Origin of the sequence: Acidisoma sp. (genome assembly GCF_965199065.1) — a bacterium.
GTDB lineage: Bacteria > Pseudomonadota > Alphaproteobacteria > Acetobacterales > Acetobacteraceae > Acidisoma.
Map to the genome: position 1 here is coordinate 339,230 of NZ_CBDAQN010000001.1, position 57,671 is coordinate 396,900.

Genomic DNA, 57,671 nt, shown 5'->3' on the forward strand with positions numbered 1-57,671 from the left:
GATCGTTCTCCCCACGGCTGCGGCCTGAACCTCTGCCAATGCCAGCTTGCGCCTCCCGCCTGCATTTCTCTTGCCTGCGCCGCTTTTGCCTGCGCCTGCTGTACGGCAGCCGCGTCACTCTGCTGCCCGGAACGACGTCTTGAGGAGACCTGTGGACCTCACCCGCGAACTGCCGCTGGACCAGCTTCTTCTGGGTGACTGCATCCACCACATGCGGATGCTGCCGCCGGCTTCGATCCACTGCGTCTTCGCCGATCCACCCTATAATCTGCAGTTGCAGGGGCAACTCAGGCGGCCCGACGAGAGCATCGTCGATGGCGTCGACGACGACTGGGACCGCTTCACGGATTTTGCCGAATACGACCACTTCACGCGCGAATGGCTGACCGAGTGCCGCCGGCTGCTGCGCAAGGACGGCACGCTGTGGGTGATCGGCACCTACCATAACATCTTTCGCATCGGGGCCATCCTCCAGGACCTTGGTTTTTGGGTGCTCAACGACATCGTCTGGCGCAAGTCGAACCCGATGCCGAACTTTCGCGGCCGGCGGTTCACGAATGCCCACGAGACCCTCATCTGGGCGGCCCGTGGGCAGGATTCGCGCTACCGGTTCAACTACCAGTCGATGAAGACCTCCAATGACGACGTGCAGATGCGGAGCGACTGGTTCATGCCGGTCTGCGGCGGACCCGAGCGCTTGCGAAATCAACACGGTCTGAAGCTGCACCCAACGCAGAAGCCCGAGGCGATGCTGCACCGGGTGCTGCTCGCCTCGACGGCGCCCGAGGATGTCGTGCTCGATCCGTTCTCGGGCACGGGCACGACCGCGGTGGTCGCCAAACGCCTGCGCCGCCATTTCATCGGCATCGAGCGCCACCCGGCCTATGTCGAGGCTGCCTGGGCGCGGCTCGCGAAGACCCGGCCGCTGGAGACGGATGCGATGGCGGTCACGCCGTCCCGCCGGGAGGCGCCGCGCATCGCCTTCGGCAGCCTGGTCGAGAGCGGCGCGCTCGTTGCCGGCACGCTCCTGTTCGACCGTCAGCGCCGCGTCTCGGCCGTCGTCGGGCCGGATGGCAGCGTGAGCGCCGGCGACCTGCGCGGCTCGATCCACAAGGTCGGCGCCGAGTTGCAGAATGCGCCGTCCTGCAACGGCTGGACCTTCTGGCATTTCGAGCGTGAAGGGAAGCTGGTGCCCATCGACGTGCTGCGGCGTCCGTGACGGGCAGCGGGGCGTGAGAGAGCAGCCATCGCCCAATCATGACGAACGGCCGGCGGATGAGCCGGTGGACGTCCTCGTGCTGCACTACACCGGCATGCGGTCCGCTGCCGCCGCCATCGAGCGCCTGTGCGACCCGGCCTCCCGTGTGTCCGCGCACTACGTCGTGGAAGAGGACGGCACGGTCTGGCGACTGGTGCCCGAGGAGCGGCGGGCGTGGCATGCGGGCGTCTCGTTCTGGCGTGGGCACGAGGGGCTGAACGGCCGCTCGGTGGGCATCGAGATCGTCAACCCCGGCCATGAGTGGGGGTACCGGCCGTTTCCGCCGGTGCAGATGGCGGCCGTGCGGGACCTTTGTCTTGGCGTCCTGGCGCGGCATCCAATCCCGGCCCGCAACGTCGTCGCCCATTCCGACATCGCGCCGGACCGCAAGCAGGATCCGGGCGAGCTGTTCGACTGGCCGGGATTGGCCGCTGCCGGGATCGGCCTCTGGCCGGAATGGCGCTCAGCCACGCCGGAGCCGTTCTCCGACCGGGCGCTGTTGCGGGAGGACCTCGCGGCCATCGGCTACCCGGTGCCGGATGAGCGTGCAGGGGCGGAGGCGTGGGCGACGCTGCTCCGAGCCTTCCAGCGCCGCTGGCGGCCTGTGGCGGTAACGGGCCTGGCGGATGCCGAGACGACGCTCCGCGCCTCGGTGCTGGCCAGCGCTGTCCGCGGGATGGGTTGACCACGGCAGCGCGCTGACGCAATCAGCGCGCGCCAGACGGTTGGACGGCCGCTGCCATGTCCGCAAGGGCATGGGGGAGGAAAGTCCGGGCTCCACGGGAATACGGTGCCGGCTAACGGCCGGCGGGGGCGACCCCAGGGACAGTGCCACAGAAAACAAACCGCCTGTGCGCGCCGATGCAGATCGGCGCCCTCAGGCAAGGGTGAAACGGTGCGGTAAGAGCGCACCGCCGCTCCGGCAACGGCGCGGGCAGGGTAAACCCCACCGGGAGCAAGACCGAATAGGGGTGACCGGCGGCACGCACACGAAAGTGTGAAGTGTGACGCGAGGGCGTTCCCGCCCCGTCATCCGGGTTGGTCGCGAGAGGCGCGCGGCGACGCGCGTCCCAGAGGAATGGCCGTCCAAGGCCGCGCGAGCGGTCCGGACAGAACCCGGCTTACAGACCGTCTGGCGTTTTCATCTGGCTAACCCATTGGAGTTATTTGGGGATAACTTTCGGTAGCAACAACGGTTCCATTTGGTGAGAGAACAAAAACGGAACTTTTCGAAATCAAAACGCACGGGGTTTGACTGTCCTGAAATGACAGATGCGGCCTAGAACCTCTTGTTTTCAGGCGCGAATTGCCGATTCCAGCTGAACAGCGGGGGCAAATTCCTTTGACGCCCAGTTGAGCCCATGTTAACCCATGCCATCCCATGACGAGTGGGATGAAGCGGTGTCGCATCCGGTCGAGAGGTCGTTGGAGGCGCTGCGGCGAGCAACGGTGAAAGGAGGGCCCGATGACGAACTTTCTCGGGAGCCACCTGAACAAGCTGGATGCTAAAGGCCGCGTTTCCGTTCCGGCGCCGTTCAGAACTGCGCTGAAGTCCCTGGATTCGAATCCCGAAGGGAGCGTCTCGATGATTCTGCGCCCTTCACACAACCACGCTTGCGTCGAGGCTTGGCCGAAGCCGTTTTTCGATAAGCTGGCTTTGTCTCTGGACCGCTACGAATTGTTCAGCCGGGAATACGACGACCTTGCCGCCACCATCTACGGCGACGCCTATCCGATCGATTCGGATAAGGAAGGGCGCATAATCCTCAACGAGATGCTGCTGTCCCACGCAGGGCTCACCGACAACTGCATCTTCATGGGCACAGGCCCTATCTTCCAGATTTGGGAGCCCGCGGCCGCCAAGCGCCGCTCGTCCGAGGCGCGGCAGAATGCGAATGCCCGCGGCCTTACACTGCCCGGCGGGGGCGTGCCGCGATGACCGGTCCCGCGCAAGGGAGTTCCGCGCAGGCGGGTGCCGGGCACGTTCCGGTCATGCTGGCCGAGGTGCTGAGAACGCTCGATCCGAAGTCGGGCGAGATCTATCTCGACGGCACTTTCGGCGGCGGCGGCTATACGCACGCGATCTTGGAGCGGACCGACTGCACGATCTGGGCGATCGACCGCGACCCGCAGGCGATCGCGCGTGGCGCGGTTCTGGCCGCGGCGTTTCCCGGGCGTCTGCATCTGCTCGAGGGACGGTTCGGCGATCTGCTGACATTGCTTGAAGAGCACGGCGTCGCCGGACTCGACGGGGTGGTGCTCGATCTCGGCGTTTCTTCGTTTCAGATCGATGACGCCGCACGCGGCTTCAGCTTTCGCATGGACGGTCCTCTGGATATGCGGATGGGCGGCGCTGGACCCTCCGCCGCCGATCTCGTGGCGCGCCTGTCGGCCGACGAACTCGCCGATATGCTCTTCAGGTTTGGCGAGGAACGGCAGTCGCGGCGGATCGCGCGCGCGATCGTTGCCGCCCGCTCGGTGCAGCCCATCACGACCACGGGCCAACTCGCCGGCATCATTCGCGGCGTGCTGCCGCCGGACCGTTCCGGCATGGACCCCGCAACGCGAAGCTTTCAGGCGCTCCGTATTGGAGTGAATGAAGAATTGGTTGAAATTGAGCGTGCTTTGAATCAAGCGACACGCATACTGCGTCCTGGGGGGCGACTCGTCGTCGTCTCTTTCCACTCGCTTGAGGATCGAATCGTAAAACACTTTATGAACGATGCGTCGGGACATGCGCCCGGCCCGTCCCGTTATGACCCGCGCGGTTTACTGCCAACGGCGGAGGCGCGCTTTGAGCTGGTGACACGCAAGGCCTTGCGGCCGGGCTCGGCGGAAGTCGCTGGCAACCCCCGTGCCCGCAGCGCACGCCTGAGGGCGTTGCGCCGGCTCGCCGTCGAGGAGGTTGCGGCGTGATCCGTCCGTTCACCTGCGTCTGTCTGATCCTGGCCGCCGGCTCGGGGCTATACCTCTATCAGGTCAAGCAACGGGCCTTCGCGCTCGACGCATCCTTGCGCAGCACCTTCCATGACATCGACGCCGCGCGCGACCGCACCCGCATGCTGCGGGCCGACTGGGCGCTGGTGAACGATCCGGAGCGGCTGCAGGCCCTGGCGAGCCAGTATCTCAAACTGCAGCCGATGCAGCCGTCGCAGCTGTTGACGATGGATCAACTGGCCGCCGCACTGCCGCCGCCAGTGCCAGCGTCTACGACGACGGCTCCCGCGGCGTCCAAGCCCGCGCCCTTGGCCGTGCCCGCCCTCTCCATCCCAGACCCGACGCACGGCGTGCCGATGGCGGCGGCGATCCCGCCGGTCCTGCCTCACGCCCATCCGGCCACGCCGGAGGTGGCTTTGCTTCAGCCGGTCGCGCCTCAGCCGGCCGCGCCTCAGCCGGCCGCGCCTAGGCCGGCCGCGCCGGCAGCCGTGGCGCCGCCGGTTTCGGCCGCCTCGCTTCCAGCCCCGATGGCGCCGCCCAAGCCGCTCCACCACGGCGCCCGGCACCTTGTTCCGCAGGCTCAGCCTTGGCTCGCCAATGGGAACGGCTTCCCTCCGCCGCCGCACCGGCATGCCGATCACCACGCTAGTCCCGAAGTGGCGGCACGGCAGTTCTATGCCGCCAATCTGCCGTCGCGTGAGGATGTGGCCGCGCGAATCACGCCGCAGGCCGCGACGGTCATGTATCGCCCTGCCGCCTCCGGGTCATCGCTCGGCATGGCGTCTTCGGCCGCTCTCGCGCCTCCGCGCCCGCTCTACCCGAACTCGCAGTAGGCGCGCCGGATCATGAGCGACGCGCCCCCGCCGGACATGACGCCGAACAACCCGTGGGGCCCGCGGCCCCGTCGGCCGGATCCGCACGGCGAGACGGTCCGCGTGACCTCACCCGATCTCCGCCGCCGCGCCGCGATCGAAAAAAGCCGCGCCCGGCTGGTTGCGGTCGCCGGCGTCTTCCTGCTGCTGTTCATGGCCATCGCCGGCAGGCTCGCCTTCGCCACCTTGATCGACCCCCTGAAGCCGGCGCCTCGCGTCGTCGAGCACTTCGTCCCCGAGCCGCCGGAAGCCGCTGTCGCTCCGCCGTCCGGCCGCGCCTCTATCGTCGACGCCAATGGGCAGATTCTGGCGGTTTCGCTGCCCGTCGCCGATCTCTATGCCGACCCGCGTCAGATGATGGACACCGAGGCCGTCGCTGCCGCGCTTAAGAAGGTGCTGCCGCAGATCGACCAAGCGGACCTCGCCCGCCGGCTCGCCTCGGCCAAGGCCTTCGTCTATGTGGCGCGCCAGATCACGCCGGCCCAGGAAATCGCCGTCAACAACCTCGGCATCCCGGGCCTCTCGTTCCAGACCGCCTATGAGCGCCGCTATCCGCTGGGCGACACGGCGGCGCAGGTGCTCGGCGGCGTCGACATCGACAGCGACGGCATCGCGGGCGTCGAGAAATACTTCAACACCCGCTTGAACAGCGACCCCACGCCGCTGCGCCTCTCCCTCGATGTGCGCGTGCAGACGATCCTGCGCGACGAGGTCGCCAATGCGGTGAAGACCTTCACCGCGGTCGGCGGTTGCGGCATCGTCGAGGACGCGACGAACGGCCGCATCCTCGGCATGGTGAGCATTCCGGACTACGATGCGAACGACCTCGCGACGGCCAGCGACGCCGCGAAGTTCAACCGTTGCGCGACGGGCACCTACGAGCCGGGCAGCGTGTTCAAGCTGCAGACGGCCAGCATGGCGCTCGACGATGACGTGATCCACCTGTGGGACAGCTTCAACACGACGCACCCGATCCCGATCGGCCGGTTCCACATCACCGATTTCGAGCCCAAGCACTACTGGATGCAGCTGCCCGACATCATGAAGTTCTCGTCCAACATCGGCGCGTCGCGTATTTCGATTCTTATCGGAAAGGACCGTCAGCGGAACTGGCTGCAGAAGCTCGGGCTGATGACGCGCGAGCCGATCCAGCTGCCGGAGGCGGCACTGCCGCAGGTGCAGCCCGCAAGCACCTGGGGGCGCGCGACGCTGATGACGGTCTCCTTCGGCAACGGCATCGCCGAGACGCCGCTGCACATCGCGAACACGGCGGTCGCGATCGTCGACGGTGGCACGCTCTACAAGCCGACGCTGCTGGCGGCGAACCCGGGCGATGCACCGCCCGCCGGCGTGCGCGTCATGCAGGAGAGCACCTCCGACACCATGCGGAAGATCATGCGGCTGATCGTGCTCGACGGCACCGGCAACATGGGCGAGGTGCCGGGCTATTTCGTTGGCGCAAAAACCGGCACCGCTCAGAAGGTTGCGGCGCATGGCGGCTACAAGAAGCACACCAACTACAGCTCCTTCGTCGCGGCCTTCCCGATCTATGCGCCGCGCTACGTCGTCTATGTCGCGATCGATAGCGGTCATGCGACCGCCGCGACCCACGGCTTCACCACCGGCGGCTGGATGGCCGCGCCCTCCGTCGCCCATGTGATCGCCCGCATCGGGCCGATGCTCAACGTCATGCCGCGCTTCGACAACGTCGATGCAATCAACCGGGAACTGGCGATCCCGATGCCGTATCCGGCGCCGCCGGGCGTCGTGCCGCTTGGGCCCAACAACCCCGGCGAGCCCGACGACATCGCCGATGCCGGCCGGCCGGATCGTCATGATGTCCGCCGCGCCGCGCCGAGAGCCGTCACGGCGGCCGGGTGGAGCGCGCCAGCGTCGGTTGCCGCCAGCTTGCGGCACGACGCGATGTACCGGGTCCCAGCGCCGGCCACGGCCGATGCGGCTCGTTGATCTGATGCAGGCAACCTCCAACCCGGGTGGGCTAGGCCGGCCTGCCCCGACGATTGGCGACATCGACGTCTGCGGCATCACCGCCAACAGCCGGGAGGTGAAGCCCGGCTACCTCTTCGCGGCCCTTCCAGGCAGCGCCCACGACGGCCGGCAATACATCGCCGACGCCGTGGCGCGCGGCGCCGCCGCCGTGCTGGCGCCGCAAGGCACGGACTGGCCCGCCGGCGTGCCGCCGCGCCCCCTGATCCTCGATGTGGAGCCACGCCGCCGCCTCGCACAGATGGCGGCGTCGATGGCTGGGCCGCAGCCGCGCCGGATCGCCGCCGTCACCGGCACCAACGGCAAGACCAGCACCGCCGAGTTCCTGCGGCAGCTCTGGGCCATGAGCGGCCATGAGGCTGCTTCGCTCGGCACGTTGGGGCTCATCGCGCCCGGCATGCCGCAAGGCGCCGGGCTGACCACCCCCGACCCCGTCAGCCTCGCCGGCACGATGGCGACGTTGGCGAAAGCTGGCATCCAGCATGTGGCGATCGAGGCTTCGTCGCACGGGCTCGACCAGTTCCGGCTGGACGGGCTGCGGCTGTGCGCAGGCGCCTTCACCAACCTCACGCGCGACCACCTCGACTACCACGGCGGCATGGAGCCATATCGCGAGGCGAAGCTGCGCCTGTTCGCGGACCTCCTGCCGCGCGGCGCGCCCGCCGTCGCCGGCATGGCGCTGGAACCCGAGACGCGGCAGGCGATGACGGCCATCGCGGCCAAGGCAGGCCTGAACTTCGGCACCGTAGGCGAGGGCGGCTCCCTCATAGCGCTGCATCGCGCGACGCCCCGGCCCGGCGGGCAGGTGCTCGCTTTGACGGCTGCCGGGCGCCGCTTCGATATCGACCTTCCTCTGCCCGGCCGCTTTCAGGCCGACAACGCCCTGCTGGCCGCGGCCATTGCGTTGATGCTCGGCGACACCGCGGTGTTCGACCGGCTGCCGCGCCTCCTCGGCGTGCGCGGCCGCATGGAACTGGCGGCGACACTCCCGAATGGAGCGGCAGCCTACGTCGACTACGCCCATACTCCCGACGCCATCGCGCGGGTGCTGGCTGCGCTGCGCCCACACGCCGAAGGCCGCCTCGTCATCGTCTTCGGCGCCGGCGGCGACCGCGACCGCGGCAAGCGGCCGCTGATGGGCGCGGCGGCGCAGGCCGGGGCAGACGCCGTCATCGTCACCGACGACAACCCCCGCACCGAAGACCCCGCCACCATCCGCATCGAGGTCCTGACCGGCTGCAACGGCGCCCTTGAAGTTGCCGGGCGCGAAGACGCCATCGCCATCGGGCTCGGACTGCTGGGACCGGGCGACGTGCTCGTGGTGGCCGGCAAAGGTCACGAGCAGGGCCAGACCATCGGGACGGAGACCTTGCCCTTCGACGACGCGGCGGCGATCCGCCGGCTCGCGGGTATTCCGGCGTGAGCGCGCTGTGGACAGCGGACGACCTCGCCGTGGCGGCGGGCGGCGTCATGACCCGGCCGTTTGCCATCAACGGCGTCTCGATCGACACGCGGACAGTTGCCCCTGGCGATCTGTTCGTGGCCTTGCACGGCGAAAACCGGGACGGGCACCAGTTCGTGGCGGCGGCTCTCGGTGCCGGTGCTGCCGGGGCGCTGGTCGATCGCGACCCGCCGGACGCCACCGACAGCGCGCCGCTGCTGTGGGTGAATGACACCCTCGCCGGCCTCACCGCGATCGGGGCCGCGGCGCGGGCACGCTTCACCGGGCGCCTGGTGGCGGTTACCGGCAGCGTCGGCAAGACGACGACGAAGGCGATGCTGCGGCGCATCCTCGTCGCATCTGGCCAGACCCATGCGGCGCTTGCTTCCTACAACAACCACTGGGGTGTGCCGCTGACGCTTGCCCGGCTGCCACCCGGTGCCGCCTACTGCGTCGCCGAGATCGGCATGAACCATCCGGGCGAGATCGCGCCGCTCGCGCGGCTGGCGCGGCCGCATGTGGCGGTCATCACGAATATCGCGCCGGTGCACATCGGCCATATGGGCAGCCTGGACGCCATTGCGGCCGAGAAGGCGGCGATCCTCTCAGGTCTTGTAGCGGGGGGCGTTGCGGTGCTGCCCGCCGACAGCGCTCATCTCACGATCCTGACGCAGGCCGCCGAGGCCGCCCGCATCATCCGCTTCGGCCGCGCCCTGACCGCAGAGGCCCGGCTGCTCGACGCCGTGAACGACGCCGACGGCGTGAACGTGTCGATGACCTTCGAGGGCGTGCCGCTGCGCTTCCGGCTGGCCGCCCCTGGCGGGCACATGGCGATGAACGCGGTCGCTGCCATCGCGGCCGCCGTGGCGCTCGGCGTGGAGCCGCACCATGCCTCCGCCGCGCTCGACGGCTTCGAGGCTGTCACCGGCCGTGGAGCGCGCCGGCGTCTCGCACTTCCCGAAGGCGAGGCCCTGTTGCTCGACGAAAGCTACAACGCGTCCGGGCCTTCGGTTCGCGCGGCGCTCGCCGTGCTGGGCCTGCAGCCCGCTACCAGGCGCATTGCCGTGCTCGGCGACATGCTGGAACTGGGCGCCGACAGCGCCGTGGAGCATGCCGGCCTGGCTCCCGATGTCATCGCCCATGCCGATCTGCTGTTTGCCTGCGGCCCGGAAATGCGCCGCCTGTTCGATGCTGTGCCCGCCGGGATGCAGGCGGGCCATGCCGCGACCTCGGCGGAACTCGCGCCCCAGGTTGCGTCTGCGTTGCGGCCCGGCGACGCGGTTCTGGTCAAAGGCAGCCTCGGCAGCCGCATGGCCGCCATCATCTCCGCCCTGCCCGCCGGCGCAGAGACGGGCGGGGCCGCCTGATGCTTTACAACATTCTGCTTCCGTTCTCGGACCAGCTGCACATCCTCAATCTCGTCCGCTACCTGACCTTCCGGTCGGGCGCGGCTTGCCTGACCTCGCTCGTCATCAGCTTCCTGCTGGGGCCGCGCGTCATCCGCATGCTACGGAGCCTGCAAAAGCAGGGGCAGCCAATCAGGCTTGATGGCCCTGAGCGGCATCTGGTGGAGAAGAAGGGAACGCCGACGATGGGCGGCGTCCTCATCCTGAGCGCGCTGACCATTTCGACGCTGTTATGGACCGATCTCGCCAACCCCTATGTCTGGGCGGCGCTCATCGTGACGCTCGGCTATGGCGCGCTAGGCTTCGCCGATGACTTCTTGAAAGTAACGAAGCGGAATACACGCGGCCTGTCCGGCCGGCTGAAGCTCATCGGCCAGGCGAGCATCGGCCTGCTCGCCTCGATCTGGATCATGGTCCATATCGGCGGACCCCTCGGCAGCGGCATCTCCGTGCCGGACTTCAAGAATGTCTTGATCCCGCTCGGCATTTTCTTTCCGCTGTTCGGGATGCTGGTGATGATGGGCGCGTCCAACGCGGTCAACCTCACGGACGGGCTGGACGGCCTCGCCATGGTGCCGACGATCATCGTCGCCGGCGTCTTCGCCTTCATCGCCTACCTCGTCGGCAACCGCATCTTCGCGAACTATCTCGAACTGCCCTTCGTTCAGGGCTCGGGCGAGTTGGCCGTGTTCTGCTCGGCGCTGATCGGTGCGGGATTGGGCTTCCTCTGGTACAATGCGCCGCCAGCCGCGGTCTTCATGGGCGATACCGGCAGCCTCGCCCTCGGCGGCGCCGTCGCGACCGTCGCCGTGGCCACCAAGCATGAGATCGTGCTGGCAATCGTCGGCGGTCTGTTCGTGGTCGAGACGCTGTCCGTGATCATCCAGGTCTTCTGGTTCAAGCGGACGGGGCGGCGCGTGTTCCTGATGGCGCCGCTGCACCATCACTTCGAGAAGAAGGGCTGGGCAGAGCCGACGATCGTCATTCGTTTCTGGATTGTCTCGATGATCCTGGCCCTCGTCGGTCTAGCAACCTTGAAGATCCGTTGATGACATTTCCAAGTCATGTTTTTGACAATTCGCGTTTCGCCATCCTCGGTCTCGGCCGCAACGGCCTGCCGGTGGCGCGCAGCCTGCACGCGATGGGCGCCGAGGTCGTGCTGTGGGATGACAACGCGCCGGCCCGCGATGCGGCCGCCGCCGAGGGCTTCACGGTCGCAAATCTCATGGCTGGTGATTTCGCCTTCGATGCGCTTGTTCTGTCGCCGGGGATACCGCATCACCTGCCGGCGCCGCACGCGGTCGCCGCCCGCGCGATTGCGGCCGGCGTGCCGATCCTGAGCGATGCCGAGTTGCTGTTCCAGGCGGTGCGCGCCGCCGGAAGCCGCGCCCGATTCGCGGGCGTCACAGGAACAAACGGGAAATCCACGACTACGGCGTTGCTCGCTCACATACTCGGCGAGGCGGGCGTCCCGGTGGCCGCCGGCGGCAACCTCGGCACGCCCGCGCTCGCGCTGCCGCTGCTGCCGGACAACGGTGTCTACGTTCTCGAAATGTCGTCTTACATGTTGGAGCGAATCGCAACTCTCCGCTTCTCTACAGCGGCAATGTTGAATCTGTCGCCAGATCATCTCGACCGTCATGGCAACATGACCGGCTATGCCGATGTAAAGCGTGCGATTTTCGCGCGCCAGACAGAGGCGGACGTGGCCGTGGTCGGAGTGGACGATGCGCTGTCCGCCGCGATGGCCGATGATTTGTCCACCGGTCCGATGCGGCTGGTGCGGATCAGCGGCCGTGGTGCAGAGACCGGCGCCGCCGCGTTGCCGGGTGAGCACAACGCCCAGAATGTCGCCGCCGCCACCGCAATGGCGCGGGCGCTCGGTGTCGATGACGCGACGATGACGGCGGCGGTGAAAAGCTTTCCCGGGCTGCCGCACCGGCAGGCGCTTGTCGGCACATATCAGGGCGTGGCGTTCGTGAACGACAGCAAGGCGACCAACGCGGACGCCGCGGCCCGCGCACTCGGCTGCTACGACCGCATCGTGTGGATCGCCGGCGGCATGGCCAAGGCCGGCGGGATCGCATCGCTGCGGGAGTTCTTTCCCCGCGTCGTCCATGCCGAGCTGATCGGCCGGGACGCGGAGAGCTTCGCCGAGACGCTCGCCGGGCATGGCGTGCCGCATCGCATCGCGGGCAGTCTGGACGCCGCGGTGCCGGCCGCGCTCGAGCGAGCGCGCGCTCTTGGCGCCCCCGTGGTGCTGCTCTCTCCCGCCTGCGCCAGCTGGGACCAATTCTCGGGCTTCGAGGCGCGGGGCGACCGCTTCGCGAGCCTCGTCGCGGCGCTTGGAGAGCCGGGCGCGATGAGCGGGAGGGCCGCCTGATGCTGGCCCTGTCCCGCACGGATACATCGACGCTCGGCCGCTGGTGGTGGACCGTCGACCGCTGGACGCTCGTCTGCATCGCCATGCTGATCGGCTTCGGCTACGTCCTGGTGCTGGCGTCGAGCCCGGCGGTCGCGCACCGCATCGGCGACCCGCGTGACCTGCTGATCCTCAAGCAGGTGACGTTCCTGGCGCTCGCGGGCCTGATCGTCGTCGGTGTTTCGATGATGACGCCGAAGGGCATCCGCTGGCTGGCGCTCACCGGCACGCTGGTGGCGCTGCTGCTGACCGCGTTCACGCTCGTCCACGGTGTCGAGATCAAGGGTGCGCGGCGCTGGATCAACATCCCGTTCCTCTCGCTGCAGCCGAGCGAGTTCCTGAAGCCTTTCTTCGCGGTGGTGACGGCGGGCCTGCTGGTGGAAAGCCGTAACGCCGAGAAGTTCCCCGGCCGGCTTCTCGCGATCATGCTCTATGGCCTCATCGCGCTGCTGCTGAAGACGCAACCCGACATCGGCATGCTCGCGGTCATCAGCATCGTTTTCCTGGCGCAGCTTTTCCTCGATGGGCTCAATCTCGCCCTTGTCGGCATTTCGGCGGGCGGACTGGTGGTGAGCTTCATCGCCGCCTTCTTCCTCATGCCGCACGTGCATGTGCGCGTGGAGCGTTTCCTCCACCCGACGGAGCAAACCGCCTATCAGGCGCTGACCGCGCTGCAGGCTTTCGGCAACGGCGGGCTACTCGGGCGAGGCCCAGGCGAGGGCATGGTCAAGGACATCCTGCCCGACGCCCACGCCGATTTCGTCTTTGCCGTCGCGGGGGAGGAATTCGGCCTCGTCGTCTGCTTGTTCATCCTCGGCATCTTCGCCGCCATCGTGCTGCGCGGGCTGGTGCGGCTGGTGGCCGAGAACGACCAGTTCGTGCTGCTGGCCTCGGCGGGCCTGCTCATCAGCTTCGGACTGCAGGCTTTCGTTAACATGGCCTCCTCGCTGGAACTCATCCCGACCAAAGGCATGACGTTGCCCTTTATCTCCTATGGCGGCTCGTCGGCGCTGTCGGTCGCGGTGGAGATGGGCATGCTGCTCGCCCTCACGCGCCGCCGCTTTACGAGCGACCGGTCATGAGAGGCCCGCGCGTGATCCCCATCGTCATCGCGGCCGGTGGCACCGGCGGGCATTTCTTCCCGGCCGAGGCGCTGGCAATGACGCTCGCCGGCCGCGGCTACCGCCCGGTGCTGATGACGGACGGCCGCTCGGCGGGCCGTGGCAGTCAGGCCTTCGCCGAGGATGACCGGCATGTGCTGCCGGGTGCCGGGATCGCCGGGCGCGGCGTGGTGCGCGGCATCCGCGCCGGTGGTGCGCTGGCGGCCGGAACACTCGCGGCGCGTCGCATCCTCGTCGGGCTGAATGCGGGCGCGATCGTGGGCTTCGGCGGCTACCCGTCCGTGCCGCCCGTGGTGGCAGCGCGTCTCGCGCGGCTGGGCATCCCGGTCATCCTGCACGAACAGAACGCGGTGCTCGGCCGTGCCAACCGCGCGCTGTCGCGGATCGCGACGCTCCTCGCGCTCAGCGCCGACCCGACGACGCGCGTCCCTCGCGGTGTGAAGACGGCGCTCGTCGGCAACCCGGTGCGGGCCGCGATCGCCGCCCTCGCCGACATTCCCTATCTGCCGCCGGAAACGGACGGCCCGATCAACCTGCTGGTGACCGGCGGCTCGCTTGGCGCCCGGGTGCTCAGCGAGGTCGTGCCCCAGGCCCTCATCGCTCTGCCCGAGATGTTGCGGATGCGCCTGCGCGTCGTGCAGCAGGCCCGGCAGGAGGATGGCGCCCGCGTCCGCGCCGCCTATGAGGCTGCCGGGATCGTGGCCGAGGTCGCGCCCTTCTTCCCCGACATCGCCCGCCACCTCGGAGCGGCGCATCTCGTCATCGCCCGGGCGGGCGCCTCGACCACGGCGGAACTCGCGGTCGCCGGGCGGCCGGCGATCCTGGTGCCGCTGCCGAACGCGATCGACGACCACCAGACCGCGAACGCGGCGCTGCTCGCACGCCTCGGCGCGGCTTGGGTGATGCCGCAGCCGCAGTTCACCGCAGATGCGCTGACCGCGCGGCTCGCCGGCCTGCTGACCGACCCCGCGGCGCTTGCGATCGCGGCCGAAGCGGCGCGCGGGCAGAGCCGGGTTTCGGCGGTCGACACGCTCGCCGATCTCGTCGAGCGCATGCGGGTTGGGGAGACGCAGTCATGAGGGCGCTCCCTCTCAACATCGGCACCATCCACTTCGTCGGCATCGGCGGCATCGGCATGTCCGGCATCGCCGAGGTCCTGCACAATCTCGGCTACTCCGTGCAGGGCAGCGACATCGCGGACTCCGCCAACGTGAAACGTTTGCGCGGCGAGGGCATCGCGGTGGCCATCGGGCATGAGGCGGCCAATCTGGGCCAGGCCCAGGTCGTCGTCGTTTCCTCCGCGGTCAAGAACGACAACCCGGAGGTCCAGGCGGCGCGGGCGAAGCTGATCCCCGTCGTGCGCCGGGCCGAGATGCTGGCCGAACTCATGCGCCTGCGCTGGTCGGTGGCCGTCGGCGGCACGCATGGCAAGACGACGACCACGAGCCTCGTGGCCGCCGTGCTGGAAGGCGCGAACCTCGACCCGACCGTCATCAACGGCGGCATCATCAACGCCTATGGCACCAATACGAGGCTCGGCGCCGGCGACTGGATGGTGGTCGAGGCGGATGAGAGCGACGGCAGCTTCCTGCGCCTGCCGGCGGTGATCGCCATCGTCACCAACATGGACCCCGAGCATCTCGACCACTGGGGCAGCCAGGAGGCGATGGAGGCGGGCTATCGCCAGTTCGTCGGCAACATCCCGTTTTATGGTTTCGCCGTGCTCTGCGTGGACCACCCGGCGGTGCAGCAGATGATCCCGCGCCTCGCGGATCACCGCATCATCACCTATGGCTTCAGCCCGCAGGCCGACATCCGCGCCGAGCGCGTCGTCACCGACAAGGCTGGCGCGAATTTCGAGGTCACGGTCACAGATCGCCTGCGCAACCGCCAGCGCCGCATGGGGCCGTTCCGCCTGCCCATGCTCGGCCAGCACAATGTGCAGAACGCGCTGGCCGCCATCGCGGTCGGCACCGAGATGGAACTCGGCGAGACGGCGATGCGGACGAGCCTCGCGGCTTTCCGTGGCGTGAAGCGCCGCTTCACCAAGACCGGCGAGACCGGCGGCATCACCATCATCGACGACTACGGCCACCATCCGGTCGAGATCGCGGCGGTGCTGAAGGCAGCGCGCCAGGCCGGGGCGCGCAACGTCATCGCCGTCGTCCAGCCGCACCGCTATTCGCGGCTGCAGTCGCTGTTCGAGGACTTCTCGGCCTGCATGAACGACGCCGGCACGGTGATCGTGGCCGATGTCTATGCGGCGGGCGAGGCACCCATCCCCGGCATCGACCGGGATGCGCTGGTCGACGGCCTGCGCGCCCGCGGCCACCGCAGCGTCGTGCCGCTGCCGGGGCCGGACCACCTCGCCGAAATGGTGCATGCCATGGCGCATCCCGGCGACATCGTCGTCTGCCTCGGCGCCGGGAACATCACCGCCTGGGCGAACGCGCTGCCGGCGCAGCTGGCCGCGCTGCAGCATCCCGAAGGCCGCTACCCGGCGGGAGCGGTCGCATGAGGTTCGCGATGAACACGCTTCCGCCGGATGCCGCCGTCCTGCCGTCCCTCAAGGGCCGGATCGAGACCAATGCCGCGCTGGGTCCGCTGACCTGGTTCCGTGTCGGCGGGCCTGCCGAGTATCTGGTGAAGCCCGCGAGCGCGGCCGACCTCGCCCAGTTCCTCCGTGCACTGCCGGGCGACGTGCAGGTCACAGTGATCGGCGCGGCGTCCAACCTCATCGTCCGCGACGGGGGCATCGCGGGCGTCGTCATCCGGCTCGCCCGCGGCTTCTCGGCCGTGACAGTCGAGGCCGACGGCATCGTCTGCGGCGCGGCGGCGCTGGACGCGACGGTCGCCGAGCATGCCGCCGCCGCTGGCCTCGGCGGGCTGGAGTTCCTGTGCGGCATTCCAGGCAGCATCGGTGGCGCGGTCGCCATGAATGCCGGCGCCTATGGCAGCGACGTGGCCGCCTGCCTCGACTGGGCAGAAATCGTGACCCGCACTGGCGAACAGGTTCGACTGCCCGCGGCCGATCTGCATCTCTCCTACCGTCATTCCAATTTGCCGGCGGGCGCGGTGGTCACGCGGGTCAGGCTGCGCGCGACCCCGGGCGACGCCCGGCTGATCGCCTCCCGCATGGCCGAAATCCGGGAGGCTCGCGGCGCTACCCAGCCGGTGCGGGCGCGGACCGGCGGTTCGACCTTCGCCAACCCTCCGGGCATGAAGGCCTGGGAACTCATCGACGGCGCCGGCTGCCGTGGCCTTAAGCGCGGTGGCGCGCAGGTCAGCGAACTGCACTGCAACTTCCTGCTCAATACCGGCGAGGCGACCGCCGCCGACCTCGAAGGGCTCGGCGAGGAGGTTCGCCGCCGCGTGGCGGCCGCGACCGGCGTGACGCTGGACTGGGAGATCAAGCGCGTCGGCCAGCCGACCGGACGGCCCGAGGTGGTGGCATGAAGCGCGTCGCGGTCCTGTATGGCGGCATCTCGGCGGAACGCGAGGTCAGCCTGTCCTCCGGCCGGCAGGTCATCGAGGCGCTGCGGACGGCCGGCTACGACGTCGTGCCGGTCGAGGTCGGCCCGGATTTGGCAGCCGTGCTCGCCGCACTCACCCCGCGTCCCGACGCCGTGTTCAATGCGCTGCACGGCCGCTTCGGCGAGGACGGCACCATCCAGGGCGTGCTCGACTGGCTCGGGATTCCCTACACGCATTCGGGCGTGCGGGCCTCGTCCATCGCCATGGACAAGGTCGCCGCCAAGACGGTGTTCGCCGCCGCCGGCCTGCCGGTCGCGCGCCACAGGATCGTCGACGTGGCGGCACTGGAAGAAGCCGACCCGATGCCGCGCCCCTACGTCATCAAGCCGCAGAAAGAGGGCTCGTCCGTCGGCGTCTTCATCATGAAGACCGGCGACAACCGCCGGGCGGAGATCGCCCGCAGCTGGACCTTCGGATCAACGGCGATGACGGAGGAGTATATCGCCGGGCGCGAGTTGACCGTCGCCGTCATGGGCGACCGGGCGCTGGCGGTGACCGAGATCAAGGCTGCTCGCGGCTTCTATGACTATGAGGCGAAATACGCCGATGGCGGATCGCGCCATGTCATTCCGGCCGCCGTTCACCCGGAGATCGCCGCGCAGGCGATGGAGGTGGCGCTCGCCGCCCATCAGGCGTTGGGCTGCGTCGGCGCCACGCGGTCGGACTTCCGCTACGACGATACCGAGGGAGAGCCGGGCCGTCTCGTGTTGCTGGAGGTCAATACCCAGCCGGGCCTGACGCCGACCTCCTTGCTGCCCGAGCAGGCGGCCTATTGCGGCGTCGACTTCCCCGCCCTCTGCGCCTGGATGGTGGAGGCCGCGCAATGCCGCGCGTGAGCAAGACGCCGCCCCCCAACGCCCAGGCTCAAGCGCATGCACAGGCCCGCATGGCCAATGCCCGCATGATGGCGAGCAGCAGCGTCGTCGACCGCCCGAGCCACATCGCCATCATCATCCGGCGGGCGCGGCGCTTCCTGCGCCCCGTTCTCGGTGCCGGGGCGGTGGTCGTCGTCATTTTCGTCGGCAGTCTGGCGCTCCGGGATGCCGGCAGCAGCGATACGACGAGCGGGCTGCGCCGCGCGCTCGGCGATGTCGGCGCGGCCATGGGGCTTTCGGTCCGCAGTATCGTCATCGACGGGCGGGAGAACACGCCCGAACCCGTCCTCCGCAGGGCGCTCGGCATCATGATCGGCGAGCCGATCCTTGGCTTCTCGGTCGCCGCGGCGAGGGCGCGCCTGCTGTCGCTCGGCTGGGTCGAGGACGCGGTCGTCGAGCGGCGGCTGCCCGGTACGCTGGTGGTGAGCCTCATCGAGCGCGCGCCCTTCGCCGTATGGCAGGATCGCGGACGCTTCCGCCTGATCGACCGCAATGGCGAGATCATGGGCGAGCAGGATGTCGGCCGCGCGGCTGAGGAGCTTTCGCTCCCGCTTGTGGTCGGGCCCGGCGCGCCGGAGGCGGCGACCGAACTCTTCGACGAGATGAAGCCCTACCCGGATATCCGGAAGCGGCTGGTCGGCGCAGTGCGGGTCGGGCAGGAACGCTGGAACCTCGTCCTCAAGGCGGGCGGGACCGTCCTGCTGCCGGGCGAAGATCAGGATGCGGCGCTCGAGCGCCTGCAGCAGCTGCAGGGCCGCATGCAGCTGCTAGACCGGCCCGTGCAGATCATCGACCTGCGTCTTGCCGACCGCGTCGTCGTGCGGCCGCGCGCCCTGCCGCCCGTGCCGGCGGGCACGGACGATCTCGCCGGCGTCGGCAAAAGCACCGGCGATGGCGCCGCTGCAACCAAGAGCCAGGAATAACGGGGCCGCATCGTGAACGAAATGTCCTACCGCGCGCTGCCGCCCGCCATCATCGACATGCCGCCGCGCACACGCGCCGTCCGGCCCGGTGTGTTCGGCTCGCTCGACATCGGTTCGACCAAGATCACCTGCATGATCGGCCGCAGCGAGCCCGACGGCACGCGCCGCATCACGGGCTTCGGCTGGCAGAAGGGGCGGGGCATCCGTAACGGAGCCATCACCGACCTCGACGAGGCCGAGCGCGCCATCCGCGCCGCCGTCGGGCAGGCCGAGGATATGGCCGATACCCGGCTGCGCGCGGTGACTGTCAATCTCGGCTGCGGCCAGCCGGAGAGCCGCCTGTTCAACGTGCAATGGCCGGTCGGCGGCCGCGAGGTGAACGAGGACGATATCCGGCAGGTCGTGCTGGAAGGACGTAGCCGTGCCGCCTCGGAAGGTCGGGACGCCATCCATGCGCTGCCGCTGTCCTTCTCGGTCGACGAGACCATGCGCGTCGAGGATCCTCGCGGCCTCCACTGCGAAACCCTTACGGCGCGGCTGCATGTGATCGACGCCGTCTCCTCGGCGCTCCGCAATCTCCATACCTGTCTCAGCCGCTGCGACCTCGAGATCGCCGACCTCGTCTCCGCGCCCTTCGCGGCGGGCCTCGCAACGCTCGTCGAGGATGAACGCGAGCTTGGCACGACGGTCATCGACATGGGCGGCGGCAGCACGAGCTTCGCGGTCTTCGCCGAAGGCCAGCTGCTGCACACGGGGCAGACGCTGGTCGGCGGCATCCACGTGACGAACGACATCGCCCGCCTGCTGTCGACACCCGTTGCCCACGCCGAGCGGCTCAAGACGCTCTACGGCAGCTGCCAGGCAAGCCCCGACGATGAGCGCGAAATGCTGCCCGTGCCGCTGGTCGGCGAGGAGGAGCATCAGATTGCCCGTGTGCCGCGCAGCATGGTGGTCAGCATCATCCGGCCAAGGCTGGAGGAGATCTTCGAGATCGTGAAGGACCGGCTGGAGAATTCCGGCCTGTCCCGCGTGGCCGGCGCACGGGTCGTGCTGACCGGCGGCGCCTGCCAACTCGCCGGCGCGCGCGAGCTGGCGGCGCAGATCCTGGGCAAGCAGGTGCGGCTGGGCCGGCCTGTCGGCCTGCGAGGCCTGCCGGACGCGGCGGCGGGCCCGGCGTTCGCCACCGGGGCCGGTCTGCTCGCCTGGGCCGCGGGCGAGGGCCGCTCGATGCAGGATATCGACCTCGCGATGCGGCGCCCGAGCGGTCCGCTGAAGCGTTTCATCTCGTTTCTGAAGGAGCGGATCTGATGGCCCGGACACGGTTCCCGAATTTGCGCGCAGCCGCGTGCGCCCTCCCTTTCAACAATTGCCAGCAAGCGCCGGCCGGACGCGCGCAGACAGGCAAGTTTTTCCAAGGAGCCCGCCCATGACGCTGAACCTCACTGTTCCGCAACAGTCGCATTGCGACTTCACCCCGCGCATCTGCGTCATCGGCGTGGGCGGCGGCGGCACCAATGCGGTCGACAACATGATCGCCCTGAACCTGCCGGGCGTGGAGTTCATCGTCGCCAACACCGACGCGCAGCAGCTCATGCGCAGCCGCGCCGACCGCCGCATCCAACTCGGGCCAACCATCACCCAGGGCAACGGCGCCGGCGGCAAGCCGGAAGTGGGCCGTCTCTCGGCCGAGGAAGCCGAGGCGGATCTGGAACGTCATCTTGAAGGCGTCCACATGGTGTTCATCACCGCCGGCATGGGCGGCGGCACGGGGACGGGCGCGGCCCCGGTCATCGCGCGGCTCGCCCGCAAGCACGACATCCTGACCGTCGGCGTGGTGACGAAGCCCTTCTCCTTCGAAGGCATCAAGCGCGCCCGCGCCGCCGAGGCCGGCATCTCCGAGTTGCAGCAGTACGTCGACACACTCATCATCATCCCGAACCAGAACCTGTTCAGGATCGCCAACGAGCACACCGGCTGGAAGGAAGCCTTCCAGATGGCCGACAACGTCCTCTACATGGGCGTCCGCGGCGTCACCGACCTCATGGTCGTGCCGGGCCTCGTCAACCTCGACTTCGCCGACATCCGCACCGTGATGTCCGAGATGGGCAAGGCGATGATGGGCACGGGCGAGGCCGAGGGCGACAATCGCTCGGTGCGCGCCGCCGAGGCCGCCATCAGCAATCCGCTGCTGGAGGACACCAACATGGCCGGCGCGCGCGGCCTGCTGATCAACATCACCGGCGGCGAGGACATGACGCTGTTCGAGGTCGATCAGGCCGCCAACCGCATCCGCGAGGAAGTGGACGAGGAAGCCAACATCATCTTCGGCTCGGCGATCGACAGCAGCCTCAACGGCCGCATCCGCGTGAGCGTCGTCGCCACGGGGATCGACAGCGCCGCGATCGAGTATCGCCCGAAGCTCGAACTCGCCGCGAGCAACCCCGAGCGCGTGGTCCTGTCGCTGCAGGCCGCAGCCACTCCGGCCGTCGCTGCCGAGACGGCGTTGCAGGCAACCGGCACCGGCGGCGCCCATGCGGCGTCCGGCGGGTTCAACCCGGCGTTCAGCCCGGCGGCCCCGCAGTGGACGGCGGCGCAGGCGCCCGGCATGTCGGCGACCCAGCCGACCGCCTTTCACCACAGCCCGGCACCGAGCCCGACGATGACGCCGGCGACGCCCACGCTGCGCACGCCCTCCACTCTGCCGCAGCGGCCCGCGAGCCCGCGCGGCCTGTTCGCGGAGCCGGTCTCCCGCCCGGCCGCGGAGCCCGCCTCGGCGCCCGCGCCCTCCGGCGGCACCAGCCTGTTCAACCGTGTGACGGGGGCGATCGGCAAGCGGGCGCAACCTGCGGCGCCTGCCCCGAAGCCTGCGCCCGAGCCGCTGGCTGCCGAGACGACGCGCGCCACCGAACGGGTAGCCGAGACGCGGATGGCCGAGCAGGTCCGGGCGGAGCCGCGCCCCGCGGTGCGGCCGGCGCCGGTCGAGGAGATGGGCGGCCTGGAGATCCCGGCGTTCCTGCGTCGCCAGCATTCCTGACGCCTTGTTCTGAAGGTCGCCATGCGCGTCCGCGGACCTGATCCGTGGAGCGCGGGCGACCGGTGGGGGAGCGGTGACTACGCAAGCGACGGCTGACCCGCTTCCTGCCGCCCGTCTCTCGACCCGGCTGTTCTTTCTCTCGTCCGGCTTCGTCAACGCCGCCTGGGCGCCCATGGTGCCCTTCGCCAAGGCCCGCACCGGTCTTGGCACGGCAAGCTTCGGTGCCGTGCTCATCGGGCTCGGCGTCGGCGCTGTGTTGATCATGCCGCTGGTTTCCTGGGGGCTCAGCCGCCACGGCACGCGGCGCTGCATGGCGGCGTCCTGCGCTCTGCTCACCCTGGTGCTGCCGCTTCTCGCCATCCTGTCGAGCCCGCTTGGCCTGGCGATTGCCCTCCTCTGCTTCGGTTTCGGCCTCGGCGGGTTGGATGCCGGGATGAATGCACAGGCAGTCGAGGTCGAAGCCCGCTCGGCACGCCCCCTCATGTCGGGCTTCCACGGCATGTTCAGCATCGGCGGCCTCGCGGGCTCGCTCGGGCTCACGCTGCTGCTGGCGAGCGGCCTTTCGCTTCTGGTGGCGGTTTTCACCATCATGGCGATCTTCCTCGTCCTGTGGCTGACGCGCCTGCGCGGCCTGCTGCCGGGTAGGGAGCCACGACCCGCCGCCGGCCAGCAGAGCAGCCTGCGGCTGGCGCTTCATCCTGTCGTGCTGGTCATCGGCGCCCTTTGCTTCATCGGCTTCCTCGGGGAGGGCGCGACTCTGGATTGGAGCGCGTTGTTCCTGCACGGCAAGGGTCTCGCCACAGCATATGGCGGCGTCGGCTATGCGGCCTTTTCAGTCACCATGGCAGCGGGACGATTGACCGGCGATGCGTTGGCCCGCCGCTGGGGGGTGGTCAGGCTGCTCCGCTTCAGCGCCATCCTGGCAGCGCTCGGCTGGGCGGCGGCCGTCCTCGTGCCTGGACCCGCCGCAGTGGCGGGCTTCGCACTGGTCGGGCTCGGTGCGGCGAACATCGTGCCGCTGCTGTTCGGCGCCGCCGCCCGGGTTCCCGGCGTGCCCACGAGCGTCTCGATCCCGCTGATCAGCGCGCTCGGCTACGCGGGAATGCTCTGCGGCCCGGCGATGGTGGGGTTCGCCGCCGCCGCCACCAGCCTCGGGGTGGCACTTTCAGGCGTGGCGGCCCTGCTGCTGCTGGTCGTCGCGGCGGCTGACGTGGCCCTTCCCTGACAACCCGTCCTCGACCTCGCCGGTCCAGCGGCGCCGGATGATGTAGATCGGGCGCTGCTTGGCCTCTTCGTAGATGCGACCGACATATTCGCCGATGACCCCGAGCGCGATGAGCTGCGTGCCGCCGAGGAACAGGATCGCCACCATCAGCGACGGATACCCGCTGACGATGTTGCCGAAGAGCACGGTGCGAATGATCAGGAACGTCGCGTAGAGGAGGGACAGGAGCGCCACAGCCACGCCGAGATAGGAGGCGATGCGGAGAGGGACCTGGCTGAAGGAGGTGATGCCCTCGAGCGCGAAGTTCCACAGGCGCCAGTAGTTCCAGCTGGTGCGGCCGGCATAGCGGCCTTCCCGGCGATAGGTGACGGAGGCGGTCGGGAAGCCGACCCAGACAAACATGCCCTTCATGAAGCGCCGCCGCTCGGGCATTTGACGCAGCGCCTCGAGAGCCGCCCGCGACAGCAGCCGGAAGTCGCCTGTGTCGCGTGGGATTTCGATTGCGCTCAGCCGGTTCATGACGCGGTAGAACCAGTGGGCCGATACACGTTTGAGCCAGCCCTCGCCCTCGCGCGCGGCCCGCACCGCGTTGACCACGTCGAACCCCTCCCGCCACTTGGCGATGAGGGCCGGGATGAGTTCGGGCGGGTCCTGCAGGTCGGCGTCGAGCGGGACCACCACCAGGCCGCGCGCCTCATCCAGCCCGGCGGTCAGCGCTGCCTCCTTGCCGAAGTTCCGTGACAGGTCGTAGACGCGGACACGGGCATCGGCCCGCGACAGGCGGATCAGGGCAGCCAAGGTCGCGTCGCGGCTGCCGTCATTGACGCAGACGAGCTCCCAGGTCAGGCCCTCGGCATCCAGCACCGCGCACAACCGGTCGTGGAGCGCCCCGACATTCTCCTGCTCGTCGTGGAACGGAACGACGACGGAAAGCAGCGGCGGCACGGCGCCGACGGCTGCATCGGCGAGGGCGGGGGGATGAAGGTCTGGCACGGCGGCAGCATAGCATCCGCATTCGATACGATACAGCATCAAATCGATCGTGTCTTGGCGCTGGCGACGATCATCCCATTTAGCGTCAACCGCCTCATTCCCATGCTCACGGAGCCACCAGTGTCCAGCACAGAAACTCATCGCGTTCGCGAAGGGCTCCCGCATCCGCGTGGCGCCACCTGGGACGGGGAGGGCGTGAACTTCGCGCTGTTCTCGGCCAATGCCACCAAGGTCGAGGTCTGCCTCTTCGACGCCGACGGCAAGACGGAACTGGAACGTATCGAGCTGCCCGAATACACCAACCAGATCTTCCATGGCTGGGTCGGGGGCATCGGGCCGGCCCAGGTCTACGGCTACCGTGTCTATGGCCCGTACGAGCCCGAGAACGGCCATCGGTTCAATCCGAACAAGCTGCTGCTGGACCCCTATGCGCGCGCCCACACCGGCGAGCTGGAGTGGAATCCGGCGATCTTCGGCTATCAGATGGAGAGCGGCGACGACACGACCTACGACGAGCGCGACAGCGCGCCGTTCATGCCGAAAAGCGTCGTGGTCGACCCCAACTTCGACTGGAAGGGCGAGCCCAACCGGCACCCGATCCCCTGGGACCACACCATCCTCTACGAGACGCATGTGAAGGGCTTCACCAAAAAGCATCCGAAGCTGCCCGAGGAAATCCGCGGCACCTACAAGGGTCTCGGCCACAAGGCGGTGACCGACTACATCCGGGCGCTCGGCGTCACCTCGGTCGAGCTGCTGCCGATCCATAGCTTCATCAACGACAGCCAGCTGCTGGAGAAGGGCCTCACCAATTACTGGGGCTACAACACCATCGGCTTCTTCGCGCCCGACCCGCGCTATGCCCATGAGCGCGAGCAGTCCCTGCGCGAGTTCAAGGAGATGGTCGCCAGCCTGCACGATGCGGGGCTCGAGGTCATTCTCGACGTGGTCTACAATCACACGGCCGAAGGCAATGAGCTTGGGCCGACCCTATCCTTCAAGGGCATCGACAACGCCAGCTATTACCGCCTGCTTCCCGACCAGAAGCGCTACTACATCAACGACACCGGCACCGGGAACACGGTGAACCTGACGCATCCCCGCGTGATCCAGCTGGTGACGGACAGCCTGCGCTACTGGGCGGGCGAGACCCATGTCGACGGCTTCCGCTTCGACCTCGGCACCATCCTGGCGCGCGAGCCGACGGGCTTCGACGAACAGAGCGGCTTCCTCAAGGCCTGCGGCCAGGACCCGCTGCTGCAGTCGGTGAAGCTTATCGCCGAGCCATGGGATTGCGGTCCTGGCGGTTATCAGGTCGGTGGGTTTCCGCCCGGCTGGTCCGAGTGGAACGACAAGTTCCGCGACACGGTCCGCGACTTCTGGAAGGGCGACACCTCGGCGGTCGGACTTGTTCCGCGCCTTTGCGCCTCCGGCGACATCTTCGACAGGGACGGGCGGCGCCCCTTCGCCTCGGTGAACTTCATAACCGCCCATGACGGCTTCACGCTCAACGACATCGTGACGTACAACGAGAAGCATAACGAGGCGAACGGCGAGGACGGCCGGGACGGCAGTTCCGACAACCGCTCGTGGAACTGCGGCGTCGAAGGACCGAGCGACGATCCGGAAATCAACGAGCTGCGCGCTCGCCAGATCCGCAACATGTTGACGACGCTTATTCTCTCGCAAGGCACGCCGATGCTGCTGGCGGGCGACGAGTTCGGCCGCACCCAGCAGGGCAACAACAACGCCTATTGCCAGGACAGCGACATCAGCTGGCTGAACTGGGAGATCGAGGAGAAGGGCGAGAGTCTCATCGAATTCGTCCGAAAGCTCACCGACCTGCGCCACAACTACGCGATCCTCCGCCGCAACCGCTTCCTGCGCGGCGTCTACAACGAGGAACTTGGCGTCAAGGACGTGACCTGGATCAACGCGTCCGGCGACGAGATGAAGGACGACCAGTGGGGCGACGCCGGCATGCGTTGCTTTGGCATGCTCATCGATGGCCGCGCGCAGCCGACCGGCATTCGCAAACGCGGCGGCGATGCAACCATACTGCTCGTCTTCAACGGCGCGCCCGAGGGCGTTAACTTCACGCTTCCGCCGTGCGCCGGCGGCGACGAGTGGACGGTGATGATCGATACCAACCGTCCCGATGCTGAGAAGGATGTGCTGAGAACCGGCCACGTCTACACCGTGACCGGACGTTCGGTGCTCGCCTTCGGCCATCCCAACGAGAGCGACAGCTGACCATGACGAGACGCGCGCATGCAATGCCGCATGGGGCGGAACTGCACGACAACGGTGTGCGTTTCCGTCTCTGGGCGCCTGGTGAGGACCAGGTCGGAATCGAGATCGACGGTCATCAGCCGGTCCACATGGCGCGCCAGCCGGAAGGCTGGCACGAACTCATCACGATCGGCGCTCGCCCCGGTTCGCTTTACCGTTATGTGGTGGCGGACGGGATGCGCGTGCCCGATCCGGCCTCCCGCTTTCAGCCGGAGGATGTGCACGGGCCGAGCGAAGTCATCGATCCTCGCGCCTATGACTGGCAGGACGCGGAGTGGCGGGGGCGGCCATGGGCCCAGTCCGTTATCTACGAGATCCACGTAGGCACCTTCACGCCGGGCGGCACCTTCCTCGCGGCGATCGAAAAACTCGATCACCTCGTCGCCCTCGGGGTGACCACGATCGAGATCATGCCGATCTCGGATTTTCCAGGGAAGCGGAACTGGGGCTACGACGGCGTGCTTCCGTATGCCCCCGACAGCGCTTATGGGCGGCCGGAGGATCTCAAGGCGCTGGTGGACGCCGCCCATGCGCGTGGCCTGAGCGTGATGCTCGACGTGGTCTACAACCACTTCGGCCCCGACGGGAACTATCTGCCGGTCTACGCGCCGCAGTTCTTCACGGACCGGCACAAGAGCCCTTGGGGCGCCGGCATCAACTTCGACGGCGAGCACAGCCGTCCGGTGCGCGACTTCGTCATCCAGAATGCGCTCTACTGGCTGCAGGAATACCACCTCGACGGTCTTCGGTTGGACGCGGTCCATGCCATCCAGGATGACAGTCCGACCCACGTTCTGGCCGAGTTGGCGGAAACCGTTCGCGGGGCCATCGCAGATCGCCCGGTGCATCTGATTCTGGAAAACGAGGAAAATCGCGCCAGCCTGCTCCACCGGGATGAAAGCGGCGAACCCCGGCTCTACACGGCGCAGTGGAATGACGATATCCACCACGTCCTGCATGTCGCGGCGACTGGCGAGAATGTCGCCTACTACGAGGCTTACCTGGGCCAGACCGAGCTTCTCGGCCGGGCACTCGCGGAGGGCTTCGCTTTTCAGGGCGAGATGATGCCCTATAGCGGCAAGCCGCGCGGCGAACCGAGCGGCGGCCTGCCCCCTACAGCCTTCGTCGCCTTCGCCCAGAACCACGACCAGATCGGCAATCGCGCGTTCGGGCAGCGGTTGAACCAGCTGGCGTCGCCTGAGGCGGTGCGGGCGGTGTCCGCGGTCTATCTGCTGTCGCCGCAGGTGCCGATGATCTTCATGGGCGAGGAGTTGGCGTCGCGGCAACCCTTCCTGTTCTTCGTGGACTTTGAGGGTGAACTTGCCGACAAAGTGCGGGACGGGCGCCGCGAGGAGTTCGCCAAGTTCCCGGAGTTCAGCGACCCGGAAAAGCGGGACACGATCCCGGATCCCGTGGCCGAGGAGACTTTCCTGGCCTCCAAGCTCCGCTGGGATGAGGCGGACGCTGCGACACAGGAGTGGTTCACGCGCATTCTCGCAGTGCGGCGCGAGATCCTCTGGCCGCTGCGTGGCGCTTTCGGCGGCAACGCCGGTAGTTATCGGGTGGTCGGGGACTCCGCGGTCGAGGTGAGCTGGACGCTTTCCGAGGGCGGCCGGATTGTGTTGCAGGCCAATCTGTCCGGGGCGAGCGTGTCGGGTTTCAGCACGGTCGAAGGCCGGGTGTTCTGGAGCGAGGGCGATGCATCCGGGGACGGATCATTCGGGCCGTGGACGGTGCGCTGGGTCAGCAACCAATGAAGGTGCGTTCGCGCTCGAAGACACACGTGGAAACCTAGTCTATCGCCTAGTTCGTGCGCGGAAAAATGAGGCGGACCGTCGTCCCCACGCCGGATGCGGTGTCGATCTGCATCGCGCCACCCGATTGCTCGACGAACCCGTTGACCATCGACAGCCCGAGGCCAGTACCCTTGCCGAGTTCCTTCGTGGTGAAGAAGGGCTCGGTCGCTCGCCGCGCCACCGCCTCGGGCATGCCGATACCGCAGTCGATGACGACAATCTCAATCGCATCCCGGCCATCCGCCGTCGCGGCATCTTTCGGGCGGGCGCGCACGATGATCTCGCCGCCCTTCGGCATCGCGTCCGCTGCATTGCGAACCAGATTGATAAGAGCGAGCTCCATCTGCGCCGCATCGATCTCGACGAGCATCGGCTCGGCCGGAAGATCGAGGGTGACATGAATTCCGTCGCCCGCCATCTGATCCAGGATGTTGTCGAAGTCCCGTAGTAGATCGCCGAGTTCGATCAACCTGTTGTCGTGGAACTGCCGGCGGGCGAACGACAACATGTGGCTTGTAAGCCGGGCGGCACGCTGCGCACCCCAACTCGCGCGGTCGATCTGGCGGGAGCGGCGGGCCGGATCGGGCTCCTCCGCCGCTCGTTCGAGGCTAGCCAGCACGACAGTCATGAGGTTGTTGAACTCATGAGCCATGCCGGAGGCCATCGCACCCAGAGCCTCCATCCGGTTCGATTGCTGCAGAACGGCTTCGGCCTCCCGCCGTCTCGTCACATCGAGCTGGCTGGCAAAGTGGTAGACAAGGCTCCCGTCCGAATCCACCACCGGACTGATGAACAAGGCGTTCCAGAACGGGGTGCCGTCTTTCCGGTAGTTCAGCAGCTCGTAGTGGATGTCCTCGCCGGCCTTGAGTCCCGAGCGTATCTTCGCGACCACGTCCCGGTCTGTTCCAGCACCCTGGAGGAACCGGCAATTAGACCCGATGATCTCGTCCTGCGAATACCCGGTGAGGTGCTCGAAGGCCTGGTTGCAGAAGATGATTGGGCTATCCGGTTGATGCGGGTCTGCAAGGCACATCGGCATTCGGCTCATCTGCACAGCGGCGAAGAAGATGTCCTTCCCGCCGTGGCCGCCACGGGTGGTGATGATATTCCGCCCCTCGGACGAATGGTGGCCCTCACCGTCCTTGGAACCAGTGTATTTCGCCGTCTGCGACAAAAGCGTTCGTCCTGCTGCGCCATTCGGCTGTCTAGCCTGCCTCACCACATAATGTTGTACTCAAAGGCGTATTTAAAAAGCTCTGCCGCACAGCAAATAGTAATCGCTTGCTGCTTACAAACGTCGGCATCTCCTGGCGGTGATCGGGCGGCACGTTTGGTCGCCTCCGACGGCTCGATCGGGCGCCGATGCAAGGGACTACGCATGTGTGTATTGCTGGTGGAAGATGAGCCTCTGATCCGCGAGATCATGGCCGAGAGCCTGGAAGATGCTGGCTTTGCCGTCATTCAGGCGTCAACCGGTGATGAAGCGATCTCGGTCATTCGCGCCGATATGACGACCATCACCGCCCTGGTGACAGATTTCCATATGCCGGGGACAGCGGACGGCGGCGATGTGGCTCACTGTATCCGTCAGAAGTGGCCGAACATGCCCGTGGTGATAGCATCTGGCCGGCCGGATGCCATGAAGACCTCATGGCAAGAGGAACATGGGTATCATCTTCTGCGTAAGCCGTACGGCCCGCGCCAATTGATAGGCGTGCTGCGCGAAATTGCCGGGGCAACGTAAGCCCGCTTTGCCGAGGCATCGCCTTACCTCGTCGCGTTGGCACGACCCTGCGAGCCAGCCAGACCCGTCTCCCCCTGTGACGTATTGAAACAGCTGCTCACGAAGGTGCGAGGGAGCACCCAAAGCTCTCGCGAACGGGCTATCTGGCGCTCTACCAATCGATGTCGAGCGAACAGAGAGGAACAAGATGAAGCGGGGCCGCCTTTGGATCGTCGGCATCATCGTGTTGGTTGCCGTCGTGGGAGGCGGCTGGCACGTGATGCAAGGCCCCGGTCGGTCCGAGGCAGCTACCAAAGCGCCGCCGCCGCCTCCCATCCCGGTGACCGTCACCTCGACCAAAGTCCAGGACGTGCCGGTTTTCCTCGACGGACTGGGTTCCGTGCAGGCCTTCAACACCGTCCAGATCCGTGCCCAGGTCACCGGCGTGTTGCTCGCGCTCCCGGCTCATGAGGGGCAGGAAGTGCATAAGGGCGAGGTCGTAGCCGAGATCGACCCGGCCCCCTACAAGGCGTCGCTGGATCAGGCCGTGGCTCAACGGGCCGAGGACGAGGCCACGCTGCAGAGTGCTCAGCTCGACCTGCAGCGTTATGCCTCACTGGCCAAGAGCAGCTTCGCCCCGGTCCAGCAGGTGGATGACCAGCGCGCGACCGTCGGCAAGGAGACCGCGGCGATCGAGGCGGACAACGCGATGATCGAAACAGCCCAGATCAACCTCGGCTACGCCACCATCAAAGCGCCGTTCGACGGCCGCGTGAGCCTGTATCAGGTCGATGTCGGCAACCTCATTCAGGCCAACGGCACGACGGGCATCATCTCGATCGACCAGGACAAGCCGATCGCTGTGGTCTTTACCCTGCCGGAAGCGCAACTGCCGCAGGTTCAGGATGCCCGCCGGGAGCGGACGCTCCCCGTCATCGTGACCGACAGCGAGACCGAGAAGCCGCTCGCGAGCGGAACCCTGATGACGCCGAACAACGCGATCGACACGACGACGGGGACGATCTCGCTCAAGGCGAAGTTCGCGAACGATGACGATCATCTCTGGCCCGGACAGTTTGTCGACGCCCGGCTCGAGGTCCGGACGCTGCACAACGCCGTCACCGTGCCGGCCATCGCCGTGCAGCACGGGCCGGAAGGCCTCTACGTTTTCCAGGTCAAGCCCGACGATACGGTGGTTCAGACGCCGGTCGAGGTCGGCTACCAGGACAATGGCATGACCGTGGTGACGAAGGGCCTCCAGGGCAACGAAACCATCGTCGTGAGCGGGCAGTCCCGTCTGGCGCCGGGCGTGAAGGTGAAAACGTCGCCGGCAGGAAATCCCAGCAAGGCGCCGGCGGCCGAAGCCTCCGACGGCAGCGCATCGCCGAGTTGATCACGAGCCTAATGCCCGCTTCTTTCAGACGAAAAGAAGCAGACGTTTCTTAACGGTGAGCGCCCCAACGCGATGAGCATCTCGACGCCTTTCATCCGGCGCCCGATCGCCACCTCCCTCGTGGCGGCGGCGATATTTCTGGTCGGTCTTGCAGCATACCCGCTGCTGCCGGTGGCACCGCTGCCGAATGTCACCTTCCCGACCCTGACGGTGACCGCACAATACCCGGGGGCGAGCCCCGAAACCATGGCCTCCACGATCGCCACGCCGCTGGAGACCGAGTTCGGGCAGATGCTGCCCGGCCTGTCGCAGATGACATCCGTCAGCGTACTCGGCACGACGCAGATCACCCTGCAGTTCGACCTCAGCACCGATCTCGGGAACGCCGAGACCCTGCTGCTGGAAGCGATGAACGCGGCGCAGGGGTCGCTGCCGAAGGACATGCCGAGCCCGCCGACCTTCCGTGCCGTCAATCCAGCCGACAGCCCGATCATGATCCTGGCCATGCAGTCCGATCAGGCGCCCATCACCGATGTCGACAGCTACGCCGAAAACATCGTCGAGCAGCAAATCTCGCAACTTCCGGGCGTGGGCGAGGTGCTCGTCGGCGGCCAGCAGACGCCGGCCATCCGCGTGCAGGTCGACCCCGCTCGTCTGGCCGAAATGGGCCTGACGATGGAGGACGTCCGCAACGTCCTCACCAACGTCACGGTCGATGACCCGAAGGGCAGCATCGACGGTCCGAACCGGTCCTACACGATCTACAACAACGATCAGCTCACCACGGCGCCACCGTACAACAACGTCATCATCGCCTATCGAAACGGCGCGCCCGTGCGGATCAGCGATATCGGGCGCGCCGTCTCAGGACCCCAGAACCGGGAACTCGCCGCCTGGACCAACGGCAAGCGCTCCGTGCTGCTGCTGGTTTTCAAGCTGCCGAACGCCAACGTCATCGCAACCGCCGACGGCATCAAGAAGAAGCTGCCGGCGCTCGAGGCCTACTTCCCGCCGGATATCCACCTGAAGGTCGTCTCGGACCGCACGCTGACCATTCGCGCCTCAGTCAACGATGTCGAGTTCACCCTCATCCTGGCGATCTGCCTGGTCGTGGCGGTCATCTTCCTGTTCCTGCGCAACGTCTGGGCGACCGTCATCCCCAGCATCACCATCCCGGTGGCGCTCGTTGGCACGCTGGCCGTGATGTACATCTGCGGCTTCAGCCTCGACAACCTGTCGCTCATGGCGCTGACAATCTCCGTGGGCTTCGTCGTCGACGACGCCATCGTCATGCTCGAGAACATCGTGCGCCATCTCGAAAACGGGATGCGGCCTGTCGACGCCGCGCTGAAGGGCGCCGGAGAGATCGGCTTCACCATCGTCTCCATCAGCTTCTCGCTGATCGCCGTCTTCATTCCGCTTCTGCTGATGAGCGGCATCGTCGGACGCCTATTTCGCGAGTTCGCGATCACCGTATCCATCACCATCGTTATCTCGGCGATCGTGTCGCTGACGCTGACGCCGATGATGGGGTCCCGGTTCCTCAAAAGCGAAGAACATAACCACGGGCGTATCTACAACCTCGTGGAGGGCATGTTCGATGCCATGCTCAGTTTCTACAAGCGGACACTGGATGTTGCCCTGCGCTTCCAGTTCATCACCTTGCTCATCTTCATCGCGACCGTCACGCTGACGGTATGGCTCTACATCATCATCCCGAAGGGCTTCTTCCCGACCCAGGATACCGGCATCATCATCGGCATCACCGAGGTCGCGCAGGACGCGTCCTACGACCAGATCGCCCGGCTACAGCAGACGGTCAATCGGATCGTCCTGCATAACCCTTCGGTTTATTCGGTCGTGTCGTCCGTGGGCGCCGGAAACGGCGGCCAGACCGGCAATGACGGGCGCATGTACGTCACCCTCAAGCCGTGGGATCAGCGCAAGTCCGGCGTGATGCAGGTGATCGGTCAGCTGGACAAGTCGATGGAGGCTGTCCCAGGCATCCGGCTTTTCATGCAGCCGGCGCAGGATGTGCGCGTCGGAGCGCGACTGACCAAGACGCTCTACCAATACACGATCCAGGATTCCGACCAGACCGAGCTGAACACCTGGGCGCCGAAGATCCTCTCTCAGATGCGCAAGCTCCCGATGCTGGCTGACGTCACATCGGACGCCCAGAACGCAGGCACAACGGAGACGATGACCATCAACCGCGAGCAGGCCGAGCGCTTCGGCATCGAGCCCGCGACGATCGACAACGTCCTTTATGACGCGTTCGGCCAGCGGGAGGTGTCCCAGTATTTCACCGGCAACAAGGCCTACTACGTTATCCTGGAGGCGAAGCCCAACGAGTTCGGCAAGATCGACACCCTGGGCAAGCTTTACGTCGATTCCTCCAGCGGGGTCGCCGTGCCGCTATCGACGTTGGTGACGACGACGACGGTGCCTGTGCAGCCGCTCGCGATCAACCATCAGAGCCAGTTCCCGTCGGTCACCGTCTCCTTCAACCTGAAGGGGAACGCATCTCTCGGCGACGTGGTGACGAAGGTCGACGCCATGAAAGCGAGTATGGGCGTGCCGAGCACGGTGGAAGGGAGCTTCCAGGGGACAGCCCAGGCGTTCCAGGCCTCGCTGAGTTCCGAGCCGATCCTGGTGCTCGCGGCGTTGATCTCCGTCTATATCATCCTCGGCATCCTGTACGAGAGCTACATCCTGCCGTTGACGATCCTCTCCACTCTGCCCTCGGCCGGCGTGGGCGCTCTGCTGATGCTGCTGATGTTCGGCTACCAGCTGACCGTCATCGCGCTGATCGGGATCATTCTGCTCATCGGCATCGTCAAGAAGAACGGCATCATGATGGTGGACTTCGCCATCAACGCCGAGCGGCGTGAAGGGTTGTCTCCGCATGACGCCATCCGCCAAGCCTGCCTGCTGCGCTTCCGCCCGATCCTGATGACGACGATGGCGGCCATGTTGAGTGGTCTGCCGCTGATGCTGGAGGGCGGAGCCGGGTCGGAGCTGCGTAAGCCGCTGGGTTTTGCCATGGTCGGAGGCTTGCTGCTCAGCCAGGTGCTGACACTCTACACGACCCCGGTCATCTACCTTTACCTCGACCGGTTGCAGCACTTCCTGTCGCCGTCCCAGGGCAAGCAGCGGATGCCACGTTTGGCGGAGAAAATGGCGCCGGCCGCGAATAGCGCGGACTAGGTCCGGAACAAAGAAAAGGCCGGGATGCTTTCGCATCCCGGCCTTTTTTGTCAGAACAAGTTAGCGGCGCGGCGTTACGGGTGCATCGCCCGGAACCTGCTCGACATCGACTTCTTCCTTGCGAAGCGTGTCACGCACAGTCTCGACGCGATCCGTGGCTTCCTTGTGCAGCCGGATCTCCTCGGTGACATGGGCGGTCTTGGAAACAACCGCCTCTTCCCGCGTCTCCGTCATCTCGATCGTGCGGTCGGTGAAGCTTCCAGCATCAGGCGTCATGGTGTCGCCCGTAACCGGCCGGCGCTCAAGCGTGACGCGCTCTTCGTGCAGGCTGACCTGCTCTTCGACCGGCGTCTCCACCACGTAGCGGCGCACGCGCGTGCTGCCACGGTTGACGAGGCGCTTGCCAACAGCAAGGCGTTCCTCGGCAAGCCGCAGTGTCTCAGACTGGTCTGCACCGGCAGGCCTGGCGCCAATTCCAGTGTTGATCCCGGTCGGGGCAACAGCGCCGGCGTCCGTGAGGTCAGAGCCGGTCGTCTGATAGGCGGCGCCCGTCGCGGGTAGCGCGCCGTCTTCGACGCCCGTGCCGGCCGTGCGCGCGGTCGGGGAGGCATACTGCGTCTCCGCGAAGCCCGCAGCGGAAGAGCCCGCCACGCCATGCTCCATCGTGCTGGTGAGGCCGTAACCCGACGCGCGCTCGTCGATATCGATCGGGTTGTGACGATCGAGGATTTCGGAGACGCCCATGACATGCGCTTCGGCAACACGGACCGAGATCACTGTGGAGCCGGCGCTGACGCTGCGATCGTAGACGTGGTTGTCATACTCGCGATCACCGCCGAAAAGGCGCGACCAGAAGCCTTCCTCGCGCGGCGCCGGGGTGTCGGTGGCGTCTGCAACGGAGGCAGTGCCGGCGTTGGCATGACGGCTGATGGCGCTCTCAGGAACGTCCGCCGCCATCAGGTCGCGCACAGCGGCGTCCGCCTGCTCGGCACTGTCGAAAACAGCTACGATGGTTTCATCGGTCATCAGTTGAAGTCCTTCTGAGGTGTTGTGGATATTGGATAGTGATCGTCCAGCTCAGGTCTCGCCTGCACCGGCGATTGTGGTTCGGTACGAGTGATGGCGACGTCCTGCGAGCGAGTGACAACCGTCGCCGTATGCGTTTCCTGAACGCGCACACGACGGAGATGCACCTCTTCCTTGAGAACGAGGCGGCGCTCGATGACGAGGACCTCTTCCACGACAGGAATGATTGTCGTGTCACCCTCCTCGCGCACGGAAGGAATTGCATCGACGGTGCGCCCGATCGGTATCCGCTCTATCTCGACCCGCTCATGAACAAGGTCCTCTTCGATGACCTGATCATGACTTTTGGTAGTGACAGTGGCGCGCACACGCCCGGTTTCGACACGCTGCCGCTCGACCGAGAGTGTCTCGGCCAGCAGCGGAATAACGTGCTCCTCAATCCCTGGAGCCGTCGCCGTATCACTGATTTTGTCTTGAGATTCAGCAGTCGTCACGGGTGCCTCCAGGGCAGTGTGCATTGCCGCACAAGGACCTCCATCGGAACATTCCGACATGGACCCGGTGGCTGGCGATCACCTGCCCTGCATCTGGAGCTTCGCTGGTAATATCAAAGCGATTTCGGAGGATGTCACAGCGACGTGACGCGACGATGGCGAAACGGCCCGCATGCGTATCGACGGGCGGGCGAAAAGGAAAGGGCCGGCGGATTATCCGCCGGCCCCTGTCAGCAACAGGCTCTTTTAGAAGTCGTGCTAGCCGAAGACCTCGACGATCGTCTCCTTGGCCGCGCGCACGACGGCGTCGGTTGTGATGTCGAACTTCTTGTAAACATCGGCGATCTTCCCGGAGGCGCCAAACTCGTGCATGCCGACGAAACGACCCTTGAAGCCGAGGTAGCGGTCCCAGCCCATTTCGACCGCCGCTTCCACCGCAACGCGCGCATGGGTCTCGCCCATGACCGACTTCTTGTATGCTTCGTCCTGCTGCTCGAAGAGCAGGCGGCACGGCATGGACACAACTGCCGTCGGCACACCCAGACCTTGCATGACGGTCCGCGCCTCGACGGCCAGATGCAGCTCGGAGCCTGTCGCCATGATGGTGAGCTTGCGCTCCCCGTCCGCTTCCAGCAGCACGTAGGCGCCCTTGGCTGACTTATTCTCGGTGCCGGGTTCCTTTCGCAGCAGCGGCATCGGCTGCCGCGACAACGCGATGAGCGCGGCCCGGCGCGGCTGATCGAGGATGATCTCCCAGCATTCGGCGGTTTCGACCGGATCGCCCGGGCGATAGACGCCGAGATGCGGAATGGCACGGAGCGCCGCGAGCTGCTCGACCGGCTGATGGGTCGGGCCGTCCTCGCCGAGGCCGATGCTGTCATGCGTCATGACGAATATGGTGCGGATCTCCATCATCGACGCGAGCCGGATGGAGGGGCGGCAGTAGTCGGAGAAGCACATGAACGTGCCGCCGTAGGGGATGAGGCCGCCATGCAGCGCGATGCCGTTCATCGCCGCCGCCATGCCGTGCTCGCGCACGCCGTAATGGACGTAGGAGCCGTTGTACTCGCCCGGCTTGATCTCGACCTGGTTCTTGGTCTTCGTGTTGTTCGACGGCGTGAGGTCGGCGGAGCCCCCGAGCAACTCGGGGATGGCGTTGAAGAGGTGCTCGAGCACGGCGCCGCTTGCCTGACGTGTCGCCAGCTCCTTGCCGCTTGCGATGAACTCGGCGCGGGCGGCGGCGATGGCCTTCTTCCAGTCCGTGGGCAGTTCGCCGCGGGTCCGGCGCTCGAAATCCTGACGCAGCCCGTCGGGCGCGGCCTTCACGCGATCGGCCCAGGCCATGCGCGCATCGCGGCTCTTGGAGCCGATCTCACGCCAGGCGTTCAGCAGGTTCTCGGGGATCACGAAGGGCGGGGAGTCCCATCCGAGGATCTTGCGGGCGCCGGCGATTTCTTCCTCGCCGGGGGCATCGCTATGAGCCTTCTGGGTGCCGGCCTTGGTCGGGAAGCCGAAGCCGATGATCGTCTTGCAGGCGATCATGGTTGGCTTGTCGGTGACGGACTGCGCCGTCTTGATCGCCTCGCGGATCGCATCCGTGTCGTGGCCGTCGATCTCGAGCGTATGCCAGCCGGAAGCCTGGAAGCGCTGGATCTCGTTGTCCGAAACGGCAAGCTTGGTCGCGCCGTCGATCGAGATGGAGTTGTTGTCCCAGAAGCAGATGAGGCGGCCGAGCTTGAGATGGCCAGCGAGTGAGATCGCTTCCTGGCTGATGCCCTCCATGAGGCAGCCGTCGCCCATGAAGACATAGGTGTGGTGGTTGACGAGGTCGTCACCGAACTTGGCGTTCATGATGCGCTCGGCGAGCGCGAACCCGACCGAGTTGGCGATGCCCTGCCCGAGCGGGCCGGTCGTCGTCTCGATGCCGTCGGCGTGGCGGTATTCGGGATGGCCGGGCGTCTTGGAGTTGACCTGGCGGAAGCGCTTTAGCTCCTCCAGCGGCATGTCCTTGTACCCGAGCAGGTAGAACAGGCTGTAGAGCAGCATGGAGCCGTGGCCGTTCGACATGATGAAGCGGTCGCGGTCGATCCAGTGCGGATCCTCGGCATCGAGCTGCATGAAGTCTTTGAACAGGACGGTGGCGATATCGGCCATTCCCATAGGAGCGCCGGGATGCCCGCTCTTGGCTTGCTGCACGGCATCCATCGAGAGGAAGCGGATGCAGTCGGCCATGTCCCGCAGATGCTGATCTCGGGGGGCGGGCACGGTCTTGGGTTCGGGAGGAGACGAAACGTCTGCCATAAGGTGGGTCCTTCTTCGCGAGGTAGGTCCGACGACCCGGTATGGCATGGCTGGCGTCGGTCCGAAACCTCGGGCCCACGCTTCGCCGAATGTTCACGCGCTCTTGCGTCTTTGAGCGGCCTTGTTTCGCCGAACGGAGGCGAAACAGTCCTCAGTTCTCCGGCGTCAGCATGACCATTGCCAGCCCGTCGCGGAGAATGCCGAGTTGTTCGGCCGCACCCTCGGAGAGGTCGATGATGCGATGACGGGAATAGAGGCGGTCGGTGATCGTCACGACGACGGACCGGCCGGTGCCGGCGAGCTTCACGAGAACCTTGGTGCCGAAGGGCAGGCTTTCGTGGGCGGCCGTCATCGCGTGCTCGTTGAAGATCTGACCGCTGGATGTGCGCCGGCCGTTCTGCCGGCCGCCATAATAGGAGGCGATGCCCGATTGGCTTGGCGCTGCGCCCTGCTCCGGCGACACCGGCTCCTCGAAGCTGGTCAGGCGCACGGAGGCGCCGATCGGGGCTTCGGCGGGCGGCGCACTGATGCCGGCCTCGGCCGGGTTCCAGCCGTTGGTCAGGGCAACGCCGTAGTTGTTGGCGGAGTGCACGACTTGTCGGCCATCGACATGCCGGATGGCAAGGTGGCGAAAGCTGATCTGACGGTTGTGGCGGCGACCCAGCATGACGAAGCGGGGGCGGCCCGGTCGGGCGGAGGCCAGACGCGCGGCCTGATGGTGACTGCTGTGGATGGGACCGTGCGGTTCCGTCTGAGCCTGCGCCTGATGGCTCAAGGCGAACATAAGGATCGGTGCGATCGAAAGTGCCAGGCGCGAGGCCATTCCGGGTTTCTCCCTGTTAGGGGATGAGGAACCAGAGGTTTGCTCATCGTTTTCTGCCAACCGGAAACTCCAGAATGCTGGCGATCCGGCTGTCAATCTATTGCGACCTGTTAACGCCGCTGGCGAAGTTATGCGGGCAAACGGTTGAAGAAAATATGAATTTCCCGATGTGGCCGAGGAAGGATCGTGCGTCACATTTGCGATAATGCCTAATCTTTCAGGCAATGCAAGCGCGAACGGACAATTACGCCACCGATTGCATCCAATAACGCGGCGAGGAACATCATCCTCTTCTTGCGTTTTCCGACGAAGAACATGCCATATTCCTGCCGTGATTTGTCCATGGCAGGTTCCATTTGAATCATTGTTATCTGATAGGGAATTGCTGCCGCAACGCGAAGCTCAGCCGCGCGCCCGCTGCCATTGCCTTGATGCCGGGGGCCGGGCAGAACCGTCGTCATTGAGAGAAATTGCCACGAAACCAGCGGTATCCGAACGCGACCATCATGCAGCGCTCCCTATGACTCCCGATTCGACGACCGGTATCCACTCCGCCGGCTCCGGGCTACGGGCCGGTGCCCTCGCGGCGCGGGCGGCGTCGGCCGTGCTGGCGCAGTCGTCCAATGCCCAGCGCAACCGGGCGCTCGCCGCGGCCGCCGCGGCCCTGCGGGTGGGCCAGGGAAATATTCTGGCAGCTAACGCCGAAGATCTGCGGGCCTACGAGGGGCTGCCGGCGCTGCGCGACCGGCTAAGGCTCGACGCCCGGCGGATCGAGGCCATGGCCGTCGGGCTGGAGGAGATCGCGGCCTTGGCCGATCCGCTCGGCCGCGTCATGGCAGAGTGGACACGGCCGAACGGCCTCCGCTTCCGCCGCGTCTCCACGCCCATCGGCGTCATCGGCATGATCTACGAGAGCCGCCCCAACGTCGGGGCGGACGCGGCCGGCATCTGCCTGAAATCGGGCAACGCCGTGATTCTGCGCGGCGGCTCGGACAGTTTCCACAGCGCGGGCGCGATCCATGCCGCCATCGCCGAAGGCGTGCGGGCGGCGGGTCTCCCCGAGGCCGCCGTGCAGGTGGCGCCCGGCCGGGACCGGGCCTTCGTCGCGGCCATGCTGTCGGCCTCGGGCCTCATCGATCTCATCATTCCCCGCGGCGGCAAGGGGCTTGTCACCCGCGTGCAGGCCGAGGCCCGCGTTCCCGTGCTCGCCCATGCCGAGGGTCTCTGCCACACCTATATCCACGCCGCCGCTGACCCCGCCATGGCACGGTCGATCATGGTGAACGCCAAGATGCGCCGCACCGATGTCTGCGGCGCCACCGAGACGCTGCTGATCGACGCCGCCATCGCCCCGAGCCTGCTGCCGGACATCGTCGGCGACCTTCGAGCCTTGGGTTGCGAGTTCCGCGCCGACGCCGCGGCCCGCGCGATCGTCGACGGCCTGCCACCCGCGACGGAGGACGATTTCGATACCGAGTGGCTCGACCGCGTGCTGTCCGTCAGGGTCGTGGGCGGCGTCGGCGAGGCCATCGCCCACATCGCCACCCATGGCAGCGAGCATACGGAGGCCATCATCACCGAGGATGCGGCGGCGGCGGAGTTTTTTCTCAACGCGACATCCAGCGCGGTCGTGCTGTGGAATGCCTCCACCCAGTTCTGCGACGGCGGCGAATTCGGCTTCGGCGCCGAGATCGGCATCGCCACCGGGCGCGTTCAGGCCCGCGGCCCGGTGGGCGTCGAGCAGCTTACGACGTTCCGCTACCAGGTTCGCGGCTCGGGTCAGGTGCGGCCCTGACGGCTCCCGGAACGGTCTTGCCCGGCGACCAAAATCCTGGCGACCCTTTGCCGCGGCGGGGCGACCGGCGGCGGATGCGGATCGGTATCCTTGGCGGCTCCTTCAACCCGGCCCATGCGGGTCATCTGCACGTCGCACGCACCGCGCTGCGGCGCTTTGCGCTCGATCAGGTCTGGCTGATGGTGTCGCCCGGCAATCCGCTGAAGCCCGCGCTCGGCATGGCGCCATTTGCGGAGCGGCTGGGATCGGCCCGGCAGATCGCCGACGGGCGGCATATCCTGGCAACGCGCATCGAGGCAAGCATCGGCACCCGCTACACGCGCGACACGCTGGCCCGGCTGCATCGCCTGTTTCCTTGCGCCGATTTCGTCTGGCTGATGGGCGCCGACAATCTGGAAGACCTTGCCCGCTGGCAACGGTGGCGGGAGATTGCGGCAAGTACGGCTCTGGGCGTCCTGCCGCGGCCCGAGCATAATATGAGTGCCCTGGCGGGGCGGGCGGCGCACCGTCTTCGCGGCCATAGATTGCCGGCCCGGCAGGCTGGTATGCTCGCCACGGCGCCGACACCGGCCTGGATATTCTTGCCTACCGCGCAGAATGCGTTATCCGCCACAGCATTGCGCGCTGCTAAACAAGGCGCGTCCTGCGCGACCGCGCCACGAATGGAGAAGGCCCATCGCCCGCAAGCCTCCCGCTGAAACGGCCGCCCCGCGCCGCCGCCCAGCCACCCCGCGCGTCGCTGCCGCTGCCGCCGGCGGTCCGCCTGCCACACTCCGCAAAAAGGCGGTCATTTCCGGCCCGCGCGCCAAAAGCCGCAAGGCCGCAGCGACGCCGCCGGAGCTCGACCGGCTGCAGGCCGTGATCGTCGGCAGTCTCGAGGACGACAAGGGCGAGAACATCGTCACCCTCGATCTTGCCGGAAAGGCAAGCTTCGCAGATCGCATGATCATCGCGACCGGTCTTGCCGACCGGCAGATCAGCGCGATGGCGATGCATTTGCAGGAGAAGCTGCGGGAGGGCGGGTTCGGCCGTGTTCGCATAGAAGGCGAGGGCGGATCCGACTGGGTGTTGATCGACGCCGGCGACATCGTCGTGCATCTGTTCAAGCCGGACTCCCGGGATCTCTACGGCCTGGAGAAGATGTGGGGCGCGGACCTCGACTAACCGGCGTAGCGGGACGACCTCCCTGCGTGTCATCGCCATCGGCCGTCAGCGGCAGGGTCCGGAGGCTGAGCTTTTCACCCGGTATGCCGCTCGTCTGCGTCCGCCGCTCGATCTCACCGAACTCGCCGAGGGGCGGGGTGCGCCGGTGGAGATCAAGCGCCGTGAAGCGGCCGCGTTGCTGGGTGCGCTGCCTCCGAGCGCCTTTGCCGTCGCCCTGGATCAGGACGGCGCCACGCCGGACAGCATGACGTTCGCGAAGACCCTGGCGCAATGGCAGGGCCTCGCCCGGCCCATCTGTTTCCTGATCGGCGGCACCGAGGGGCTGGATGCGACGGTGCTGGCGCGCGCCGATGCGACGCTCTCGCTCGGGCGGCTGACCTGGCCGCACTATCTGGTGCGGGCGATGCTGGCCGAGCAGCTGTTTCGCGCCCACAGCATCCTCACCGGCCACCCCTACCACCGCGACGGACGGCCGTGATACCACGGCGCGCCACACCAGGAGCTCCGTGCCATGACAGTGCAACAGCAACGGCCGGTCATGCTCGTCATCCTCGACGGCTGGGGCTGGCGCCCGTCGAACGAGGACAACGCGGTTCGCCTCGCGCACACGCCGACCTTCGACCGCCTGTGGGGTAACGGCCCGCATGCCTTCCTGGCCACCTGCGGGGAGGATGTCGGTCTGCCCGAAGGCCAGTTCGGCAATTCGGAGGTCGGGCATCTCAACATCGGCGCCGGGCGGGTGGTCATGCAGGAGCTTCCCCGCATCACCCGCGCGGCGCGGGACGGATCGCTCGCAACCAACCCCGAACTGCTCGCCCTGATCGCGGCGGCGCGCCCAGGCTCCGGGGGAGGCACGGGCGTGGTTCATCTGGTCGGCCTCGTCTCCCCGGGCGGCGTCCATGCGCATCAGGACCATGCGGTGGCGCTGGCAAAGATCCTCACCGATGCAGGCCTTTCGGTCCTTGTTCATGTCATCACCGACGGTCGGGACACGCCGCCGCGCTCGGGCGCGGGGTTCGTCGCGCGTTTCCAGGCGGACCTGCCGCCCGGCGCCCGGATCGTGACGCTCAGCGGCCGCTATCACGCGATGGACCGCGACAACCGATGGGAGCGGGTGGAGCGTGCGTGGGACGTGATGATCGACGGCGACGGCCCGCAATTCGACACCGCGGCCGAGGCGATCGACGAAGGCTACGCCGACGACCTGGGCGACGAGTTTCTGACGCCCGCCGTCATCGGCGACTACCAGGGCGTGAGGGACGGGGACGCCATGCTCGCCTTCAATTTCCGCGCCGACCGGATCCGCCAGTTGCTCACCGCCATCCTCGACCCCGCGTTTATCGGGTTCGAGCGCCAGCGCCTGCCGCGTTTCTCAGCCGTGGCCGGCCTGACCCAATACAGCGCGGCGCTCGATCCCTTCGTGCGAACGCTGTTCCCCCAGATCAGCATGGGCAATCTGCTGGGCCAGATCGTGGCCGGCGCCGGCCGTCGCCAGCTTCGCATGGCGGAGACGGAGAAATATCCCCACGTCACCTACTTCCTGAACGGCGGGGTCGAGACGCCGAACCCGGGCGAGGAGCGCATCATGGTGCCGTCCCCGAAAGTCGCGACCTACGACCTGCAGCCGGAGATGTCGGCGCCGGAGCTGACGGCGAAGGCGGTGGCGCAGATCGACAGCGGGACCTTCGACCTCATCATCCTCAACTTCGCCAATCCGGACATGGTCGGTCACACCGGCATTCTCGCGGCGGCGATCACGGCGGTGGAAACAGTGGACCACGGGTTGGGCGAGATCGCGGCGGCTGTGGCGCGGGCGGGCGGCGCGCTTCTCGTCACCGCCGATCACGGCAACGCCGAGCTCATGCGGGACCCGGTGACGCACGAGCCGCACACGGCGCACACGCTGAACCCGGTGCCCGTGGTGCTGATGGGCGGTCCGGCAGGAGCGACGCTCGCCGACGGGCGGCTGGCGGATATCGCGCCGACGCTGCTGGCGCTGATGGGGTTGCCTCAGCCGCCGGAGATGACCGGCGTCAGCCTGCTGCGGGGGCCTGCCGCTGCCTGAAGCGACCGGATGATCGCGGCACTCCTGAAACGCCTGTTCAAACGGGGGACCACGTTCGCCCTCGTGCCGATGCTTCTGAATCTGGGCACTGGAGCCTCAGGGGCCACTCCCACTCCGGCGCGCCTGCAGCAGCTGCAGGCCCAGCAGGCGCTGCACGAGAGCGAGGCCGCCGCCGCCCGGGCGCGGGTGGCCGCCATCAGCGCGATGCAGGTGGCGCTGACCCAGCAGCGGATACAGACGGCGGCGAAGCTCCGGCAGGCGGAGGAGGCGACGGCCGCCGCCGCTGACCGGATGTCCGATCTGGCGGCGCAGAAGAAGGCTGTGAGCGCCGCACTGCTCGTTCGCGCCGCCGCCTTCGCGCCGCTGCTGCCGCTGATCGAGCGGCTGGCCCTGTACCCGTCCGAGACGCTGCTGGCGGTACCGGCGGCGCCGCGGGACACGCTGCGCGGCGTGCTCGTGCTGCGCGGCCTGTCGCGGGAGATCGGCCGGCAGGCTGCCGCTTTGAAACAGAAGCAGGACCAGCTCGACGCCTTGACCACGGCCATGGCCGCCGCGGCTCCGGCACTCGAGCAGGCCGAAGCCGTGCAGGCGCAGCAGGGCGCGGTCCTCGACGCGGAAATCGCGAGTGCGGCCGCGAGCCGCCAGAGCGCCGAGGATGCGGCAACCGCGGCAGATCAGGCCGCCGCCGACGATGCGGCGCACGCGCGCACTCTGCAGCAGGCGCTGAAGTCGATCGCCGACGCGCATGCTCGGGCGCTGGCGCGTGCCGCTCGTCTTGCCCGGCGTGCTGCCCGGGCGGGTCGCGCGGGCGCTGCCGCCGCCGATGCACAGCGCGAGGCGGAACTCGCCGCACCGGCGGGCGCCGGTCTCGGTGCGGCGACCGGGCGGTTGATGACGCCGGTCGCGGGCAAGGTGGTGCGGTCCTGGGGCGACCCCACGCTCGCCGGGCCGGCCACAGGCCTCTCGTATCAGACGCCGCCGGGCGCCAGGGTCGTTTCGCCCTGTGCGGGCCGCGTGGTGTTCGGCAGCCCGTTCCACAGCTATGGCTTGCTGGTGATCCTCGATTGTGGCGGCGGATACGACTTTGTTCTTGCCGGACTCGACCGTTTGGATGTGAGTGTCGGACAGCATTTGCAGTCCGGCGAACCCGTCGGCATCATGGCTGGGTGGGATCCCAATCAACCCGCCGACCGTCCTAAGCTCTACCTGGAATTACGGCTGAATGGGGACCCCGTTAATCCTGCGCCATGGCTTCACGCTCGGGGTTGATTGATGATGCGGTTCCTTCACACAATGCAGATCATGTATCGTCGCGCCTTGCCCCCGAAAACTGCGCCCTCAGTGGCGGCTTTAGGAACGTCCGGATGAAGTTTCGCTCTGGCTTGCTGATCGGCACGGCGTTCATGGCCGGTCTCGCTCTGGCTCCCGTGTCCGATGTCGTGCTCCACCGGTTTGGTGGAACCCTCGGGATCACGCATGCCCTGGCGGACGAGGACACGGGCGCCGGGACCTATCAGCTGCTCAGCCTCTTCGGCGACGTTTTCGACCGGGTGAAGCAGGACTACGTCGTGCCCGTGAACGATCAATCGCTGATCGAGAACGCCATCAATGGCATGCTCGCAGGGCTCGACCCGCACAGCGCCTACATGAACGCCCAGCAGTACCGGGACATGCAGGCCCAGACCGACGGCGAGTTCGGCGGCCTCGGCCTCGAGGTCACGCAGCAGGACGGCTTCATCAAGGTCATCAGCCCGATCGACGGCACACCGGCGGCGCGCGCCGACATCAAGCCGAACGACCTCATCATCGAGATCAACGGCAAGTCCGTGATGGGGCTGTCGCTCGACACGGCGGTCGACGAGATGCGGGGCGCGCCGGGATCGACCATCGCGCTCACCATCAAGCAGGCGGACAAGCCGAAGCCGGTGGTGATGACCCTGACGCGCCAGGTCATCAACGTGCCGTCGGTCCACTCCGCGCTCTACGGCAATGTCGGCTACATCCGCCTGTCGGTCTTCAGCGAGAACGCCGATCAGGGCATCCGCGACGCCATCACGAAGCTCAAGGCGCAGTCGCATGACCACATCCACGGCTACATCCTCGATCTGCGGAACAATCCCGGCGGATTGCTCGATCAGGCGGTCGCGGTCGCGAACGACTTCATGAGCACGGGCGAGATCGTCTCCACCCGGGCGCGCCATCCCGAGGACAGCGAAGTCTGGAGCGCCAAACCGAGCGGCGATGTCGTCGGCAACGTGCCCATGGTCGTGCTCATCAATCCCGGCTCCGCCTCGGCGAGCGAGATCGTCTCGGGCGCTTTGCAGGATAACCGGCGCGCCATCGTCATGGGCGAGCGCAGCTTCGGCAAGGGCTCGGTGCAGACGGTCATTCCGCTGCCGGACAACAGCGCCATGCGGCTGACGACGGCCCGTTACTTCACGCCCTCGGGCCGTTCGATCCAGGATCTCGGCATCACGCCCGACATCCAGGTCGCCTCGTCCGACGCCGAGGACAATACGATGTCGCCGCTGCGGGAGAGCGACCTGCAGCACGCGATGCTCAATCCGAACAGCAAGGAGTTGCCACCGCTGGCGCCGCGCACCGATCTTCCGGCGATCGCGCACGACATCCCGAAGGCGCCGCCGGCCGGCTGGCCGAAATTCGACCCGACGAAGCCCTCGACAGACTTCCAGCTTCAGGAAGCGATCAAGGTCGTGGACGCCATGCCGGGCGAAAAGAGCGCTTCCAACTAAGGCGTCCAGGCAGATGCGCCCCGAGGATATGCCCTACCGGCCGAATGTCGGCGCCGTGCTCTTCAACCGCGAGGGGCGCATCTTCGTCGCGAGGCGGGCCGACTTCCCCAACGCCGAGGGCCCCGTGGGCGGCTGGCAGCTGCCCCAGGGCGGGATCGACGAGGCGGAAGATCCCCGCGTCGCCGTCTTCCGCGAACTTGGCGAGGAGATCGGGACCGAAAAGGCCGAGATCATAGGCGAGCATCCGGACTGGCTGCAGTACGATCTTCCGCCGGAGCTGATCGGGAAGGCCTTGGGCGGCAAGTATCGCGGCCAGCGTCAGCGCTGGTTCGCGCTTAGGTTCCTCGGCGAGGATGCCGATATCCGCCTCGACCTCGATCCACATCCGGAATTCGACGCCTGGCGCTGGGAAGATCTCGTCAACCTTCCGTCACTTGCCGTCGGCTTCAAGCAAGATATCTATGCCGTGCTCGCGACCTCCTTCGCGCGTCACGCCACTCCCTCGCCAGACTAACCCCGATACAGGACAGGGCTACCATGAGCACGATCAAGCTGACGGCCGATGACGGCCACACCTTCTCCGCCTACCGGGCCGGGTCCGAGAGCGCAACGATGGGCCTCGTCGTCGTGCAGGAGATTTTCGGCGTCAACAGCCATATGCGGTTCGCGAGCGATGCCTTCGCAGAGGCGGGCTTCGCCGTTGTGTGTCCGGCGCTCTTCGACCGCGCGGAGAAGGACGTGGAACTCGGTTACACGCAGGAGGATATTCAGGCCGGCCTCGCCCTCCGCGCCAAAATCACGGAAGAGCAGGTGATGCAGGACATCGAGACGGCCGCCGCCTCGCTCGGGACGGCGTCGGTCGGCATCATCGGCTACTGCTGGGGCGGCACGATCGCCTGGTGGGGTGCGACGCGCAGCCGGAGCTTCAACGCGGCCGTCGGCTGGTACGGCGGCGGCATCGCAGCGACGAAGACCGAGACGCCCGACTGCCCGGTTCAGCTGCATTTCGGCGCTGAGGATCACGGGATCCCGCTGACGGACGTCGATGCCATCCGCGCCGCTCAGCCGGGCGTCGAGGTCTATGTCTATGAGGGCGCGGGCCACGGCTTCGGCTGCGAGCAGCGGGCGAGCTTCGACCAGAAGAGCTTCGACCTCGCGCAGAACCGCAGCCTCGATTTCCTTCGCAAGCATCTGGCTTAAGCGGCCGCTCTGCGGGCGGCTAAACCAGGCCGCTCGCAGCTTGCTCACGATCCCGCCGCGTCGCACATATCGGACTGAGCGACGAACCGTGCCTCTGCAACTGGCAGAAGGGCAAGGAAGCGGATAAAGCGGCTTGATCGTCTCCGACCATCGGAGTCTCTCTCCTCCCTGGCGGCGGCCCAGGTTCAGCGGTGCGTCTGGACGAGGCTGTTGTTTTTGCGATCGGGTTGGCTTAGCCGCTGCAAAGGTGTGCGAACCTCGAATTCGGCACATCGGGCCCGATCGTAGGAGAGGCTATGCGTTCAGCCCGCGTCGTCATTTGGCAGAGGATCGCCGAAGTGCTCGCCGCCGAGATCGGTTCCGGCGGTTTCGAGCCCGGCGCGCGTCTGCCGACCGAGACGGCGCTCGCCGAACGCTTTGGCGTCAACCGGCATACGTTGCGCCAGGCGATAGGCGCGCTCTCGACCGCCGGTTTGGTCAGCGTCCAGCACGGGCGCGGCACCTTCGTCCGCCCTGCGCCGCTGGTGGAGTATCCCATCGGTCCGCGGACGCGGTTCAGCGAGATACTGTCCCGCCAAAGCATGATGGCCGATGGCGAGCTTCTGGCGGCGCGGGAAAGCTCCGCCACGGTCGAGGTGGCGGAAGCGCTGGGGTTGCCGGAGGGCACGCCGGTCGTGGTGCTCGAGATCCTGCGCCGGGCCGACGGCTTGCCGGTGAGTATCGTGACCTCCCATCTGCCGGCGGCACGGTTCCGGGGCATCGACGCGGCGTTCCGGGAGACGAACTCGATCACCGCCGCTCTGCTCACCTTCGGGGTTGCCGATTATACCCGGCGCAGCACGCGGATCTGGACGCGGATGCCCACTCCCGAGGAGGCGGTTCTGCTCCGCCAGCGGGCCGATGTGCCGGTCCTGGTCAAGGAGAGTGTGAACCAGGACGAGCTTGGACAAGCGATCGAGTTCGGTGTGTCACGTGCGGCCGGCCAGCGGGTGCAGGTGCTTGTTGCAAGTTGATGACGTCCGAAGCGCGGCGCGCATTAACCGTCTAGGGTAGGCGAACTCGCGACGGCGCCAGAGGGCAGTATTTCATGACCGACAAAAACCCCGCGGTCCTTCTGCCGGGCGAGGTGCCGAAGCAGCCTGAACGGCCGAAAATGCTCGCCGTCATGGGGCCGGGGTTGATCACCGGGGCGTCCGATGACGATCCGAGCGGCATCGCGACCTACTCCCAGGCGGGCGCGCAATTCGGTTACGCGCTCGGCTGGACGCTGGTGCTGACCTATCCGCTGATGTGCGCGATCCAGCAGATCAGCGCCGAGATCGGGCGGGTGACCGGCCGTGGTCTCGCCGGGAATCTCCGGCGGCATTACCCGGGCTGGCTGCTGAACACGATGGTCGGGCTGCTCGTTGTCGCCAACACCATCAACATCGGTGCCGACCTCGGCGCCATGGGCGCGGCGCTGAAGCTGCTGGTGGCGGGGCCGCTGCTGCTCTACGTCGCGGGTTTCGGTCTGCTCTCGCTCGTGCTCGAAGTCTTCCTTCGCTACGCGCGCTATGTCTCGGTGCTCAAATGGCTGACGCTGTCGCTGTTCGCCTATGTCGCGACCGTCTTCGTGGTCGGCGTGCCCTGGGGCAGCGTCTTCGTCCATCTCCTGGTGCCGCACATATCGCTGCGGGCTGACTACCTGACGGTGGTCGTTGCCGTCTTCGGCACGACGATCAGCCCCTACCTCTTCTTCTGGCAGGCGGGCGAGGAGGTCGAGGATATGAACGAGCGGGCGGACAGCGCCTCCTTGCTTGACGAGCCATCGGCGGCGCCCCGGGAACTGCGGCGGATCAGGATCGACACCTATGTCGGCATGGGCCTGTCTAACGTCGTGGCTTTGTTCATCGTCTGGACGACGGCGGCGACGCTGCACGCTCACGGGATCACCAACATCCAGACCTCGTCCCAGGCCGCCGAGGCCTTGCGGCCATTGGCTGGACCGTTCGCCTTCACGGTCTTCGCGCTGGGGATCATCGGCACGGGTCTGCTCACGGTGCCGGTACTGGCGGGCTCGGCAGCCTACGCCGTGGGCGAGGCTCGGGGCTGGCCGATCGGCCTTGCCCGACAGCCGCTCAAGGCGCGCGCCTTCTACGGCACCATCGCCGTGGCGACGGTGGTGGGCGTGGTGCTGAACTTCACGCCCCTCAACCCGGTGAAGGCCCTGGTATGGAGTGCTGTCGTCAACGGCGTGGTCGCCGTCCCGATCATGGTGATGACCGTGCTGATGGCGGCGCGGCGAGACGTCATGGGTGATTTCGTTCTGGGCCCGGTGCTGAAGGCGCTGGGGTGGCTGGCGACGGCCGTGATGGCGCTGGCGGCCATCGGCATGTTCGCGACCTGGGGCGAATGACGCTCAGGCGTCAGGCCAAAGCGCCTTCGCCTCGGCCTCCGTGTAGTAGCCGCGCGTCACGTCCCGCGCGATCAATGTCGCTGGGCGCCGGCGCGGGTCGCCATAGCCGCCGCCGCCGGGCGTCATCACCTCCACCCGGTCGCCCGCCACGACGCGGATGTTCTGGTCCTTCGACAGGTGCTCGGGCGTATAGACCCCGCCGCCGCGATGCACCCGCACGATATTGCGCGCGCCATCGCCGCCGCCGAGCACGCCGGGCGGCCCGAAGCGGCCATGATCCATCACGAAGCTCGCCATCGCCTCACCGCGGAAGATTTCGACCTCGTAATGCACGCCGAAACCGCCTCGGTGCAGCCCGGCACCGCCTGACCCCTCGCGTAGGGCGAAGCGGCGGAAGAGCACCGGGAAGTACTGCTCCATGACCTCGACCGGCGCGGTCTTCGAGATGCCGATGGTGGAGCAGCCATTCGTCAGCCCGTCATGCAGGGCGTTGCCGCCATAGCCGCCGCCGGAGATTTGATACATCACGTAGCCCCGGCCGGTCTTCGGGTCGAAGCCGCCGAGCGCGAAATTGCCGGATGAGCCCGCGGGCGCCGCGGTGACCAGTTCGGGAATCGCCTGGACCAGCGCCAGGAAAACGGACTCCGCAATCCGTTGGGAGACCTCGGCCGCGCAACCCGAGACCGGGCGCGGATAGCGCGCGTCGAGGAACGTGCCCTCGGGCCGCGGCACATGCAGCGGGGCAAAGGCGCCCGCATTCAGCGGCACATCCGGAAACACATGCCGCACCGCCAGATAGACGGAGGAGAGCGTCGTCGCGAACACCGAGTTCATCGGGCCCCGGCAGGGCGCGCTCGACCGGCTGAAATCGAAAGTCAGCGCGCCCTCCGCCTTGGTCATCGTCAACGCGATCCGCAGCGGCTCGTTGACGACGCCATCAGAATCGACGAAGGCCTCGCTGTCATAGACGCCGTCGGGAACGCCCACGAGCTTGGCGCGCATGAGGTTCGCGGCGCGGCTCTTCATCTCCGCGATCACCTCTGTAACCGTGTCCATACCATAACGAACAAGCACATCACGCAACCGCCGCTCGCCGATCTTGAGTGCCGAGACCTGGGCGCGGATGTCGCCGATGCGTTGATCGGCCACCCGAATGTTCGAACTGATGATCGAGAGGATCTCGCGGTCCATCTCCCCACGCTTGAACAGTTTCACGGGCGGGAGGCGGAGGCCCTCCTGCTCGACCTCCGTTGCATGAGCCGAGAACCCGCCTGGCGTCATGCCGCCCGTATCCGGCCAATGGCCTGTATTCTGCAGCCAGCAGAGCAGGCGGCCCTCATGGAAGAACGGCATGGCAAAACGCACATCCATCAGATGCGTGCCGCCAAGGTATGGGTCGTTGACGATGTAGATGTCGCCGGGCTCGGGCGCGGCCACGGCGCCTTCACGGATGAGGCGGATGATCTCGCCGGTGGAATACTGCATGACCCCGACGAATACCGGTAGGCCAAGCTCGCCTTGCGCGATCAAGGCACCTGTTTCGGCATCGTAAATGCCATCCGACCGGTCGTCGGCTTCGGCGATGACCGGCGAGAAGGCCGCCCGCGAGAAGGCGAGATCCATCTCGTTGCAGACCTGCTGGAGCGCCGCCTCGATGACCGCGAGTGCCAACGGATCCGTGCTTCCATGAGCCCTAGGCAAAGAGGCGCGCGCGGTCGCTACCCGTAAATTGCCGACCTCATCCACGCGAACGGCGGCGCCGGGTTCGATGAAGGTCGTCGTGTCCTGCTGCTCGAGGATGGCCGGTCCTACAAACCGGGCGCCGAGCGGCACGGCATCGCGGTCGTAGATCGGACAATCAACCCACGCGCCGCCTCCCGCTTGACCCATGGCGAACACTGGCCGCGTGCCCGTCCGCGCGCTCTCCAGGCTGTCGGCGCGGGCGGCCGGGTCGAGCAGCGAGGCGACGGAGAAAGACGCGCGTCTGCCGGTGACGGAGGTGTTGAGGTTCACCAGCGTGGCGCGGATCTCCGGCATCCGGATCTGGAAGCGGGCGAAGTAGGCCTCCTCGAAAAGCGCCTGCAGCGCCTCCCGGGTGATGCGCGGGTCTGGGATCGCGACCCGGATGAGATGTGTCTGGCCGCGGAACTGCATGTCCGCCGAGTGAACGATCTCCGTCCGCTCGATCTCGTTTTGCTGAGCGGCGTTGATGGCGATGCCGCGCGCCACCTGCTCCGCCAGCACACGATGGACCTCGGCCATGTCGAGATTGTCGAGCGGCTGGTTCAGCGTGTTGACGAAGTCCTGCCGCAGATCGGCGACGAGACAACCGAGCGCGTTGGTGAGGCCGGGGCGGGCAGGGATGAGCACCTCGGGGATGCCGAGGTCGGCGGCGAGCGCGACGGCGTGCAGCGGCCCGGCGCCCCCAAACGCGAAGAGGGTGAGCGCGCGCGGGTCCCGTCCTCGCGACAGCGACACCATGCGGATCGCGCCCGCCATGTGCACGTTGCCGAGTGCGATGACGGCGGCAGCGGCGTCGTCGACGGAGAGGCCGAGCGGCGTTGCGAGCACCTCCTCGAAGATGGCGCGCACCTCGTCGACCGTCACGCGCTCGCGGGTGATGGAGAGCTTCGCCGGGTCGATGCGGCCGAGGATGAGGTTGGCGTCGGTGATGGTCGGCAGCCGTCCGCCGCGCCCGTAGCAGATGGGGCCGGGGGTCGAGCCGGCACTCTGCGGTCCCACGCGCAACATGCCGGCCGCGTCGAGCCAGGCGATGGAGCCGCCGCCGGCGCCGATTGTCCGCACATCGACCATCGGCACATGGATCGGCAGCCCGTAGTCGATGGTGAGTTCGGCCGAGACTTCCGGAAGGCCGCCGCTGATGAGCGCCACATCGCTCGATGTGCCGCCCATGTCGTAGGTCACGGCGTCGCCGACCCCGGATTGCGCCAGGGTCGCGGCGGCGGCGATGACGCCTGAGGCAGGCCCGGACATGACCGTCTTCGCTGCATTCCGGGCGGCGAGCTCAGCGGCGATGGTGCCGCCGTTGCCGTTCATCACCAGCAGGTCGTGGGCGAAGCCCTCCTGCCGCAACCCCTCGGTCAGACGCTCGAGGTAGCGGTCCAGCACCGGCTGCACGGCGGCGTTCACCGAGGCGGTCGTTCCGCGCTCATACTCGCGGTATTCGGACAGCAGCGCATGGCCAAGGGTGATGTAGCCGTTCGGCCAGATGTCTGCGGCGATGCGGCCCGCCGCCAGTTCATGCGCCGGGTTCGCGTAGGCGTGGAGGAAATGGATGACGAGCGCCTCGCATCCCGCATCCCGCAACTGAATAGCAGCGGCACGAACGGCGCCTTCATCGAGTGAAGTCACGACGGCACCGGAGGCATCCATCCGTTCCGGCACCTCGATGCGGAGGTCGCGCGGGATGAGGGGCTCGAAGACGCCGAACATTCCATAGGGGTTGGGGCGTGTGCGGCGGCCGATCTCCAGCGTATCCCGGAACCCCGCCGTGGTGATGAGGCCGACGCGGGCGACCTTCCGCTCGAGCACCGCATTGGTGGTGACGGTGGTGCCGTGGATGATGAGGTCGAGGTCGGCCGGGGTGGTGCCGGCGGCGCGGATGCCGGCGAGCACGCCTTCGGCCTGATTGGCCGTCGTGGTCGGGACCTTGGCGAAGCGCACGCGGCCGGAGGGGGCGCCCTCGTCGTGGAAGAGCACGTCGGTGAAGGTGCCGCCGACATCGATTCCAGCCAAGCGACGGGTCATCGGCCTCTCCGGATCGTTTGTATGCGAACGATTTAAGACGAGCGTTCTCGACGGGTAAAGCACAACGTGGCGCGATCAGCCGACGCATTGACAACGCCACCTCACTTCCATATTTCTAGAATTATGGAAAAGCAGGACGCCATCGCCGCTCTGGCTGCTCTGGCCCAGGAGTCGCGGCTCGATGTGTTCCGCCTCCTGGTGCAGGCGGGCGGGAACGGGCTCCCGGCCGGTCAAGTCGGAGAACGGCTTGGCCTGCCCTCTGCCACACTGTCCTTTCACCTGAACCAGCTTAAGCAGGCCGGTCTCATTAAGTTTCGGCGGGAAGGACGCTCGCTGATCTATATGGCGGAGTATGACGCCATGAACGCGCTGCTCGGCTACCTGACCGAGAACTGCTGTCAGGGCGATGCTGCGGGCTGCGGTGCCGGCACGTGCGATTCATCCACTCTCATCGACGGCAAAGAAGGACAACGGGCATGAAGCGCCTTCATGTTCACGTCGGGGTCAAAGATCTCTCCGACAGTGTGCGTTTCTACAGCGCCCTTTTTGGCGCCGAACCAGTCAAGCTGAAGTCTGACTACGCCAAGTGGATGCTTGACGATCCCCGCGTCAACTTTGCGATCTCAACCCGCGCCGAGAGAACCGGTGTCGATCACATGGGCATCCAGGTCGATGACGAGGAGGAACTGGCGACGCTGCGTGAGCGGATGTCGCAGGCGAACATCTCGACGCACAGCGACGGCGAGACGACCTGCTGTTATGCCCGTTCCGAGAAATCCTGGGTGGAAGACCCGAGCGGCGTCGCATGGGAGGCCTATCATACGATGGCTGACGCACAAGTTTATCACGGTGCCGGCGACGTTGCGGAGGCGCCCATGGCGTGCTGCAAGGCCACTGCGTGATCGCAACGATCTATCGCAGCACGGCCTGCGGCACTTCGCGCTACATCCTCGCTCTTATCCGCATCAGCGGCGAGGAACGACGCATCATCGATGAACGGGGCCTCGCCTAGCAGGCGAGATGGCCCGGATTAACCGGATGCGCAGCCGGGGCATTGTCATCAGCGGGCTGGGCATCGGGCAGATATTTGCCTGGGGATCGTCTTACTATCTTCCCGCGGTGCTCGCTCAACCCATCGTCGCTGGCACCGGCTGGCCGCTACCGTGGGTCATCGGCGGGCTCTCCCTTGGGCTGCTTGTGGCTGGGCTGGTGTCGCCCTGGATGGGCCGAACCATCGGCAAGCGTGGCGGCCGCCCTGTGCTCATGGCCAGCACGGTGTTGCTCGCTGCCGGGCTTTGCCTGCTGGCGCTGGCGCCTTCCATCCCCGTCTACTTCGCCGCGTGGAGCCTGATCGGGACGGGCATGGGAGCGGGGCTCTATGATCCGGCCTTTGCGACGCTCGGACGTCTCTATGGTGAAACGGCTCGGTCGGCTATTACCACGCTGACGCTTTTTGGCGGGTTCGCCAGCACCGTTTGCTGGCCGGTCTCCGCGTTCCTCGTGATCCATCTTGGCTGGCGCGGCACCTGTCTGGCTTATGCGGGCTTCCACTTAACGATATTGCTGCCTCTCTATTACGCGACGCTGCCGCGCGAAGCCGAGAGTGAACCGAACAGCGCCGTCACCGTGGCGTCGTCGAAAGACACAGCCGCCTCTGGTGTCGTCGGGAGACGCTTGCTGTTCGTCCTTGTCGCGACTGCCATAACGCTGAGCGCAATGATTTCGACGCTTCTCTCGGTCCACCTGCTCACGATCCTGCAATCGCGGGGCGTGAGCCTTGCGGCTGCGGTGGCACTCGGCGCGCTCGTGGGGCCATCTCAGGTTGGCGCTCGATCGATCGAATTCGTCATCGCGCGATACCATCACCCGATCTGGACCAAGCTTGTGGCCACTTTGCTGGTAGCGGTTGGCGTTGCGACCTTATGGGCTTCGCTGCCGCTCCTCGCCATGCCCCTGATCCTTTACGGAGCCGGCATCGGGCTTGAGTCGATCGCGCGGGGCACGCTCCCGCTTGTCCTGTTCGCAGGCCCGGGATATGCGGCGACGATGGGACGGCTGGCCATGCCAAGCCTCATAGCGCAGGCTGCGGCCCCCTCGATCGGTGCGGTGCTTCTGAACCTTTATGGCGTGGCCGGAACGCTTGCAGCGTTGACTGTTGTGGCTGCCGTCAACTTCGGCCTCACCTGCGTGATCTTCGCGCGGCTAGAGCGTCGCAGCTGACCCTAACGGAATGAAAGTTTTTTGGTTCTTTTTTGTAAAAAGAACAGCCTTATGCCGCTTCGGGGCGCACGTCCTTGATGTCGCGGAAGTGCAGGCTCGCATGACCCTCCACGGCACGGCGCATCATGAAGGCGGAGCTGGCGAGAAACACCGGATCGCCGTCCACGTCGTCGGCCATGGCGCTGCGTTGGGTGGCGATGAAGCTGGCGAGTGCCGTCTTGTCGCCTGAGACCCAGCGGGCCAGCGAATAGGGCGTCTGCTCGAAGGTGATCTGGGTGCCGTATTCCCCCGCGAGCCGCGCCGCCAGCACGTCGAGCTGCAGGGTGCCGACGACCCCCACGATGGGTGGGGCGCCGTCCTGCGGGCGGAACAGCTGCACGACGCCTTCCTCCGCCAGTTCCTGCAGCGCGGTGCGAAGCTTCTTCGCCTTCATGGCGTCGTTCAAATGCACGCGGCGGAGGATTTCCGGAGCAAAATACGGAACGCCGACGAAGTTCAGCGTCTCGTCGGAGGTTAACGTGTCGCCGATGCGAAGCGTGCCGTGGTTGGGGATGCCGACCACATCGCCGGCGAAGGCTTCCTCGGCGAGCGCGCGGTCGCGGGCGAAGAAGAACTGCGGCGCGTGGAGGGGAATGAGCTTCCCCGTCCGCACCTGTTTCAGCCGCATGCCGCGCACGAGCTTCCCCGAGCAGACCCGCGCGAAGGCGATCCGGTCGCGGTGGTTCGGGTCCATGTTCGCCTGGATCTTGAAGACGAGGGCAGTGAGGTCGGGCTCCGTCGCCTGCACGATGCGGGTGTCGGCGGGCTGCGCGCGTGGCTTCGGCCCGAATGACGCCAGCGCGTCCAGCAGGTCCGAGACGCCGATATCCTTTATGGCGCTGCCGAAGAAAGTGGGCGTCAGGTGGCCGGCCATGAAGCCCTCGACCTCGAACTCAGGGAGGGCAGCGCGGACGAGGTCGATCTCCTCCCCGAGCTGGATCATCCGCGGGTCCGATTGGCCGAGCGGCGCCGTCAGGTGGAAGTCCCGCGTGCGCAGGTCGTAGGTGCCGGCGAACTCTGCGGCGCGGCCGACCGGCCAGGTTACCGGGGCGGTGTCGAGCGCCAGCGTGCTCGCCACTTCGTCCAGCAGGTCGAAGGGGTCGCGGGCCTCGCGGTCCATCTTGTTGATGAAGGTGATGATGGGGATGTCCCGCAGCCGGCAGATC

At 67.0% G+C, this 57,671-nt stretch carries 48 protein-coding genes, 1 other RNA gene and 1 pseudogene (2 of these 50 running past the window's edge); 41 read left to right on the forward strand and 9 right to left on the reverse strand.

The genetic code is table 11. From position 1 onward, the window contains the following. The 21 genes from ACOEQ1_RS01630 to ACOEQ1_RS01730 form a co-directional block, all read left to right on the forward strand. Positions 1-28 carry the end of a ribonuclease HII gene (locus tag ACOEQ1_RS01630; RefSeq protein ID WP_419757489.1) on the forward strand. It extends 728 nt beyond the left edge of the window, so 28 of the gene's 756 nt are visible here — the last part of the coding sequence; its start codon lies off the left edge, out of view; the stop codon is at positions 26-28. Between the two features lie 183 nt (positions 29-211). After that, a complete protein-coding gene (locus tag ACOEQ1_RS01635; RefSeq protein ID WP_419758614.1) occupies positions 212-1,219 on the forward strand; it encodes a site-specific DNA-methyltransferase in 1,008 nt (335 codons plus the stop codon). Positions 1,220-1,283: 64 nt separating this feature from the next. Next, positions 1,284-1,943, forward strand: coding sequence for an N-acetylmuramoyl-L-alanine amidase (locus tag ACOEQ1_RS01640; RefSeq protein ID WP_419757490.1), 660 nt, complete (start codon positions 1,284-1,286; stop codon positions 1,941-1,943). A 32-nt stretch (positions 1,944-1,975) separates the two neighbouring features. Beyond that, positions 1,976-2,398, forward strand: an RNA gene (gene rnpB / locus ACOEQ1_RS01645) — RNase P RNA component class A. 325 nt (positions 2,399-2,723) lie between these two features. Next, on the forward strand, positions 2,724-3,197 hold the full coding sequence (gene mraZ / locus ACOEQ1_RS01650) for a division/cell wall cluster transcriptional repressor MraZ (protein WP_419757491.1): 474 nt from the start codon (positions 2,724-2,726) through the stop codon (positions 3,195-3,197). Further along, positions 3,194-4,174 (forward strand): 16S rRNA (cytosine(1402)-N(4))-methyltransferase RsmH, encoded by a 981-nt coding sequence (gene rsmH, locus ACOEQ1_RS01655; RefSeq protein ID WP_419757492.1) that lies wholly within the window; start codon positions 3,194-3,196, stop codon positions 4,172-4,174. Before mraZ ends, rsmH begins: the two co-directional genes overlap by 4 nt. After that, positions 4,171-5,028: a cell division protein FtsL gene (gene ftsL, locus ACOEQ1_RS01660; protein WP_419757493.1), complete on the forward strand. Its 858-nt coding sequence runs from the start codon at positions 4,171-4,173 to the stop codon at positions 5,026-5,028. Before rsmH ends, ftsL begins: the two co-directional genes overlap by 4 nt. Positions 5,029-5,040: 12 nt before the next feature. Then, entirely contained in the window at positions 5,041-7,035 is a 1,995-nt protein-coding gene (locus tag ACOEQ1_RS01665) for a peptidoglycan D,D-transpeptidase FtsI family protein (protein WP_419757494.1), read from the forward strand. Continuing rightward, a complete protein-coding gene (locus tag ACOEQ1_RS01670; RefSeq protein WP_419757495.1) occupies positions 7,022-8,497 on the forward strand; it encodes a UDP-N-acetylmuramoyl-L-alanyl-D-glutamate--2,6-diaminopimelate ligase in 1,476 nt (491 codons plus the stop codon). Before ACOEQ1_RS01665 ends, ACOEQ1_RS01670 begins: the two co-directional genes overlap by 14 nt. Next, positions 8,494-9,882: a UDP-N-acetylmuramoyl-tripeptide--D-alanyl-D-alanine ligase gene (locus ACOEQ1_RS01675; RefSeq protein WP_419757496.1), complete on the forward strand. Its 1,389-nt coding sequence runs from the start codon at positions 8,494-8,496 to the stop codon at positions 9,880-9,882. Before ACOEQ1_RS01670 ends, ACOEQ1_RS01675 begins: the two co-directional genes overlap by 4 nt. Continuing rightward, positions 9,882-10,970 (forward strand): phospho-N-acetylmuramoyl-pentapeptide-transferase, encoded by a 1,089-nt coding sequence (gene mraY / locus ACOEQ1_RS01680; protein ID WP_419757497.1) that lies wholly within the window; start codon positions 9,882-9,884, stop codon positions 10,968-10,970. The genes ACOEQ1_RS01675 and mraY overlap by 1 nt, the downstream gene beginning before the upstream one ends. After that, positions 10,967-12,304: a UDP-N-acetylmuramoyl-L-alanine--D-glutamate ligase gene (gene murD / locus ACOEQ1_RS01685; RefSeq protein ID WP_419757498.1), complete on the forward strand. Its 1,338-nt coding sequence runs from the start codon at positions 10,967-10,969 to the stop codon at positions 12,302-12,304. Before mraY ends, murD begins: the two co-directional genes overlap by 4 nt. Continuing rightward, a complete protein-coding gene (locus ACOEQ1_RS01690) occupies positions 12,304-13,425 on the forward strand; it encodes an FtsW/RodA/SpoVE family cell cycle protein (protein WP_419757499.1) in 1,122 nt (373 codons plus the stop codon). The genes murD and ACOEQ1_RS01690 overlap by 1 nt, the downstream gene beginning before the upstream one ends. Further along, positions 13,422-14,543 carry an undecaprenyldiphospho-muramoylpentapeptide beta-N-acetylglucosaminyltransferase gene (gene murG, locus ACOEQ1_RS01695; protein WP_419757500.1) on the forward strand — a complete coding sequence of 374 codons (1,122 nt, stop codon included), beginning with the start codon at positions 13,422-13,424 and terminating at the stop codon, positions 14,541-14,543. Before ACOEQ1_RS01690 ends, murG begins: the two co-directional genes overlap by 4 nt. Beyond that, positions 14,540-15,982, forward strand: a complete 1,443-nt coding sequence (gene murC, locus ACOEQ1_RS01700; RefSeq protein ID WP_419757501.1) for a UDP-N-acetylmuramate--L-alanine ligase — start codon at positions 14,540-14,542, stop codon at positions 15,980-15,982. The genes murG and murC overlap by 4 nt, the downstream gene beginning before the upstream one ends. A gap of 8 nt (positions 15,983-15,990) precedes the next feature. Further along, positions 15,991-16,920 carry a UDP-N-acetylmuramate dehydrogenase gene (gene murB, locus ACOEQ1_RS01705; protein ID WP_419757502.1) on the forward strand — a complete coding sequence of 310 codons (930 nt, stop codon included), beginning with the start codon at positions 15,991-15,993 and terminating at the stop codon, positions 16,918-16,920. Next, positions 16,917-17,834 (forward strand): D-alanine--D-alanine ligase, encoded by a 918-nt coding sequence (locus ACOEQ1_RS01710; protein ID WP_419757504.1) that lies wholly within the window; start codon positions 16,917-16,919, stop codon positions 17,832-17,834. The genes murB and ACOEQ1_RS01710 overlap by 4 nt, the downstream gene beginning before the upstream one ends. Further along, positions 17,822-18,796, forward strand: a complete 975-nt coding sequence (locus ACOEQ1_RS01715; protein WP_419757505.1) for a cell division protein FtsQ/DivIB — start codon at positions 17,822-17,824, stop codon at positions 18,794-18,796. Before ACOEQ1_RS01710 ends, ACOEQ1_RS01715 begins: the two co-directional genes overlap by 13 nt. Positions 18,797-18,817: 21 nt before the next feature. Further along, positions 18,818-20,104, forward strand: coding sequence for a cell division protein FtsA (ftsA, locus tag ACOEQ1_RS01720; protein WP_419758615.1), 1,287 nt, complete (start codon positions 18,818-18,820; stop codon positions 20,102-20,104). A 118-nt stretch (positions 20,105-20,222) separates the two neighbouring features. Beyond that, a complete protein-coding gene (ftsZ, locus tag ACOEQ1_RS01725; RefSeq protein WP_419757507.1) occupies positions 20,223-21,830 on the forward strand; it encodes a cell division protein FtsZ in 1,608 nt (535 codons plus the stop codon). 73 nt (positions 21,831-21,903) lie between these two features. Beyond that, on the forward strand, positions 21,904-23,055 hold the full coding sequence (locus ACOEQ1_RS01730) for an MFS transporter (protein ID WP_419757508.1): 1,152 nt from the start codon (positions 21,904-21,906) through the stop codon (positions 23,053-23,055). On the opposite strand, the gene ACOEQ1_RS01735 is transcribed toward ACOEQ1_RS01730, so the two are convergent. Further along, entirely contained in the window at positions 22,996-24,087 is a 1,092-nt protein-coding gene (locus tag ACOEQ1_RS01735; protein WP_419757509.1) for a glycosyltransferase family 2 protein, read from the reverse strand. The genes ACOEQ1_RS01730 and ACOEQ1_RS01735 overlap by 60 nt on opposite strands. Before the next feature lie 63 nt (positions 24,088-24,150). Between ACOEQ1_RS01735 and glgX the strand changes: the two genes are divergently transcribed. Together glgX and treZ are read left to right on the forward strand one after the other, a co-directional pair. Next, positions 24,151-26,301 (forward strand): glycogen debranching protein GlgX, encoded by a 2,151-nt coding sequence (glgX, locus tag ACOEQ1_RS01740; protein ID WP_419758616.1) that lies wholly within the window; start codon positions 24,151-24,153, stop codon positions 26,299-26,301. A gap of 2 nt (positions 26,302-26,303) precedes the next feature. Then, a complete protein-coding gene (gene treZ, locus ACOEQ1_RS01745; RefSeq protein ID WP_419757511.1) occupies positions 26,304-28,097 on the forward strand; it encodes a malto-oligosyltrehalose trehalohydrolase in 1,794 nt (597 codons plus the stop codon). A 46-nt stretch (positions 28,098-28,143) separates the two neighbouring features. Here treZ and ACOEQ1_RS01750 read toward each other — a convergent pair whose 3' ends face one another. Continuing rightward, a complete protein-coding gene (locus ACOEQ1_RS01750; RefSeq protein ID WP_419757512.1) occupies positions 28,144-29,310 on the reverse strand; it encodes an ATP-binding protein in 1,167 nt (388 codons plus the stop codon). A gap of 204 nt (positions 29,311-29,514) precedes the next feature. On the opposite strand from ACOEQ1_RS01750, the gene ACOEQ1_RS01755 reads away from it, so the two are divergent. The 3 genes from ACOEQ1_RS01755 (at position 29,515) to ACOEQ1_RS01765 (ending at position 34,462) form a co-directional block, all read left to right on the forward strand. Then, positions 29,515-29,880, forward strand: a complete 366-nt coding sequence (locus ACOEQ1_RS01755; protein WP_419757513.1) for a response regulator — start codon at positions 29,515-29,517, stop codon at positions 29,878-29,880. Positions 29,881-30,067: 187 nt separating this feature from the next. Further along, positions 30,068-31,252 (forward strand): efflux RND transporter periplasmic adaptor subunit, encoded by a 1,185-nt coding sequence (locus tag ACOEQ1_RS01760; RefSeq protein ID WP_419757514.1) that lies wholly within the window; start codon positions 30,068-30,070, stop codon positions 31,250-31,252. 72 nt (positions 31,253-31,324) lie between these two features. Then, positions 31,325-34,462 (forward strand): efflux RND transporter permease subunit, encoded by a 3,138-nt coding sequence (locus tag ACOEQ1_RS01765; RefSeq protein WP_419757515.1) that lies wholly within the window; start codon positions 31,325-31,327, stop codon positions 34,460-34,462. A gap of 60 nt (positions 34,463-34,522) precedes the next feature. Here ACOEQ1_RS01765 and ACOEQ1_RS01770 read toward each other — a convergent pair whose 3' ends face one another. From ACOEQ1_RS01770 to ACOEQ1_RS01790, 5 genes are all read right to left on the reverse strand, one after another. After that, a complete protein-coding gene (locus ACOEQ1_RS01770) occupies positions 34,523-35,488 on the reverse strand; it encodes a YsnF/AvaK domain-containing protein (protein WP_419757516.1) in 966 nt (321 codons plus the stop codon). After that, positions 35,488-35,982 (reverse strand): YsnF/AvaK domain-containing protein, encoded by a 495-nt coding sequence (locus ACOEQ1_RS01775; RefSeq protein WP_419757517.1) that lies wholly within the window; start codon positions 35,980-35,982, stop codon positions 35,488-35,490. Before ACOEQ1_RS01775 ends, ACOEQ1_RS01770 begins: the two co-directional genes overlap by 1 nt. Before the next feature lie 258 nt (positions 35,983-36,240). After that, positions 36,241-38,283: a transketolase gene (gene tkt / locus ACOEQ1_RS01780; protein WP_419757518.1), complete on the reverse strand. Its 2,043-nt coding sequence runs from the start codon at positions 38,281-38,283 to the stop codon at positions 36,241-36,243. A 151-nt stretch (positions 38,284-38,434) separates the two neighbouring features. Continuing rightward, complete coding sequence (locus tag ACOEQ1_RS01785) at positions 38,435-39,106, reverse strand: septal ring lytic transglycosylase RlpA family protein (protein WP_419757519.1); 672 nt, start codon at positions 39,104-39,106, stop codon at positions 38,435-38,437. Between the two features lie 209 nt (positions 39,107-39,315). Next, positions 39,316-39,567, reverse strand: coding sequence for a hypothetical protein (locus ACOEQ1_RS01790; RefSeq protein WP_419757520.1), 252 nt, complete (start codon positions 39,565-39,567; stop codon positions 39,316-39,318). 59 nt (positions 39,568-39,626) lie between these two features. Here ACOEQ1_RS01790 and ACOEQ1_RS01795 point away from each other — a divergent pair, with 59 nt between their 5' ends. The 11 genes from ACOEQ1_RS01795 to ACOEQ1_RS01845 all read left to right on the forward strand — a co-directional run bounded on the left by ACOEQ1_RS01795 (position 39,627) and on the right by ACOEQ1_RS01845 (position 50,478). Next, positions 39,627-40,901: a glutamate-5-semialdehyde dehydrogenase gene (locus tag ACOEQ1_RS01795; protein WP_419757521.1), complete on the forward strand. Its 1,275-nt coding sequence runs from the start codon at positions 39,627-39,629 to the stop codon at positions 40,899-40,901. Between the two features lie 17 nt (positions 40,902-40,918). Further along, positions 40,919-41,599, forward strand: a complete 681-nt coding sequence (locus ACOEQ1_RS01800; RefSeq protein WP_419757522.1) for a nicotinate-nucleotide adenylyltransferase — start codon at positions 40,919-40,921, stop codon at positions 41,597-41,599. Positions 41,600-41,690: 91 nt separating this feature from the next. After that, positions 41,691-42,065: a ribosome silencing factor gene (gene rsfS, locus ACOEQ1_RS01805; protein ID WP_419758617.1), complete on the forward strand. Its 375-nt coding sequence runs from the start codon at positions 41,691-41,693 to the stop codon at positions 42,063-42,065. Positions 42,066-42,087: 22 nt separating this feature from the next. Beyond that, positions 42,088-42,543 (forward strand): 23S rRNA (pseudouridine(1915)-N(3))-methyltransferase RlmH, encoded by a 456-nt coding sequence (locus tag ACOEQ1_RS01810; RefSeq protein WP_419758618.1) that lies wholly within the window; start codon positions 42,088-42,090, stop codon positions 42,541-42,543. A gap of 33 nt (positions 42,544-42,576) precedes the next feature. Continuing rightward, complete coding sequence (gene gpmI, locus ACOEQ1_RS01815) at positions 42,577-44,130, forward strand: 2,3-bisphosphoglycerate-independent phosphoglycerate mutase (protein WP_419757523.1); 1,554 nt, start codon at positions 42,577-42,579, stop codon at positions 44,128-44,130. Positions 44,131-44,139: 9 nt separating this feature from the next. Next, complete coding sequence (locus ACOEQ1_RS01820; protein WP_419757524.1) at positions 44,140-45,399, forward strand: murein hydrolase activator EnvC family protein; 1,260 nt, start codon at positions 44,140-44,142, stop codon at positions 45,397-45,399. Positions 45,400-45,494: 95 nt separating this feature from the next. After that, positions 45,495-46,883 (forward strand): S41 family peptidase, encoded by a 1,389-nt coding sequence (locus ACOEQ1_RS01825; RefSeq protein WP_419757525.1) that lies wholly within the window; start codon positions 45,495-45,497, stop codon positions 46,881-46,883. Positions 46,884-46,896: 13 nt separating this feature from the next. Then, positions 46,897-47,397 carry an RNA pyrophosphohydrolase gene (locus ACOEQ1_RS01830; RefSeq protein ID WP_419757526.1) on the forward strand — a complete coding sequence of 167 codons (501 nt, stop codon included), beginning with the start codon at positions 46,897-46,899 and terminating at the stop codon, positions 47,395-47,397. A gap of 23 nt (positions 47,398-47,420) precedes the next feature. Further along, positions 47,421-48,083, forward strand: coding sequence for a dienelactone hydrolase family protein (locus ACOEQ1_RS01835; RefSeq protein WP_419757527.1), 663 nt, complete (start codon positions 47,421-47,423; stop codon positions 48,081-48,083). A 296-nt stretch (positions 48,084-48,379) separates the two neighbouring features. Then, positions 48,380-49,096 (forward strand): phosphonate metabolism transcriptional regulator PhnF, encoded by a 717-nt coding sequence (gene phnF / locus ACOEQ1_RS01840; RefSeq protein WP_419757528.1) that lies wholly within the window; start codon positions 48,380-48,382, stop codon positions 49,094-49,096. 74 nt (positions 49,097-49,170) lie between these two features. Further along, positions 49,171-50,478, forward strand: a complete 1,308-nt coding sequence (locus tag ACOEQ1_RS01845; RefSeq protein ID WP_419757529.1) for an NRAMP family divalent metal transporter — start codon at positions 49,171-49,173, stop codon at positions 50,476-50,478. A gap of 3 nt (positions 50,479-50,481) precedes the next feature. Here ACOEQ1_RS01845 and ACOEQ1_RS01850 read toward each other — a convergent pair whose 3' ends face one another. After that, complete coding sequence (locus ACOEQ1_RS01850) at positions 50,482-54,246, reverse strand: hydantoinase B/oxoprolinase family protein (protein WP_419757530.1); 3,765 nt, start codon at positions 54,244-54,246, stop codon at positions 50,482-50,484. Between the two features lie 123 nt (positions 54,247-54,369). On the opposite strand from ACOEQ1_RS01850, the gene ACOEQ1_RS01855 reads away from it, so the two are divergent. The 4 genes and pseudogenes from ACOEQ1_RS01855 (at position 54,370) to ACOEQ1_RS01870 (ending at position 56,466) form a co-directional block, all read left to right on the forward strand. Continuing rightward, on the forward strand, positions 54,370-54,726 hold the full coding sequence (locus ACOEQ1_RS01855; RefSeq protein WP_419757531.1) for an ArsR/SmtB family transcription factor: 357 nt from the start codon (positions 54,370-54,372) through the stop codon (positions 54,724-54,726). Next, positions 54,723-55,148, forward strand: coding sequence for an ArsI/CadI family heavy metal resistance metalloenzyme (locus ACOEQ1_RS01860; protein WP_419757532.1), 426 nt, complete (start codon positions 54,723-54,725; stop codon positions 55,146-55,148). Before ACOEQ1_RS01855 ends, ACOEQ1_RS01860 begins: the two co-directional genes overlap by 4 nt. Continuing rightward, a pseudogene (locus ACOEQ1_RS01865) lies at positions 55,145-55,240 on the forward strand (arsenate reductase); the annotation flags it as partial. The gene ACOEQ1_RS01860 and the pseudogene ACOEQ1_RS01865, both read left to right, overlap by 4 nt. Positions 55,241-55,284: 44 nt before the next feature. Next, positions 55,285-56,466, forward strand: coding sequence for an MFS transporter (locus ACOEQ1_RS01870; protein WP_419757533.1), 1,182 nt, complete (start codon positions 55,285-55,287; stop codon positions 56,464-56,466). A gap of 49 nt (positions 56,467-56,515) precedes the next feature. Here the strand turns inward: ACOEQ1_RS01870 and ACOEQ1_RS01875 are convergent, their stop codons facing one another. After that, positions 56,516-57,671, reverse strand: the 3' portion of a protein-coding gene (locus ACOEQ1_RS01875) for a peptide chain release factor 3 (protein ID WP_419757534.1). Its footprint extends 386 nt past the window's final position; 1,156 of the gene's 1,542 nt are visible here — the last part of the coding sequence; its start codon lies beyond the right edge, outside the window; it ends in the stop codon at positions 56,516-56,518.

Coding starts and splice junctions, on each gene's coding strand:
- ACOEQ1_RS01635 (WP_419758614.1), top strand. CDS start 212: ATGCGGATGCTGCCGCCGGCTTCGATCCACTGCGTCTTCGCCGATCCA.
- mraZ (WP_419757491.1), top strand. CDS start 2,724: ATGACGAACTTTCTCGGGAGCCACCTGAACAAGCTGGATGCTAAAGGC.
- rsmH (WP_419757492.1), top strand. CDS start 3,194: ATGACCGGTCCCGCGCAAGGGAGTTCCGCGCAGGCGGGTGCCGGGCAC.
- ACOEQ1_RS01665 (WP_419757494.1), top strand. CDS start 5,041: ATGAGCGACGCGCCCCCGCCGGACATGACGCCGAACAACCCGTGGGGC.
- ACOEQ1_RS01670 (WP_419757495.1), top strand. CDS start 7,022: ATGCGGCTCGTTGATCTGATGCAGGCAACCTCCAACCCGGGTGGGCTA.
- mraY (WP_419757497.1), top strand. CDS start 9,882: ATGCTTTACAACATTCTGCTTCCGTTCTCGGACCAGCTGCACATCCTC.
- ACOEQ1_RS01690 (WP_419757499.1), top strand. CDS start 12,304: ATGCTGGCCCTGTCCCGCACGGATACATCGACGCTCGGCCGCTGGTGG.
- murG (WP_419757500.1), top strand. CDS start 13,422: ATGAGAGGCCCGCGCGTGATCCCCATCGTCATCGCGGCCGGTGGCACC.
- murC (WP_419757501.1), top strand. CDS start 14,540: ATGAGGGCGCTCCCTCTCAACATCGGCACCATCCACTTCGTCGGCATC.
- murB (WP_419757502.1), top strand. CDS start 15,991: ATGAACACGCTTCCGCCGGATGCCGCCGTCCTGCCGTCCCTCAAGGGC.
- ACOEQ1_RS01710 (WP_419757504.1), top strand. CDS start 16,917: ATGAAGCGCGTCGCGGTCCTGTATGGCGGCATCTCGGCGGAACGCGAG.
- ACOEQ1_RS01715 (WP_419757505.1), top strand. CDS start 17,822: ATGCCGCGCGTGAGCAAGACGCCGCCCCCCAACGCCCAGGCTCAAGCG.
- ftsA (WP_419758615.1), top strand. CDS start 18,818: ATGTCCTACCGCGCGCTGCCGCCCGCCATCATCGACATGCCGCCGCGC.
- ftsZ (WP_419757507.1), top strand. CDS start 20,223: ATGACGCTGAACCTCACTGTTCCGCAACAGTCGCATTGCGACTTCACC.
- ACOEQ1_RS01735 (WP_419757509.1), bottom strand. CDS start 24,087: ATGCTGTATCGTATCGAATGCGGATGCTATGCTGCCGCCGTGCCAGAC.
- glgX (WP_419758616.1), top strand. CDS start 24,151: ATGCTCACGGAGCCACCAGTGTCCAGCACAGAAACTCATCGCGTTCGC.
- treZ (WP_419757511.1), top strand. CDS start 26,304: ATGACGAGACGCGCGCATGCAATGCCGCATGGGGCGGAACTGCACGAC.
- ACOEQ1_RS01755 (WP_419757513.1), top strand. CDS start 29,515: ATGTGTGTATTGCTGGTGGAAGATGAGCCTCTGATCCGCGAGATCATG.
- ACOEQ1_RS01760 (WP_419757514.1), top strand. CDS start 30,068: ATGAAGCGGGGCCGCCTTTGGATCGTCGGCATCATCGTGTTGGTTGCC.
- ACOEQ1_RS01765 (WP_419757515.1), top strand. CDS start 31,325: ATGAGCATCTCGACGCCTTTCATCCGGCGCCCGATCGCCACCTCCCTC.
- ACOEQ1_RS01770 (WP_419757516.1), bottom strand. CDS start 35,488: ATGACCGATGAAACCATCGTAGCTGTTTTCGACAGTGCCGAGCAGGCG.
- tkt (WP_419757518.1), bottom strand. CDS start 38,283: ATGGCAGACGTTTCGTCTCCTCCCGAACCCAAGACCGTGCCCGCCCCC.
- ACOEQ1_RS01785 (WP_419757519.1), bottom strand. CDS start 39,106: ATGGCCTCGCGCCTGGCACTTTCGATCGCACCGATCCTTATGTTCGCC.
- ACOEQ1_RS01790 (WP_419757520.1), bottom strand. CDS start 39,567: ATGACGACGGTTCTGCCCGGCCCCCGGCATCAAGGCAATGGCAGCGGG.
- ACOEQ1_RS01795 (WP_419757521.1), top strand. CDS start 39,627: ATGACTCCCGATTCGACGACCGGTATCCACTCCGCCGGCTCCGGGCTA.
- gpmI (WP_419757523.1), top strand. CDS start 42,577: ATGACAGTGCAACAGCAACGGCCGGTCATGCTCGTCATCCTCGACGGC.
- ACOEQ1_RS01820 (WP_419757524.1), top strand. CDS start 44,140: ATGATCGCGGCACTCCTGAAACGCCTGTTCAAACGGGGGACCACGTTC.
- ACOEQ1_RS01825 (WP_419757525.1), top strand. CDS start 45,495: ATGAAGTTTCGCTCTGGCTTGCTGATCGGCACGGCGTTCATGGCCGGT.
- ACOEQ1_RS01830 (WP_419757526.1), top strand. CDS start 46,897: ATGCGCCCCGAGGATATGCCCTACCGGCCGAATGTCGGCGCCGTGCTC.
- ACOEQ1_RS01835 (WP_419757527.1), top strand. CDS start 47,421: ATGAGCACGATCAAGCTGACGGCCGATGACGGCCACACCTTCTCCGCC.
- phnF (WP_419757528.1), top strand. CDS start 48,380: ATGCGTTCAGCCCGCGTCGTCATTTGGCAGAGGATCGCCGAAGTGCTC.
- ACOEQ1_RS01845 (WP_419757529.1), top strand. CDS start 49,171: ATGACCGACAAAAACCCCGCGGTCCTTCTGCCGGGCGAGGTGCCGAAG.
- ACOEQ1_RS01850 (WP_419757530.1), bottom strand. CDS start 54,246: ATGACCCGTCGCTTGGCTGGAATCGATGTCGGCGGCACCTTCACCGAC.
- ACOEQ1_RS01855 (WP_419757531.1), top strand. CDS start 54,370: ATGGAAAAGCAGGACGCCATCGCCGCTCTGGCTGCTCTGGCCCAGGAG.
- ACOEQ1_RS01860 (WP_419757532.1), top strand. CDS start 54,723: ATGAAGCGCCTTCATGTTCACGTCGGGGTCAAAGATCTCTCCGACAGT.
- ACOEQ1_RS01870 (WP_419757533.1), top strand. CDS start 55,285: ATGCGCAGCCGGGGCATTGTCATCAGCGGGCTGGGCATCGGGCAGATA.